The 57671-nt window shown below is 47.8% G+C and carries 43 protein-coding genes (1 of these 43 running past the window's edge); 24 read left to right on the top strand and 19 right to left on the bottom strand.

From position 1 onward, the window contains the following. From RHEIN_RS03625 to RHEIN_RS03615, 3 genes are all read left to right on the top strand, one after another. On the top strand, positions 1-457 hold the end of the coding sequence (locus RHEIN_RS03625) for a leucine-rich repeat-containing protein kinase family protein (RefSeq protein WP_008897618.1). It extends 830 nt beyond the left edge of the window; only the last 457 of its 1287 coding nucleotides appear in the window; its start codon lies off the left edge, out of view; the stop codon is at positions 455-457. Positions 458-575: 118 nt separating this feature from the next. Further along, complete coding sequence (locus RHEIN_RS03620; protein WP_008897617.1) at positions 576-953, top strand: response regulator; 378 nt, start codon at positions 576-578, stop codon at positions 951-953. Between the two features lie 325 nt (positions 954-1278). Then, on the top strand, positions 1279-1488 hold the full coding sequence (locus tag RHEIN_RS03615) for a cold-shock protein (RefSeq protein ID WP_008897616.1): 210 nt from the start codon (positions 1279-1281) through the stop codon (positions 1486-1488). Positions 1489-1625: 137 nt separating this feature from the next. Here RHEIN_RS03615 and RHEIN_RS03610 read toward each other — a convergent pair whose 3' ends face one another. Next, positions 1626-2270, bottom strand: coding sequence for a hypothetical protein (locus RHEIN_RS03610; protein ID WP_008897615.1), 645 nt, complete (start codon positions 2268-2270; stop codon positions 1626-1628). Positions 2271-2415: 145 nt separating this feature from the next. Between RHEIN_RS03610 and RHEIN_RS03605 the strand changes: the two genes are divergently transcribed. Continuing rightward, a complete protein-coding gene (locus tag RHEIN_RS03605; RefSeq protein ID WP_008897614.1) occupies positions 2416-3726 on the top strand; it encodes an ABC1 kinase family protein in 1311 nt (436 codons plus the stop codon). On the opposite strand, the gene RHEIN_RS03600 is transcribed toward RHEIN_RS03605, so the two are convergent. Next, positions 3689-6268: an EAL domain-containing protein gene (locus tag RHEIN_RS03600; RefSeq protein WP_008897613.1), complete on the bottom strand. Its 2580-nt coding sequence runs from the start codon at positions 6266-6268 to the stop codon at positions 3689-3691. The genes RHEIN_RS03605 and RHEIN_RS03600 overlap by 38 nt on opposite strands. 326 nt (positions 6269-6594) lie before the next feature. Here RHEIN_RS03600 and RHEIN_RS03595 point away from each other — a divergent pair, with 326 nt between their 5' ends. The 13 genes from RHEIN_RS03595 to RHEIN_RS03535 all read left to right on the top strand — a co-directional run bounded on the left by RHEIN_RS03595 (position 6595) and on the right by RHEIN_RS03535 (position 25083). Further along, positions 6595-9243 (top strand): TonB-dependent receptor, encoded by a 2649-nt coding sequence (locus RHEIN_RS03595; RefSeq protein ID WP_008897612.1) that lies wholly within the window; start codon positions 6595-6597, stop codon positions 9241-9243. A 193-nt stretch (positions 9244-9436) separates the two neighbouring features. Beyond that, positions 9437-10144 (top strand): SDR family NAD(P)-dependent oxidoreductase, encoded by a 708-nt coding sequence (locus RHEIN_RS03590; protein ID WP_008897611.1) that lies wholly within the window; start codon positions 9437-9439, stop codon positions 10142-10144. A 34-nt stretch (positions 10145-10178) separates the two neighbouring features. Further along, the gene (locus RHEIN_RS03585) at positions 10179-12566 is read left to right on the top strand and encodes a glycoside hydrolase family 2 protein (RefSeq protein ID WP_008897610.1); all 2388 of its coding nucleotides are present in this window, start codon (positions 10179-10181) and stop codon (positions 12564-12566) included. A 4-nt stretch (positions 12567-12570) separates the two neighbouring features. Further along, a complete protein-coding gene (gene galE / locus RHEIN_RS03580) occupies positions 12571-13587 on the top strand; it encodes a UDP-glucose 4-epimerase GalE (RefSeq protein WP_008897609.1) in 1017 nt (338 codons plus the stop codon). 19 nt (positions 13588-13606) lie between these two features. After that, positions 13607-14677: a UDP-glucose--hexose-1-phosphate uridylyltransferase gene (locus RHEIN_RS03575; protein ID WP_008897608.1), complete on the top strand. Its 1071-nt coding sequence runs from the start codon at positions 13607-13609 to the stop codon at positions 14675-14677. A gap of 5 nt (positions 14678-14682) precedes the next feature. Then, positions 14683-15837: a galactokinase gene (galK, locus tag RHEIN_RS03570; RefSeq protein WP_008897607.1), complete on the top strand. Its 1155-nt coding sequence runs from the start codon at positions 14683-14685 to the stop codon at positions 15835-15837. Then, positions 15834-16817, top strand: a complete 984-nt coding sequence (locus RHEIN_RS03565; protein WP_008897606.1) for an aldose epimerase family protein — start codon at positions 15834-15836, stop codon at positions 16815-16817. The genes galK and RHEIN_RS03565 overlap by 4 nt, the downstream gene beginning before the upstream one ends. A 96-nt stretch (positions 16818-16913) precedes the next feature. Then, a complete protein-coding gene (locus RHEIN_RS03560; RefSeq protein WP_008897605.1) occupies positions 16914-18476 on the top strand; it encodes a sodium/sugar symporter in 1563 nt (520 codons plus the stop codon). A 2-nt stretch (positions 18477-18478) separates the two neighbouring features. Beyond that, entirely contained in the window at positions 18479-21046 is a 2568-nt protein-coding gene (locus RHEIN_RS03555; protein ID WP_008897604.1) for a cellulase family glycosylhydrolase, read from the top strand. Positions 21047-21132: 86 nt separating this feature from the next. Continuing rightward, positions 21133-22572 (top strand): MFS transporter, encoded by a 1440-nt coding sequence (locus RHEIN_RS03550; protein WP_008897603.1) that lies wholly within the window; start codon positions 21133-21135, stop codon positions 22570-22572. Between the two features lie 43 nt (positions 22573-22615). Next, on the top strand, positions 22616-23626 hold the full coding sequence (locus RHEIN_RS03545; RefSeq protein ID WP_008897602.1) for a LacI family DNA-binding transcriptional regulator: 1011 nt from the start codon (positions 22616-22618) through the stop codon (positions 23624-23626). Positions 23627-23748: 122 nt separating this feature from the next. Next, positions 23749-24207, top strand: coding sequence for a hypothetical protein (locus RHEIN_RS03540; RefSeq protein WP_008897601.1), 459 nt, complete (start codon positions 23749-23751; stop codon positions 24205-24207). 432 nt (positions 24208-24639) lie between these two features. Next, positions 24640-25083: an anti-virulence regulator CigR family protein gene (locus tag RHEIN_RS03535; protein WP_008897600.1), complete on the top strand. Its 444-nt coding sequence runs from the start codon at positions 24640-24642 to the stop codon at positions 25081-25083. Between the two features lie 63 nt (positions 25084-25146). Here the strand turns inward: RHEIN_RS03535 and RHEIN_RS03530 are convergent, their stop codons facing one another. Further along, positions 25147-26631 carry an NAD-dependent succinate-semialdehyde dehydrogenase gene (locus tag RHEIN_RS03530; protein WP_008897599.1) on the bottom strand — a complete coding sequence of 495 codons (1485 nt, stop codon included), beginning with the start codon at positions 26629-26631 and terminating at the stop codon, positions 25147-25149. A gap of 134 nt (positions 26632-26765) precedes the next feature. Continuing rightward, positions 26766-27836 (bottom strand): M24 family metallopeptidase, encoded by a 1071-nt coding sequence (locus RHEIN_RS03525; RefSeq protein ID WP_008897598.1) that lies wholly within the window; start codon positions 27834-27836, stop codon positions 26766-26768. 121 nt (positions 27837-27957) lie between these two features. On the opposite strand from RHEIN_RS03525, the gene RHEIN_RS03520 reads away from it, so the two are divergent. After that, the gene (locus RHEIN_RS03520; protein WP_008897597.1) at positions 27958-28629 is read left to right on the top strand and encodes a GntR family transcriptional regulator; all 672 of its coding nucleotides are present in this window, start codon (positions 27958-27960) and stop codon (positions 28627-28629) included. 52 nt (positions 28630-28681) lie between these two features. Here the strand turns inward: RHEIN_RS03520 and RHEIN_RS03515 are convergent, their stop codons facing one another. From RHEIN_RS03515 to RHEIN_RS03495, 5 genes are all read right to left on the bottom strand, one after another. Then, positions 28682-31414 carry a M9 family metallopeptidase gene (locus tag RHEIN_RS03515; protein ID WP_008897596.1) on the bottom strand — a complete coding sequence of 911 codons (2733 nt, stop codon included), beginning with the start codon at positions 31412-31414 and terminating at the stop codon, positions 28682-28684. A 278-nt stretch (positions 31415-31692) separates the two neighbouring features. After that, entirely contained in the window at positions 31693-33108 is a 1416-nt protein-coding gene (locus tag RHEIN_RS03510; RefSeq protein ID WP_008897595.1) for a peptide MFS transporter, read from the bottom strand. After that, positions 33105-34811, bottom strand: a complete 1707-nt coding sequence (locus RHEIN_RS03505) for a collagenase (RefSeq protein ID WP_008897594.1) — start codon at positions 34809-34811, stop codon at positions 33105-33107. Before RHEIN_RS03505 ends, RHEIN_RS03510 begins: the two co-directional genes overlap by 4 nt. Positions 34812-34848: 37 nt before the next feature. Beyond that, positions 34849-37812 carry a TonB-dependent receptor gene (locus RHEIN_RS20875; RefSeq protein WP_008897593.1) on the bottom strand — a complete coding sequence of 988 codons (2964 nt, stop codon included), beginning with the start codon at positions 37810-37812 and terminating at the stop codon, positions 34849-34851. A 90-nt stretch (positions 37813-37902) separates the two neighbouring features. Continuing rightward, entirely contained in the window at positions 37903-39132 is a 1230-nt protein-coding gene (locus tag RHEIN_RS03495; protein WP_008897592.1) for an NAD(P)/FAD-dependent oxidoreductase, read from the bottom strand. Between the two features lie 78 nt (positions 39133-39210). Between RHEIN_RS03495 and dapA the strand changes: the two genes are divergently transcribed. From dapA to RHEIN_RS03480, 3 genes are read left to right on the top strand one after another with little or no spacing between them, the layout of a single operon-like run. Further along, the gene (dapA, locus tag RHEIN_RS03490; protein ID WP_008897591.1) at positions 39211-40134 is read left to right on the top strand and encodes a 4-hydroxy-tetrahydrodipicolinate synthase; all 924 of its coding nucleotides are present in this window, start codon (positions 39211-39213) and stop codon (positions 40132-40134) included. Between the two features lie 4 nt (positions 40135-40138). Continuing rightward, positions 40139-41140 carry a 4-hydroxyproline epimerase gene (locus RHEIN_RS03485; RefSeq protein ID WP_008897590.1) on the top strand — a complete coding sequence of 334 codons (1002 nt, stop codon included), beginning with the start codon at positions 40139-40141 and terminating at the stop codon, positions 41138-41140. Continuing rightward, on the top strand, positions 41140-42636 hold the full coding sequence (locus RHEIN_RS03480; RefSeq protein WP_008897589.1) for an aldehyde dehydrogenase (NADP(+)): 1497 nt from the start codon (positions 41140-41142) through the stop codon (positions 42634-42636). Before RHEIN_RS03485 ends, RHEIN_RS03480 begins: the two co-directional genes overlap by 1 nt. A 97-nt stretch (positions 42637-42733) precedes the next feature. Here the strand turns inward: RHEIN_RS03480 and RHEIN_RS03475 are convergent, their stop codons facing one another. The 4 genes from RHEIN_RS03475 to RHEIN_RS03460 are packed head-to-tail and all read right to left on the bottom strand — an operon-like array spanning position 42734 to position 45177. Beyond that, the gene (locus tag RHEIN_RS03475) at positions 42734-43981 is read right to left on the bottom strand and encodes an RNA polymerase sigma factor (protein WP_008897588.1); all 1248 of its coding nucleotides are present in this window, start codon (positions 43979-43981) and stop codon (positions 42734-42736) included. 4 nt (positions 43982-43985) lie between these two features. After that, complete coding sequence (locus tag RHEIN_RS03470) at positions 43986-44384, bottom strand: YciI family protein (RefSeq protein ID WP_237704330.1); 399 nt, start codon at positions 44382-44384, stop codon at positions 43986-43988. Positions 44385-44394: 10 nt separating this feature from the next. Next, positions 44395-44739: a YciI family protein gene (locus RHEIN_RS03465; RefSeq protein ID WP_008897586.1), complete on the bottom strand. Its 345-nt coding sequence runs from the start codon at positions 44737-44739 to the stop codon at positions 44395-44397. A 9-nt stretch (positions 44740-44748) separates the two neighbouring features. Next, entirely contained in the window at positions 44749-45177 is a 429-nt protein-coding gene (locus tag RHEIN_RS03460) for a YybH family protein (protein WP_008897585.1), read from the bottom strand. A 176-nt stretch (positions 45178-45353) separates the two neighbouring features. Here RHEIN_RS03460 and RHEIN_RS03455 point away from each other — a divergent pair, with 176 nt between their 5' ends. Continuing rightward, positions 45354-46364, top strand: a complete 1011-nt coding sequence (locus RHEIN_RS03455) for a GGDEF domain-containing protein (RefSeq protein ID WP_008897584.1) — start codon at positions 45354-45356, stop codon at positions 46362-46364. Here the strand turns inward: RHEIN_RS03455 and RHEIN_RS03450 are convergent. The 6 genes from RHEIN_RS03450 to RHEIN_RS03420 all read right to left on the bottom strand — a co-directional run bounded on the left by RHEIN_RS03450 (position 46361) and on the right by RHEIN_RS03420 (position 55459). After that, entirely contained in the window at positions 46361-47374 is a 1014-nt protein-coding gene (locus tag RHEIN_RS03450; protein ID WP_008897583.1) for an alpha/beta hydrolase family protein, read from the bottom strand. The two genes, RHEIN_RS03455 and RHEIN_RS03450, sit on opposite strands and share 4 nt — an antisense overlap. A 75-nt stretch (positions 47375-47449) precedes the next feature. Further along, entirely contained in the window at positions 47450-47908 is a 459-nt protein-coding gene (locus tag RHEIN_RS03445) for a hypothetical protein (protein ID WP_008897582.1), read from the bottom strand. Then, entirely contained in the window at positions 47908-49086 is a 1179-nt protein-coding gene (locus tag RHEIN_RS03440) for a PepSY-associated TM helix domain-containing protein (RefSeq protein WP_237704328.1), read from the bottom strand. The genes RHEIN_RS03445 and RHEIN_RS03440 overlap by 1 nt, the downstream gene beginning before the upstream one ends. A 495-nt stretch (positions 49087-49581) precedes the next feature. Beyond that, positions 49582-51021, bottom strand: a complete 1440-nt coding sequence (locus RHEIN_RS03430) for an efflux transporter outer membrane subunit (protein ID WP_008897580.1) — start codon at positions 51019-51021, stop codon at positions 49582-49584. Beyond that, positions 51014-54193 (bottom strand): efflux RND transporter permease subunit, encoded by a 3180-nt coding sequence (locus RHEIN_RS03425; protein ID WP_008897579.1) that lies wholly within the window; start codon positions 54191-54193, stop codon positions 51014-51016. Before RHEIN_RS03425 ends, RHEIN_RS03430 begins: the two co-directional genes overlap by 8 nt. 9 nt (positions 54194-54202) lie before the next feature. Next, on the bottom strand, positions 54203-55459 hold the full coding sequence (locus RHEIN_RS03420) for an efflux RND transporter periplasmic adaptor subunit (RefSeq protein ID WP_008897578.1): 1257 nt from the start codon (positions 55457-55459) through the stop codon (positions 54203-54205). A gap of 464 nt (positions 55460-55923) precedes the next feature. Here RHEIN_RS03420 and RHEIN_RS03415 point away from each other — a divergent pair, with 464 nt between their 5' ends. Together RHEIN_RS03415 and RHEIN_RS03410 are read left to right on the top strand one after the other, a co-directional pair. Continuing rightward, a complete protein-coding gene (locus RHEIN_RS03415; protein ID WP_008897577.1) occupies positions 55924-56556 on the top strand; it encodes a TetR/AcrR family transcriptional regulator in 633 nt (210 codons plus the stop codon). A gap of 139 nt (positions 56557-56695) precedes the next feature. Continuing rightward, positions 56696-57628: a GGDEF domain-containing protein gene (locus RHEIN_RS03410; RefSeq protein ID WP_008897576.1), complete on the top strand. Its 933-nt coding sequence runs from the start codon at positions 56696-56698 to the stop codon at positions 57626-57628. The last annotated feature ends 43 nt before the right edge of the window (positions 57629-57671 follow it).

The raw sequence follows: 57671 nt of genomic DNA, 5'->3' as shown, positions 1-57671 counted from the left end.
GGTGCCGGGGTCTTTTATTGTACTGGGGCAACCTCCTTCTTTTGACAGTTGCACCCGCGATACCTTTACCCAAGGCCAGCGCTTAACCCTGGCAGAGCTGAGTCAGTTGGCACTGCAAGTTGTAGACGTAATGGCGCATTTGCATCAGCAGCAGATAGTGCATGGGGACTTGTATGCCCACAATATGCTGGTGAATGCTCAGCAGCAGTTGTATTTAGGCGATTTTGGTGCAGCTACAGCGCTGAATGCTTTGCCAGCACAACAGCAACAGAACTTCTGTGCACTGGAAGTCAGGGCTTTTGGCTACTGGTTGCTGGATATGCACACTTTGTTATCTGTAGAAGAGGCAGCTGAATTTGAGCATCAATATGCTGCTGTGCTGAACCTTTGTTTACAACAACAGGTTGAGGGGCGTCCGGGCTTCCGCCAGCTTCAGGAGTTGCTGAACGCTTTGTGATTTTATTGGTTTGTTAGATCATCTTGTTGCTTAACTGGAGAATTGAACAACTTATAACTACAGTAAAAGACCATGGAGTTTTCTGTTTGAGTAACAAGGAAGAGGTTGAAACAGGCTTATGTCTTTTAAGTTATTGATAGTCGATGACAGTCAGGTGTGTTTGATGCTGACCAGAGGTTATGTGCAGTCGTTCAGACCAGACTGGAGTTGTTCCACGGCAGGCAGTGCTGAAGAAGCTATGACTTTAATTGAACTGCAGCACTTTGATGCCTATTCACTGGACTATAACCTGCCAGGTCGCAATGGTCTGGAGCTGGCCCGCTGGATACGGGGCCGGGATCAGCACTGTTTTATTGGTTTGTTAACGTCCAATATTATGAATTACATTGAAGATCAGGCGATGACAGATAAAATTAACTATTATCGAAAACCAGCTAAACCTGATGTAATACAGCAGTTTGTCAGCGACATCGAACGTTATACCCTTTGTACTTGAAGCCGCAGCTTTGTTGACCGCGCTACTCGCCCCAGTCACATAGGACAACTATGCTCCCGGGGTCTCGCTCACTTGTCGCCGCCCTGCAACTCCAATTACTTTGGGTATATAAAACAGCTTATTTTAATAACTTAGTGAAATAAGCTTTGACACTGCTCTGAAAACCTATACACTGGCCTTGCTTTGTTAGTCTGTTCATTATTTATGCACCACAACGAATGTTACTGTTGTTTTAGTACGTCCTGTATTCATAAGTTAAAACATCTTCTACAGCACCACCGCCTGAAACCAGGCATATTAATTTCATTAAATACAGGTATATACCATGTCTAATACAACTACCGGCACAGTAAAATGGTTCAACGAAACTAAAGGTTTCGGTTTCATCGAACAAGCTTCAGGTCCAGACGTTTTCGCTCACTTCAGCGAAATCTCTAGCACGGGTTTCAAAACTCTGCAAGAAGGCCAACGTGTACAGTTCACTGTAACACAAGGTCAAAAAGGCCCACAGGCTGAGAAAATCGTTGTTCTGTAATTTTTAATTACAGTTACCCAAGACAGCAGAGTTAAACTGAGTTAAGGGTCACAACACAAAAAAAGGCAACTGCATAGCAGCTGCCTTTTTGCATTTCAGAGCAGAATAAAATCTGTTACTGATTGCGCGGCATAGGCTCATTCCTGCAGCGCATACACCTTAGGCAAATAAATTTCTTCTCCGGACTTAAATTTCATTTCTGCAAAGTCGAAAAAATTCTGGATAGTGACGCCAAAAACTTTTTGCGTATTAAACTGCGGTACTAAACGTTCAACAAACTCTTCGGCTATATTGTGTGCACAGCGAATGAGCTGTAAGTCTGCTTCATCTCCATGTTCAAAATACATTTTGATAAAACTATGCAAACCGGCAATACGAAATACGGTTTTCATCGAATTGGGGCGCCAGAATCGAAAGTCCATTTGTGGATGATTGGCCAGTTCGAAATCAAACTCCCTCGCAGCTTTCCACGGCAGACAATGAATTTCAAAGCCATGTTGAGTAAAAACTTTATACACAGACAAGCGGGGTTTGTTAGGGCAAATGATTTGTCCGGCCGCATCTTCGGAACCACACAAGTAGTTCAGGTTCCAGTTGCGCTGGTTGGTCAGAATATCCAGTGAGTTTTCAAAACCGTATTTCAGCATTCCTTCAGCCATGCCTAAAGAGGTGGCAACAGCGTGATAAAAAGCCGGCACATTTCCAAAAGTCAGTTTTAATTTCAGGCGGTTAATTTCTCTGAGCCTGTGTTCAATCTTTTCTATTTCTGGTTTGCTATCCATATCAACTTCTTCTTCCTGATCCTTGGCAAAGTATGCCGAAAAGAAGTGATACTGCCAATCTATAAGCGACTAATAGGCCAGAAGTTTGGGCTGACTGCTCTTTTCGTCCGTATAGTAAATATCAAAACAAATAGTTCGGAATTTTATGAAGGATGCATCTGCTAAGTTGCCACGCCAGCCGCTGGCCCGTTTGGGAGGACTCGCCGCTTTGGCAGGACGTGTTGCTGGTTCTGTATTGTTTAATGGTGCTAAACAGCTGGTGCAGGGGCAAAGTCCGAAGGCCAAAGATTTATTGCTGACTCCTGCTAATCTGCAGCGGGTTAGCGATAAGTTGGCCCAGTTGCGTGGGGCAGCGATGAAAGTGGGGCAATTGTTGTCTATGGATGCAGGAGATTTACTGCCTGCGGAATTGACTGAACTATTGGCGAGGCTGCGCTCTAACGCCAATCCTATGTTGCCAAAAGAGCTTGCTCTGGTGTTACGCACTGAGTTAGGTGAGCAGTGGCAGCAACACTTTTCACAATTTACTTTTTCCCCTTTGGCTGCGGCTTCTATTGGACAAGTCCACCTGGCTCATCATGACAATGGCAACAAGCTGGCGGTAAAAGTGCAGTATCCAGGCATAGGGCAAAGCATAGACAGCGATGTGGACAATGTGGCTATGCTGCTGAAACTCAGTGGTTTATTACCTGATGCTGTGGATTATCAGTCTGTGTTGAATGAGGCAAAACTGCAGTTGCATCAGGAGGCTGACTATCTGCAAGAAGCAGCCTATTTACAACGCTACCGCACTTTATTAGTCGCCGACAACCAATTTGTACTGCCAGAATTATACCCAGAGCTTTGTACCTCTAAGCTGATGACCATGAGTTTTGTCGAGGGCGTGCCAATTGAATCTTTGCAGCAGTATTCACAGCAAGTACGTGATCAGGCCATGACGCAGCTTTTCGCTTTGTTGTTCCGGGAGATTTTTGAGTTTCGGCTGGTACAAACTGATCCTAACTTTGCAAATTATCTGTATCAGCCAGAGAGCGCACAATTGGTGCTGCTGGACTTTGGTGCGTGCAGAGACTATCCGGAGTCCATCAGTCAGGGCTACCGACAGTTACTGTCTGCAGCTATTGTCAATGATATAGCAGACATTGAAGGGGCCATGCGTCAAATCGGCTTTTTCAGTCAGGATATTTTACCCGCACAAAAACAAGCCATACTTGCTCTGGTGCAGCTGATTTCAGAACCTGTTCAGTCAGATACTGCTTATGCTTTTGGGCAAACTGATTTAGCCCAACGAGTTCGCAAGGCTGGTACAGCACTTAGTTTGCAGCAAAATTACTGGCATACGCCGCCTATAGCTGCTGTGTTTTTGCATCGTAAAATGGCAGGTTTGTATCTGCTTGCTGCCCGGCTTAAAGCGAATGTTAATATTCGGCAACTGTTGAACCCCTATCTGAACTGATGGAGTGCAGTTTTGCTTTTTGCAGCAATAGTGCGGTTTTGGTTGCGTCCTGCGCTTTGCCAAACCAGTAACCCTGACCATACTGACAACCAGCAGCCAGTAAAAGCTCCTGTTGTGCCTGAGTTTCTATTCCTTCAGCAATCACATCCAGGCCCAGTGCATTCGCCATCGCAATAATAGCGCTGGTGATTTGTTTGTCGCTGGTATTGTCTGGTAAAGCCTTGATAAAACTCCGATCTATTTTCAGGCTGTTGATAGGAAGATGCCGTAAATAGGATAAAGAGGAATAGCCTGTGCCGAAGTCGTCAATGGCCAGCCTTATCCCTAACTGCCGCAGTTGTTGCAGTACATGACGGGTTTGATTTTCCCGTTCTGGCAGCAGACAACTTTCGGTAATTTCCAGCTCCAGTAGTTTGGGATCTACCGCAGTTTCGCTCAGGATCTGCATTAACTGGGGGATAAACAACGGATCCGCCAATTCTTTCGCTGAGATATTCACAGCCACTGGAACTGCTAATTCAGCCCAGGCTTGCAACTGATAACAAACTTGTCGCAACACCTGTTGGCCCAACTGCTGAATAAGCCCCAGGGTTTCCGCTATAGCAATAAAACGTTGTGGTGACACCTGACCTAAATCTTTATCATGCCATCGCACCAAAGCTTCCAGGCTATGCAATTGTCCTGTCTGCAAATCAATTTTAGGCTGGTAATGTACTTCTAATTGCTGCTGAGCCAGAGCTTTACGTAATGCCTGTTCCAGCTGCAACGCCTCGTCATGACGTTGACCTACACAACTGGTGTAAAAGCTGTATTTGTTGCGGCCTGATTCTTTCGCCTGATACATAGCTGCATCGGCAAATTTCAGTAATTCGCTGGCTGTGCTGCCATGTTGCGGATAAATACTGATCCCCACGCTGGTGGTTAAAACCAGCTCCTTGTGCTGAATTTGGAAAGGCAGCTCAAACTGCGCCACTATACGTTGCGCCAGCTTTTCTATTTCTTCTATGCCGTTGCATTCAGGCACCAGTACAGTGAATTCGTCTCCACCTAAACGGGCCACAGATTCACCTGATCGGCTGGCTTTTTGCAGTCGTCTGGCCACCTGACGTAAAGCGTCATCTCCGGCCTGATGGCCCAGTGTATCGTTGATCCGTTTAAATAGATCCAGGTCGAGAAAGAGTACAGCGAGCTGATGATTATGCCGTTTTGCATTGGCCAAAGCCTGCTCCAGCCTGTCCTGATACAAACGGCGGTTGGCAAGACCCGTTAGTTCGTCAAAATACGCCAGCTCATGAATTTTCTGCTCACGTTTTTTACGTTCTGTAATATCAGAAAAGATGGCAGCGTACTGGTTTACAGTACCGCAATCTCCCCGCACAGCACTGATGGATAACCACTCCGGATAGAGTTCGCCATTTTTGCGCTTATTCCAGATCTCGCCTTGCCAGTAGCCTTGTTGTTGCAGCCGTTGCCACATCTGCTGATAAAAAGTCCCGTCATGTTTTCCAGAACTAAGCAGATTAGGCGTCTGACCTATAGCTTCTTCAGCGCTGTAGCCAGTCAGCTTACAAAAACTGGGATTGACTGACTGAATGATGCCAGCAGTATCAGTAATCATCACGGCATCGTGGGATGCTTCTATCACTTTAGAGGCTAATCTTAAGCTGCTTTCTGAGGATCTCAGAGCTTTGTCTCTGGCGAGCAGCGCCGCTTTTAGCTCGCTGATGTATAGATGTTCCATATTCAACAGTATGTGGTTGTGAGATAACAAACCCGCAGGTTTTCCATCTGAATTGGTAACCCCCAGATGACGAAAACCATGCTCACGTAATAAGCGCACGGCCTGAAGTAAGCTGCTGTGCAGAGGTAAGGTTAATAAAGGCCGGGTTGCGACTTCAGCTAAAAGGCAAAGTGTGCGGTCTGTCGCAATAAAGTGCACTAAGTCACGTTCTGTCACTATGCCGTATTCCGCAACTTCAGACTGAGCCTGAGCAAACTTTACAATGGCGGCGTCCCTATGAGTTTGTCGCATCAATACAGCGGCCTGAGCTACTGTCAGTTCGGCTTGCAGCAGCAAGGGCAGCTCAACCAGAATAGAGCTGATATCCCGCAGCATTAAATAATGTTCCAGTGGCTGCTGATAAATAAGATCCGTTTGCGTCACTATGCCAATGGCTTGCTGTGCCGGGTCTGTCACCAGTAAACGTCTGACGTTTTGTTGTTTCATCAGCGCCGCTGCATCACTGGTGCTGCACTGCTGCGGCACTGAAAGCACAGGGCTGCTCATCACTTCAGACACTGCTTGTTGCAGTACTCTGTTGTCTGACAGATCCAGTTTCTTGCAGTCTGATTCTGTCCAGATCCCGATGATCCCTTGTTCATCTTTAATCAGAATGCAGCTGATGTTGTGTTGCTGCATCAGCTGCGCTGCTTGTTGCACGCTGCTGTGTGGGCTGCAACAGATCAGGTTTTTTTGCAGCACCATAGCAACAGTCTGGCCTGATGACAGAGGTGTTAACGCAGAGCTCAGCGGAGAATTCATTTTCAGGACAGTTCCATGATCAGCAACAGATCCCGCTATGCTAATGCCTGCACCTGTTTTGGATCTTGATCTGGAACAACAGCGCTAAAGCTTTGTTATTTTTTTGTCTGAATGGCTCACTGTTGTTTTAATTTTTAGAAATCGATTACCTTTATATATTTTCAATAAAATCAGTATTTTGAGTTTTCAATGTTTGATATTGATGAAAAAGTTTTGGTAAACGTTTACCTTGAGTGTTATAACTGCACTGTGCACTGCTGAACCCGTATATAAAAAATCAGCTTAGCGCATAAAAAAATAACAATTGATACCGACAGGGGTAGGAAATGACAGGCAAATTCAACTTGACCGTTGTAGCTTTAGCTATGACGCAAATCTTTGCTATGCAGCATGCACAAGCGCAAAGCGAAGAAAATACCACTCAACAAAATGCAAAAAAAGCAGAGCCGCAAATCGAAACCATCGAAGTGAAAGGTTTTGGTGCCACGCTGAGCAAGTCGTTAATGCAGAAAAAGTTTTCAGAATCAACGGTAGAAATTATCTCTACCGATGATTTAGGTCAATTACCTGACGTCACTATTGCTGACTCACTGGGCCGTTTGCCTGGTGTTGCGGCAGAGCGCGACCGTGGTAATGCCAGTAGTATTTCTATTCGTGGTTTAGGCGCTCGTTTAAACGCTGCCACCATGAATGGCCGTGAAATTGTCAGCGCTGAACCCAGTAGAGACGTGCGTTATGAGCAATTTCCTGCTGAACTGATCAACTCAGTTGAAGTGTACAAAAGCCCTATGGCAAATAACCTCGAAGGGGGTATTGCTGGTCTGGTCAATATGAATTTTGTCAGTCCGCTGGCTAGAGACAAGCGCATTATTAACATCAGCGGTCATCTGATGGATTATCAAATGGGCAGTGATTTGCCTGGCGCTGACAGTTCTGGCGAAAAAGCCAGTTTCTCTTATATCGATCAGTGGGCTGATAATTTTGGTGTGGTGTTTGGCGTAACTTTTCAGGATCAACCTTCAGTTCAGCGTGAAACTGCATTTTACTCTTACAACAAAGTGGCAGCTGATCAAGGTGATGTAAATGGTGATGGCATTACCGAAGCTGCACCATGGGGCGGTAAAACTGGTACTAAAGTTGGCAATACTGAACGTATTGGCAGCTTAATGATCCTCGAGTGGGAACCTGCTGACAGCGTGAACCTGAAATACGATCTGTTTTATTCCAGGTTTGATATTGAAGAACGTGAAGACCAGTTTTGGTTTGATGGCTGGGGCAACTGGCAAGGCAGCAATAACTGGGGATACAACAACTCGGCGACGGCACCCACTATTGTCACCCGTCCAGATGGTTCACAGCAATTAACGGGCGGCGGCATTTTATGGGGCGCGCATTCTGCCAATAACGCCACCTGGTTTCAGGAAAATAATCTGTTAAGCACAGGCTTAAAAACCACAGTGACAGGTGATGTCTGGACATCCACTTATGACATTGGCTATTCCGAAGCAGGTATAGAATCACGTTGGGTGAATATTACCTCGGCTTATGGCGGTCCTACACCTCTGGATATCAGCTGGAGTAATACAGAGGGGCGTTTAGCCGTGCAAAGCAATGAAGCCATTGGCAATCCGGACTATTACACTATTTCTGGTATGAACGTAGATACAGACCGCGATCTGACAGACGAAATGGTCAGCGCCAGAGCAGATTTTGAACGGAATATCGAATGGGGTGTTTTTGAAACTCTGGTGATAGGTGGCCGTTACAGCGACCGCGAAAAAAACAATGATGTACAAAGCTGGTGGCAGTCGCCAGTCAATACAGCTTTGACAGATTACGGTTACAGTTATGCCTTAGGTGGTGGTTTTGTGTCACCTGATCTGTATGGCTTTAAAGACTGGAATTCCACTATGACTCAGGCTTTTGGTGGTATAGATAACCGCAGTCAACACGCCAAAACCGATCAGGACAGAGTCAACAGCTGGTTTGTGGGTGAAACCAATAGTGCCGCTTATTTTATGCTGAAAATGTCGGGTGAGCTGGGTGACCTGCCTTACACAGGTAACTTTGGTGTACGTTATGTCAAAACCGAGTCTACCTCTTCGGGTTATCAGTTTAAAGATGGTGCTTATTCGCCCGTTTCTGTCGACCATGACTACGATGAAATTTTGCCTGCTCTGAATATGATTTTCACCTTAAGTGAAGAAGCTCAGGTGCGTTTTGGTTTGTCTCGTGCTATTTCACGGCCGCCATTGGTTGAAATGCGTACCGGCTTCCAGCTGGATTCACAAAGCCCGGTCAGAACTGGCTCAGGTGGTAATCCAAGCTTGGATCCATTTGTGGCTGATCAAATCGATTTAGGCTACGAATACTACTGGTCAAGCGACCGCGCTATGATGATATCAACCTTCTTTAAAGACTTAAAAACTCATATAGGCAGTTCAACTGACGTGATGATGGTGGATGGTATCGCCTATGACTTTACCGGCCCTGTCAATGGCAGCGGTGGTCAAATTAAAGGCTTGGAACTGATGTACCAACAAGCCTTAACTATGCTGCCAGAGCCTTTTGATGGTTTAGGTTTTTATGCCAACTACTCCTTAACCGACAGCGATGTGACTGAGTTTGTGCCTGAAGATAATCCGTTGCCCTTAGGTGGTTTATCTAAGCATGTGGGTAACCTGACCTTGTGGTACTACAAAGCTGGTTTTGATGCCAAGGTGTCGTATAACTACCGCAGTGCCAATACCCGTGTAGGCAGCTGGATCCCAACAGAGATCACCAGAGCAGCAGCGGAACGCACTGTAGATGCCAGCTTATCTTACGAAGTTACAGAAGCCTTTAAAGTTATGTTGCAGGCGCAAAACCTGACCAACGAAGCCGCCGTCACTTATTTTGATAACGATCCAAGCCGTCCGGCCAGTTATCAGGAATGGGGCCGTCGTTTCCTGATAGGTTTTTCTTACTCCATGTAAGTGGCTTGTTATTAACTAAATGTTATACCCAAAGTAATTGAAGTTGCAGTGAGGCGACAAGCACTTGAGACCCCAGGAACATAGTAAACCTATGTGACTGGGGCGAGAGTGCGTGGTCAACAAAACTGCAGTTTCAAGAACAAAGGGGATAAAACCCGGCCTTAGTGCCGGGCTTATTACGGAAGCCATACTTATGTCTTTATCTCCTTGCCATATTTTGCTGACCGGTGCCTCGTCGGGCATAGGCCGTGCTTTAGCCATAACTTTAGCTGCTCAAGGCCACAAACTGAGTTTATGTGGTCGTGACCCGGCCAAACTGGCACAGAGCTTAGCTTTATTACCACCAGGCGCTGCAGTGTTCAGTGACAGTTTTTCAGTGACAGAAGCTGCGGCCATCCATCAGTTTTGCCAACAGGCTCAGCAGCAGTTTGGTGCAGTGGATGTGCTGATTAATTGTGCTGGCGGCAATAGCAGCCGAAGTAGCGCAACAGAACCGGATTGGCCTGCGCTAGAGCAAATGATGCAGCTGAACTTCTATGCGCCGCTGCATTTTATCCAGCAACTGGTGCCTGGGATGCAGCAACAAGGCAAAGGCATAGTACTGAATGTACTCTCTACCGTTTGTTTGTTTTCCAACCCTGGTATTTCGGCTTACAGCGCCAGCAAAGCTGCTCTTGATAGCTACAGCAAAGTGCTGCGTAAAGAGTTAAACGGCACAGGAGTAAAAGTGTTGTCTTTGTATCCTGGTGGTGTGGATACCGGATTTCGTTCGGCCAGCCGGCCAGATTACTTGTCTGCAGAAGAGGTGGCTGCCGCTATTGTGCTGATGTTAGGCAGCTCTGCCAAAGCCCATATTCATGAGTTGGTGCTAAGGCCCCAGATTGAAACCAATTTTTGTTAAGTCCTCTAGCTTATTTATTAAAAGGAATTCTCCAGTGTTGAAGTACTTTTACCCATCTCTGGCTGCGCTGGCGTTACTGCTGCAGTTCGCCTGCAGCCCGGTTGCCGAATCCTCTAAGGGGGACCTGGCATCGAAAGACGATCAGTCACCGAAAGTTGCAGTAGCAACAGAGCAGAATTTAAATGCCGACTGGTTGTTTTTCAAAAGTCAGTCCGCTGATTTAACTGCAACACCAGAAGACTGGCAACAGGTCAATTTACCTCATACGCCACAAATTGAACCTTTGCTGGTGAATAACCAATGGCAGGGTTTTGCCTGGTACCAAAAGTCTCTGACCATAGCGCCAGAGTGGCAGAACAAACAGCTGTTGATCCGTTTTGAAGCGGCTATGAACCATGCCCAAGTTTGGTTAGACGATAAACAGATTGGTGAGCATTTAGGCGGTTATTTGCCTTTTACCATAGACCTGACGCCTTATGTCACCGCAGGCCAGACCTATCAGTTGAAGGTAAAACTGGATAATAGAGACAACGAAATAACAGGGCCTAAGCCGCTGGCTCAACTGGATTTTAATACCTACGGTGGTTTATACCGCGATGTACGTTTACTGATTAAAAACCCTGTTCATATCACAGATGAAATGCTGGCGAATGAAGTGGCAGGGGGCGGTATTTTTGTCACTTATCCAAAAGTAGATAAAGCAGGATCTGTAGTCGCAGTAAAAACGCAGCTGGCAAATAAATCAGCGCTCAACGCCGAGCTGGAGCTGGTGCAGCTGTTGTTTGCCGGTGAGCAATTGGTCACAGAAGTCAGCTCAGGCCCAATCCAACTGGCCGCTGGATCTAAACTGGACCAGCAACAACAGCTGACGGTGAGCAAACCCAACTTATGGAGCCCGGCCAGTCCGTTTTTATACAGTTTGCACACAGTACTGAAACAGAATGGCGAAGTGATAGAGCGTCAGCATCAGCAGATTGGTATTCGCAGTTTTGCCTTTAACGACAAACATCAACTGCTGATTAATGGCGAAGTCACCTTCTTACGGGGCGTTAACCGCCATCAGGAATACCCTCACGTTGGTTATGCCATATCGCCTCAGGCGGACTATCGGGATGCGGTAAAAATTAAATCTGCTGGTTTTGATTATGTACGTTTATCGCATTACCCGCATTCGAAAGCTTTTATGCAGGCGGCGGACGAGCTGGGTTTAGTGCTGATCAACGCTATTTTAGGCTGGCAGTATTATCAGCCTGCCGAAGCCTTTAGAGCACAAAACATTCAAAGTTGCCGCGACTTAATTCGCCGCGACCGTAACCATGCCAGCGTATTGGCCTGGGAATGTTCGCTGAACGAATCGGACATGCCGGATGAATTTGTTGCTACTTTGCATAACACCGTCAAACAAGAGTTTCCGGGCGCTTATTCTGCCGGCTGGCAGCATGGTTACGATATGTATCTGCAAGCGCGTCAGCACCGCCAGATGCATTATGAAACGCCCACTGTTCCTTACAATGTGTCTGAATACGGCGACTGGGAATACTATGCACAAAATGCGGGTTTGAATCAGGACAGCTGGGCCGATCTAAAAGAAGAAGCCCGCACCAGTCGTCAGTTATTAAGCCATGGTGAAGCTCGTTTGTTGCAACAAGCCCGCAATGTGCAGGAAGCTCATAACGACAACCTGACGACACCTGCTTATGCCGATGGCTACTGGGTGATGTTTGATTACAACAGAGGTTATGCCAATGATCTGGAAGCTTCAGGTGTGATGAGTATTTATCGTCTGCCGAAGTACAGCTACTACTTTTTCCAGAGTCAGCGCCCGGCTTCAGAACAATCAGACAAGTACCAGTCTGGTCCTATGGTATTTATTGCCAGTGAGTGGCAGTCAGGGTCCAGCGCTCAGGTGCGGGTATTTAGTAATGCCGAAGAAGTGGAGCTGTATTTAAATGGCTTTTTAGTCAGCCGTAATAAGCCGTCTGTGGATAAGTTTTCCACTCATTTACCGCATCCGCCTTTTGAATTTGATCTCAAAGAATTTAAAGCAGGTCAGTTGCTGGCAAAAGCTTATATTGCAGGTAAAGAAGTGGCGACTCATCAGGTCAGCACAGCCGATATCGCTGCCAGTTTAAAGCTGACTCTAGATACCAGTGGTGTGGCTCCTGTGCCTGGTGATCTGGTCTTTGTTTATGCAGAGGTGCTGGATAAAAACGGCCAGACTGTGCCTTTAAATAATCAGATTATTGAATTTAACAGCAGTGGTGATATTGAAATCATCAACCCTGAACCTGCTTTTACAGAACAAGGCAAAGCCGCGGTACTGGTGAAATTAGGTGCAAAATTTGCCGAAGCACAGTTAGAGGCCAGCTCCAAAGTACTGGCTATTCAAAGCGATACTTTAGTTTTTGCGGTTAAGGAGTAACTGTATGCGTATTTTAGTCACTGGTGGTGCTGGTTATATTGGCTCTCATACCTGTCTGGAGTTATTAAACAACGGCCATCAGGTGGTGGTGGTTGATAACCTGAGCAACAGTAGTGTTGAAGCTTTAAAGCGGGTGGAGCAACTGACAGGCCAGAGCATTTGCTTTTATCAGGCTGATATCCGTGATGAAAAGGCGCTTTCTGCTATTTTTGCTGCTGAAAAAGTGGATGCAGTCATCCACTTTGCCGGTTCTAAAGCTGTGGGTGAGTCTGTCGCTAAACCACTGTTTTATTATGAAAACAATGTCAGCGCTTCAGGCTTATTGATGCAGGTGATGCTAAAACATCAGGTGAAAACGCTGGTGTTCAGCTCCTCTGCCACAGTCTACGGCGAGCCGGTCTCTTCGCCTATACGGGAAGATTTTGCTGTGCATCCTGAAAGTCCTTATGGCCGTTCCAAGCTGATGGTTGAACAGATGATGTCTGATCTGGTGGTGGCGCAAAGCGATTTCAGTGCCATAGTGTTGCGGTACTTTAACCCTGTAGGCGCGCATGAGTCAGGCCAGATTGGTGAAGACCCGAACGGTATTCCAAATAACCTGATGCCTTTTATTAATCAGGTGGCTATAGGCCGCCGACCTTATTTATCTGTGTTTGGTGATGATTACGATACACCGGACGGCACGGGCGTGCGGGATTATATCCATGTCAGTGATTTAGCTTCAGGTCATGTCAAAGCCTTAGAAACTTTGCATCAGAATACGGGTTTTCATGTGTTTAACTTAGGTACTGGTCAGGGCGTCTCTGTGCTGGAAATGGTTGAGGCTTATCGTCGTATTTCAGGCCAGTTGATTGCCTATCAGGTGGCTCCTCGTCGTGCTGGTGATATTGGTTGTTATTACGGTGACCCGTCTTTAGCCGCAGAAAAACTCAACTGGAAAGCAGAACGTGGTTTGGATCAAATGGTGGCGGATAGCTGGAAGTGGCAGAAATTAAACCCTGCGGGTTATCCGAAGAATTAAAAAAAGGTTGGAATTACAGATGTCTGAATTTAATGCAAAAGATCATCCGCACCGCAGATACAACCCGCTGACAGGGGATTGGGTGCTGGTGTCACCACACAGAGCAAAAAGACCATGGCAGGGGCAGATTGAAACTGCGGCCACAGAGCAGAATCCGTCTTATGACCACAGCTGCTTTTTATGTCCAACCAACACCCGTATTTCCGGTGATCTGAATCCTGACTATAAAAAGCCTTATGTCTTTACCAATGACTTTGCCGCCTTAACCGCAGATACGCCTTTTTATCAGCGCTCAGATGATGATTTATTTGTATTAAAAGCCGAGCGTGGCACCAGCAGAGTCATTTGTTATTCACCGGATCACAGCCTGACGATGCCAGAGCTGAGTGTTACTGATATTCAGCACATAGTGGAAGAATGGATCCGTCAGTACAAAGACTTATCCAAGACCTACAACTGGGTGCAGGTGTTTGAAAACAAAGGCGCTATTAACGGCTGCTCCAATCCGCATCCTCATGGTCAGATTTGGGCCAATAGCACTGTGCCTACCTTGCCAGCCAAAGCCGACGCAGCGCAGCGTGAGTATTTAGCTAAACATGGCAAAAACCTGTTATTAAATTATGCCGCACTGGAACAACAAAGTGGCGAGCGCACTGTGGTTGAAAACGAGCACTGGTTAGTGGTGGTGCCATTCTGGGCCAGTTGGCCTTTTGAAACTCTGGTGTTGCCAAAAGCCCATGTACGCCGGATGGAAGATTTAACCACAGAGCAGCAAGCCGCGCTGGCCGATATTCTGCAGCAAATTACCATTCGCTACGACAACCTGTTCCAGTGTTCATTCCCTTATTCGATGGGCTGGCACAGTGCGCCTTATCAAAACGATGCTGGTGCTGATACCGCTGAAAACATCGAACACTGGCAATTGCATGGCCATTTTTACCCGCCGTTATTACGCTCAGCCACCATTAAGAAATTTATGGTGGGCTACGAAATGCTGGCTGAAACCCAACGTGATATGACTCCTGAACAGGCCGCTGAACGCTTAAAAGAGCAAAGCCCTGTGCATTACAAACAGCAGAGCAAGGTTTAAACCAGATGGCATTATTAGAGCAAGTACAACAGGCATTTGCCGAACATTACCAGCAGCAGGGCGAATTTGCGTTCAGAGCGCCGGGCCGGGTTAATCTGATTGGTGAACATACAGATTACAACGATGGTTTTGTGCTGCCATGCGCTATTAACTACGACACTGTGGTTGTGGCAACACCGCGTCAGGACAATAAAGTCCGCGTGCTGGCGCTGGATTATCAGCAGCAAGTGGATGAGTTTGAACTCAAGTTCCCGCTGGATAAACATCCGGAGTATCAATGGGCAAACTATGTGCGTGGTGTGGCCAACAGCCTGATGCAAAAAGGCTTTAACCTGGCCGGTTGCGATTTAGCCATCAGCGGCAATGTGCCACAAGGTGTAGGTTTAAGCTCATCAGCTTCGCTAGAAGTCGCTCTGGGCCTGACGTACAGCACTTTGGCTGGCATCGAACTCTCCAGCCGTGACAATGCACTCAATGGTCAGCATGCAGAAAACCACTTTGTTGGTTGTAACTGCGGCATTATGGATCAGCTGATTTCTGCGCAGGGCAAAGTCGCTCACGCTTTATTGATTGATTGTCGCAGCCTCGACAGCACGCCTGTCTCAGTGCCCACAGATATGGCCGTGATGATTATTAACTCCAATGTAAAACGTGGCCTGGTGGACAGCGAATACAATACCCGCCGTCGTCAGTGTGAAGAAGCTGCGGCCATTTTTGGCGTCAAAGCCTTACGGGATGTCAGCTGGAGCACTTTTGCGGCTAAGCAGAGCGAATTGGATCCATTAGTGGCCAAACGGGCTCGTCATGTCATTACTGAAAACGATCGCACTGAATTAGCAGCTAAAGCTTTAGCTGATCACGACATCAAACTGTTAAGCCGCTTAATGGCGGAATCTCACTTGTCGATGAAACATGATTTTGAAATCACTGTGCCTGCTATAGATGCGCTGGTCGAAATGATTGGCAACACCCTGGGTGATACAGGTGGTGTCCGTATGACTGGTGGTGGTTTTGGTGGTTGTGTGGTGGCTTTAGTACCTCAATGTCGGGTTGATGAAATCCGTGCTTTAGTAGAGCGTGAATACCCGGCACAAACAGGTTTAACCGCAGCTATTTTTGTTTGTACCGCCAGTCAGGGCGCAGAGCAGATTTTGGCATGAGTGCTGCTTTAATTGATGACATTGATGGCTCAGTGATCCGACTGGGTGGCAATAAGGGTTTAGAAGTGGAGCTGTTGCCTTTAGGGGCAACAATCCGCTCTATCCGTTTATTTGGTCAGGAGCTGACGTTAAATTATCCGGACGTGGCTCAGTATCAAACCGATGAATTTTATTTGGGGGCTACCGCAGGCCGGGTTGCTAACCGTATTGCCAAAGGCCGTTTTGAACTCAATGGTGTGGCTTATCAACTGGACTGTAATAATGGTCCTAATCATTTGCATGGTGGTGTGACTGGTTTTAACCGTCAGCAATGGCAAGTGCTGAAACAACAGCCTGATTCGGTGCAATTGTATTTGCGCTCAGCCGATGGCGATCAGGGTTATCCGGGCGCTGTGCAAGTCTGGCAGCAATTCCGTATTGTGGATAAACAGCTCGAGTTATCCTTTTTGGCTTTATCTACCAAAGATACGCTGCTGAATTTAACCAACCACTGTTATTTCAACTTGAACAGCGATGGCAGTTCTGTTGAAAACCATCAGTTGCAGCTTTCAGCGACACATTATTTGCCAACAGATGCCAGCGCTATTCCAACCGGAGAGCGTCGTGCTGTGGCTGGCACTGCCTTTGACTTTACCAAAGCTAAATTGGTGGGGCCAGCACTTCGCCAGCAGGATCAGCAGCTTGCTCTTGCCAATGGTTTTGACCACTGCTTTATCTGGCAAGACTCTGATGCTGCAGAGTTAAAGTCGATGGCGGTGTTAAGTTCCAGCCAAAGTGGCCGTCAGCTTGAAGTGCTAAGTACTCAGCCTGGCTTGCAGCTTTATACAGGTAATTTTCTGGCCGCACCTTTTACAGCACGGCAGGGGATTTGTCTGGAAGCTCAAGGCTGGCCTGATGCTGTTAATCAACTTGGCTTTCCTGGCACTCAACTCAAAGCAGGTGAGTTGTATCAGCAACAAATAGTGTATAAGTTCAGTTAATTAAAAACTGGTAACAATAACAACAAGATATGCCCGGCTGTTCTGGTGTTGCAGCGCAGTACCAAAAACCACGGGTAAAACAGGGTAAGGATTAGTATGACCTTAAGTAATTTAGATTTGACGATCCTCGTCATATATGTGCTTGGGCTGGTAGGACTGGCTTATTTTATTTCCCGGGAAAAGAAGGGACATGATAAAGACACCAACGACTATTTTCTGGCCGGTAATACCTTACCCTGGTGGGCTATTGGTGCGTCTTTAATTGCAGCTAATATCTCGGCTGAACAAATTATTGGTATGTCAGGCTCAGGTTATGCCATAGGTATGGCGATAGCTGCTTACGAGTGGATGGCAGCCATTACCTTATTAATAGTCGGCAAGTTTTTCCTGCCTATTTTCCTCAAACGTAAAATTTATACCATGCCGCAATTCCTGCAGCAGCGCTTTGACAACAGAGTACGCACCACTATGGCGCTGTTCTGGATGGCGGTGTATGTCTTTGTTAATTTAACTGCAGTCTTGTGGTTAGGTGCTCTGGCTATTAATACAGTCACTGGTGTGGATATGACCACCAGCATGCTGATACTGGCCACTTTATCTGTGGCTTATTCCTTATATGGCGGCTTAAAAGCTGTGGCCTATACCGACATTATTCAGGTGGTGTTACTGGTGGGCGGTGGTTTGTTCCTGTCCTTTATGTCGCTGGAACTGTTGGGTGCAGGTAACGGTTTATGGGCTGGTTTTGACCGCTTACTCACTGAAGTACCAGACAAATTCGATATGATTTTAACGCCGGACAGCCCACATTATGTCAGCCTGCCTGGTTTATCTGTGCTGTTGGGTGGTATGTGGATTATGAACCTGAGTTACTGGGGTTTTAACCAATATATTATTCAGCGCACTTTAGCGGCCAAAGACTTAGCTGAAGCGCAAAAAGGCATTATTTTTGCGGCCTTCCTGAAAATTTTAATGCCGGTGATAGTGGTATTGCCTGGTATTGCTGCTGTGTTAATACTGCCGGATTTAAGCAAGCCGGATCAGGCCTATCCTCAACTACTGAGCATGATGCCATCTGGTATCAAAGGCTTAATTTTTGCGGCTTTAGTGGCGGCTATTTTGTCGAGTTTAGCTTCGATGACCAACAGCGTCGCGACCATTTTCACTATGGATATTTACTCTCAGTTTAAGAAAGATCAAAGCCAGCAGCACTACGTCAAAGTAGGCCGTATTGTTAGTCTGGTCGCTTTGGTGATTGCGGTCATCGCAGCTAAGCCATTACTGGGCGAATTTGATCAGGCCTTCCAGTATATTCAGGAATTCACCGGTTTCTTTACGCCAGGCATTGTGGTGCTGTTTTTATTAGGTATGTTCTGGGCCCGTACTACTGCAACAGCCGCTTTAGTGGCGGCTATTAGTTCCGCAGTACTGAGCTGGATTTTTAAAATAACGCTGCCAGAGATGCCATTTATGGACCGCGTAGGTTTAGTCTTCCTGTGCTGTTTAGCTTTAGCTGTGCTGGTGACTTTATTCCAGCGTCAGGGCAAGCATCCACATGCGGTGGAATTAGGTGATATCAGCTTTGACACCCGCCCAAGCTTTAACTTCCATGCTGTGCTGATCACTCTGATCGTGGCCGCCTTTTATACGGCATGGTGGTAACAATGAAACGGAAATTACTTTTCACCGCTTTAGCCGCAACACTGTTTAGCGCCGCCGCCACTGCTAACCCTGTGTCGGTAAAAGATGGCGTCATGCTGTGGCAAGACGGTTCTGAAGTTGCGCTTTTTGGTGTGAATTACAGTGTGCCTTTTGCTTATGGTTATCGCTCTGTTGAACGTCTTGGCGTGGATCATCGCGCTGCCATCGACATGGATGTGGATCATATTGCCCGCTTAGGGCTGGACGCTTACCGCGTGCATTTATGGGACAGATTGCTGGCCGATAAAGAGGGCAATTTGCAGGACAATATCCACCTGCAATTGTTTGATTACTTGCTGCTGCGCTTAAAAGAAAAAGGCATCAAGGTAGTGATTACGCCTATCGGCTGGTGGGGCAGTGGTTACCCTGAGCCAGATCCGGTGGAATATGGTTTTTCTACTTTCTACAGCAAAAGCCAGATGAACCAGTCGGCTGATGCTATTGCAGCGCAGAAAAACTATCTGACTCAGCTATTTAAGCACGTCAATCCGCTGACAGGGAAAAGCTATCAGCAGGACGACAATATCATCGCCTTTGAGATCTTTAACGAACCTAAACACGAAATAGCACCTGCGCAAAGTGCGGCTTATATTGAAGACTTAATCAGTACCATTCGTGCTGCCGGTGTGACTAAACCTTTGTTTTACAACACCAGTGAGCAGGGGGACGATCAGCCTTTTGCCCAGGCTTTATGCAATACCAGCATAGATGGTGTGTCTTATCAGTGGTATCCAACAGGTTTAGTCAAAGGTAGTACTATTCTGGCGAATATGTTGCCCGCTGTTGCGCATTACACTAATCCTTTTGCCGGCATCAGCCAGTGCGCTACTAAAGCCAAAATGGTGTACGAGTTTGACGCAGCTGATGTAGCAAGCTCTGTGATGTTCCCGGCTATGGCGCGCAGTTTTCGTGAAGCTGGGTTTCAGTGGGCCACTCAGTTTGCTTATGATGCTGCGGCTGTGGCTCATACCAACTCTGAATACAACACTCACCATCTGAACTTGTTGTATACACCGGAAAAAGCCATCAGCTTAAAAATTGCTGCTGAAGTATTTCGTACTCAGAAGCGTGCTGAAAAGGCAGCGGACTATCCAGCGAGCAACAGCTTTGCTGCTGTGACTTTGGATTATCAGCAGAATTTGTCTGTGCTGAATACCCCAGAGCAGTTTTTCTACAGCAACAGCACCACAGTTGTGCCAAAAGCTGCAGCTAAGCTGACAGCTATTGCCGGTGTTGGTTCGTCTTCTGTAGCTAAATACAGCGGCTCTGGTGCTTATTTCCTCGATAAAGTAGCTGATGGTGTCTGGCGTTTGGAAGTCTACCCTGACTTACTGACCTTGCAGGACCCTTATCAGAATTCCAGTTTAAGCCGCGAAACAGGGCGTTTATACCCTGCTGCTCAGCAACTGAAACTGACGCTGGCGGATTTGGGTAACAGCTATCAACTCAAAGGCTTAAATAGTGGCAATACACTAACTGCTTCGGCTAAAAATGGCGAAGTGACAGTGCGCCCCGGTGTGTACTTACTGACTGCCCAAGCCGCGTTGGCACAGCAGTATGCGAATAAGGTCGAGACAAATTTTTATCTGCCAAAACCACAATCCACTGAACTGGCTTTAGTGCATCAAAATCAGCGTCAAAGCCATGTGGGCGATCCGTTCAGCTTTAAGGTGGACATCGGCGCTTTGGTGAAGCCTGAAAAAGTGCAGCTGATGTTACGTTATCTTGGGCACCACAAGTTTACCGCTTTTGATATGCAGCAAAGCCTTGATGTTAGTGGTCACTATCATTTAACTATGCCAAAAGACTGGACTCAGACCGGTTTACTGGAATATGCCTTTGTGGTGACAGCTAACGGCAAAAAACAGACTTTCCCTGGTGCAGCTGCTGGCTCACCACAGGATTGGGATTATGTCAGTAAAGCGCCGTACTGGACCATGGCGGTCAAACCACAAGGCCAGCCAGTAGCCTTGTTTGATGCAACTTCGGACAGGCAAAACAGCCTCTATCCAAAAGATGCCACTGTCACTCAGCGTTTTGTTGCTGACAGTTCAGGTGATGGTTTAGCCTTGCAACTAGGGGTGGATTCTTTAGAAATACCTCAAGCTGCAGCGATACTTAAAACCACTTTGTCTGCTGATAACAGCCTGCTACAACGTAATTTGAAAGACTACGACACTGTGGCGCTGAAAATCCGTGCCGTCAAACAGCCGGAACAGTTGAAGTTCGCTTTATTGGATAAAGACGGTATAGCTTATGGCACAGAGCTGAAAGTGGGCACTGACTGGCAGTATCTGTTAGTTCCTCTGCATAAACTAAAGCAAACCGATACGCTGATGACTCAGGCCTACCCTATGTTTATGCCTGTCTTTGCGCCCAAAGTGGAGCAGGGCTTAGGGTTGAACCTTAATGAGCTTCAGCAGTTACAGGGTATAGAGTTGATGTTTAATCAGAGCGCCTACAGCCCAGCGGCAGCCAAGGGCTGGCATGGTGTTGAGCTGGCGGAAGTGAGTTTGATCCAAAAGCCATAGTTTAGGGGCCTGTGTTGCGTCAGTTTTCAGCACAGGCCTATAATCGGCTTTGTTTTTGATTTTATCCCTCTCAGCACAGGAGTGCTATGGCAAAGCCACTGCAGCAAAGCACAACAAGCTCAACATCAGGATCGCTCCGGGTTTCGGGCACTCAGAAGCTGGCGCTTGGCGCTGGCTTTTTTGCGATGTTTTTTGCTCAGCAAAGTGTCAGTGTGCTGGCTATTCCTTTTTATCAGATGACCCTGGGGGTAGACCCGTTTCTCCTGGGGCTGGCTCTTACTTTACCACTGCTGCTTGGCACTTTATTAGGCCCATGGGTGGGGCATTTATCTGATCATCATCAAAGCCGCTTTGGCCGCAGACGGCCTTTTATTCTGGCCGCCAGCTGGGCCTGTTGTTTGTTTTTTGGTTTGATTTGGATGGTGCCCTCAGGCTGGGGCGAATTGGCTCATCTATTGTATTTTGTGGTTTTTTCCCTGCTGTTTTATGTTGCTGCCACTTTTATGTCCGTGCCTATGACCTGTTTATCCTATGAAATGAGCCCGGATTATCATCAGCGCACTGAAATTATGGGTTTTACCACCTATTTTCTGAAGCTGGGTTCTTTGTTGTATCAATGGTTATTTCCGCTGGCACAACTGGCGATATTCAGTTCGGTTTTTGTTGGTATTCGTTATGTCGGCTGGGGCGTTGCCTTGTTTATTTTTGGCCTTCTGGGTACTTTAGCGGCCTGTTACAGCAAAGAAATAGTCCAACGTTCTTCCGTAGCTTTTCCGCCAGTGACGTTACGGCAAAGCTTAAAAACGCTGAAATCAAACAAAGGCTTACGGGTATTATTGCTGTTAACTGTGCTGCAGATGGCGGGTGGTGCTTTTACTGCCAGTATGGATTATTACCTCTTGGTGTATTTTATTGCCGATGGCGATATAGCTCAGGGCGCAATTTTTAAAGGCTGGTTGTCGATGGCCTATGCCGCTTTTGGTTTTCTGACAGTGCCCCTGATCTATGCTTTATCATCCCGAGTTGGCAAAATTAAAGCGATGCAGCTGATTTATGTGGTGACTTTAGCAGGCGGTGCCTGCAAATGGTTTATTTTTACGCCAGAGGGCTACAGCTGGATTTGGCTGGATGCACTTTTGTGTACCGCAGCCTGGACTGCTATGACCATGTTAATCCCCTCTATGATGGCGGATTTATGTGATGAAGATGAGCTAAAACATGGCCAGCGCCGCGAAGGGGTCTTTGTGGCTATTCATAGCTGGGTCACCAGTTTAAGTGCAGCGCTGGCGTTATTAGTCGCAGGTTTGTCACTCAACCTGATTGGTTTTGATGCACAGCAAGCCGCAGCACAAAACCCGGACAGTATTTTCGCTATGCGGGTTATTTTAGCGCTGGGCACTATGCTGTTTGCCTTGTGTTCTTTGCTGATAGTCCGGGGTTATCATCTGGATGCCCAAGGTAGTCAGCAAATCAGTCTGGCTTTAGCTAAAACAAAAGATCAAAATCAGGGTTCAGAATCCATTTAATCAGCCCTTTTAAAGCAACAATAAAAAAAGAAAAGCAGAAATTATGGTCACAATCAAAGATGTAGCAAAAGTAGCTGGGGTGTCGATAGCTACAGTGTCCCGGGTGATCCACGACGGTCATCAGGTGGGCGAAGCCTGCCGTGCGCGGGTGAAAAAGGTCATTGCCGAATTAGGCTACAGACCCAACAGCAATGCCCGTGCTCTGGTCAGCAAAACCACCAATACGCTGGGCGTGGTGACACCTAAACTGTCGATGCCATTTTTTGGCAGCCTGGCCAGTGGTGTTGAAAAAGGTGCGCGTGAAAACAACTACAAACTGCTGATGAGTAACTCGTTATACGAGACCAAATCGGAGCAGGAAGCTATTGATTCGCTTAGGGATCACAACTGTCAGGCCATTATTCTGCACAGCGAATATTCAGATGAAAAAACCTTGCTGAAGCTGGCAAAAGAAATCCCGGGGCTGGTGCTGATCAACCGCTATATGCCAGCTATTGCCAACCGCTGTGTCTGGCTGGACAACGTGGCAGGAGCGCGCCAGGCGACAGATTATTTAATCAATAGAGGCCATAAAAATTTTGCGGTGATCACCAGTATTTACCAAAACGGCGACCCGGGTTTTCGCTTGCAAGGCATTCGTGAGTCATTAAAAACAGCAGGTTTGCAGCTTGCTGAAGCTGCTATTGAAGAGTCCACCGCCAATATGGAAGGTGGCGAGCAAGCAGTTCAGGCCTTACTGAATAAAGGCATAAAATTCACAGCTTTGCTGGCCTACAACGACTTAATGGCGATAGGCGCCATTCACGCCTTATTTGCCGCAGGCCTGCGCGTACCAGAAGATGTATCGGTGATAGGTTTTGACGATCTAATAGTCAGCCGCGCCTGCCGTCCACGTTTAACCACTATGCATTACCCAGTCGAAGAAATGGCCAGCTACGCCACCAAACTGGCAATACAACTAAGCGACACCAGCATAGAACCAGAAAGCAGAACGCATTTATTTATACCGCAGTTGGTGGAAAGGGATTCAGTGGCGGATGCGCCACATAGGTAGGGAAAATTGGAAGGGGCTGGTAGTTTTTACAGCTAGCACTGACTTATCGGTATGCAGCGAAATATTCGACTTGTTGGCAGAGTTCCTTTGAAAACGGATTCTTAAGTATTTAGGGGCAATGTATGTTTTTTCTATATCGAGGTGTATGTGAAGAGCGTTATCAAGAGCTAAAGGGGATACTCTCTCCGAAGAAAAGCGGTGACGAGTTTGCATCAGAAGCTTGTTTTCGTGATGAGTGCGGCCCAGGCTGGGGTTCTGGAATTGTTTTTGGTAAATCAGACATCAACGCAGTTGTTCTACACCAATGGCAACAAGCCGCAATTCCAACTTCTGGAATATCCTCAACACCTCATTTCGAGAGGGCGCGCTTTTATGCTCTGTCTGCTGGTAAATCGCATAAGGGCTATGTTTTTAAGCTTTCCATACATCAATTGCATCAAGATAACGTGACTATTTACAGGGTTAATGAATTAGTGCCTTGTCCTGCGGTTCCTGAGGATGATGAGCATGTTCTTGTTGCCAGCAATTTTAGCAACATACCTAAAAGCTCTATTATTGCCGTAGAAGAGGTTTATAACTGAGCTTAACGTGTGGGTGCTGGTTTTGCGATTTGCGTCATTTACGTTTTGAAAGTCAATAAGCGATGAGGAATACCGACTACTGGCACCAAATCCCCATTGGGGCTTTCGCTGCGACCTGGGGTCGCCTTTTATGAATTGCATTCCTGCAATTCACCCTGCGGGCCAGCCTCCGGCTGTTAGAAAGTGCTTCCTGCACTTTCTTGCTTTGGATACTTGTCTTTTGGCGAAGCAAAAGAAAGTATCTCGCCAAAGGCGAAACGCTTTGAATTCAATAATCCTAAATTGTTTATTACCGCTAGTTTCGTTGTTGTAATGCCGCTACGCGGCGATTACAACCTACAGCTCTAGAAGCCTTTGGTTCCAAATCCATTCAGCCAGCATCCAGTTTGCAGGACTATGCTAAAGAACAACTGAATTTTAAGGCTAAACAACATGAATGCTCGAACTACATTGTGGGTTGCTTTAATAGCGCCCTTGTTAACACAGCAAGTGATGGCGTCTGACGATAAACAAGAGCATAAACATAAAGCCAAAACGGTTGAAAAACAGCTAAAACATCAGGGTAAAGATAAGGTCACTGAACTTAATCCGGCTGACTTCAGTGTCAGTGCTGGGATCAGTGTGGCGGATGCGCGAGTTTTGGCAACACGATATCAACTGACAGGCCAAAGTGCGTTACCACCAGGCATTCGTAAGAACCTGGCGAAAGGCAAACCGCTGCCACCAGGTATTGCAAAGAAGATGGTACCTGCGGCTATGGTCGCTGAACTGCCACAACACAAGGGTTATGAATGGCAAGTGGTTGGCACAGATATAGTGTTAGTGTCTATTGCCACAGCTGTGATCACAGACATACTGATTGATGTGTTGAACTGATTTTAACTAAGGCCCGGCATAACCACCGGGCTTTTAGCTTGATGCACTCAGCCCACAATGTACTCAACTCAAACCGCCCAAACAGATATATTTCAACTCCGTAAAATCATCCAGCCCATAGCTGGAGCCTTCGCGGCCTAAACCTGACTCTTTGACTCCACCAAAAGGCGCTGCTGCATTGGAGATTAAACCTTCATTGACACCTACCATGCCGTAGTCCAGGGCTTTAGCGACACGAAAAATCCGGCCTATATCGCGGCTGTAAAAGTAGCTGGCAAGGCCTGTTGGCGTATGGTTAGACAGCTCTATCGCTTCTTGCTCCGTATCAAACACGCTGATACAAAGCACAGGGCCAAAAATTTCAGTTTTGCTGATCTGCATATCCGCAGTGACTTCTGTGACTATAGTGGGCTGGAAAAACAATGGCCCTAAGTCGGCATCAATGGCGCCGCCTAACAGCAGTTCTGCACCTTGATCCAGCGCCTGATCCAACAGCCGGGTTATTTTATCTACAGCAGCCTGATTAATCAGTGGCCCTATCTGGCAACCAGCTTCTAAACCAGAGGCCAGTTTTAGTGGCGCTGTGGCTTTAATCAGCTGAGCTAAAAAGGCATCGTAGACAGGGCGCTGGACAAAAACACGATTGACACAAACACAGGTTTGACCGGCATTTCTAAATTTTGCCGCCAGTAAACCCTGCACAGCTGCGGCTAAGTCGGCATCATCAAATACAATAAAAGGCGCATTGCCCCCCAGCTCCATCGAGACTTTTTTTACGGTAGAAGCGCATTGCGCCAGCAAGGTTTTGCCGACAGGGGTTGAGCCGGTAAAACTGAATTTAGCCACACGGCTGTCTTTGGTCAGCACCTGACCTATAGCTTTGGCATCTGTGCCTGTGACTACATTAAAAACTCCTGCCGGAATACCGGCACGACTCGCCAGTTCAGCTAAAGCCAAAGCGGATAAAGGCGTCAGCTCAGAGGGTTTGACGACAAAAGTACAACCAGCAGCCAAAGCCGCAGCGGCTTTGCGTAAAATCATCGCATTAGGGAAGTTCCATGGCGTAATAGCTGCCACCACACCTATGGCTTGTTTCAGCACCAGTATTTGCTGGCTGGTTTTAGCGGCCGGAATAATATCGCCATTCATACGTTTGGCTTCTTCAGCAAACCAGCTGACAAAAGAGGCACCATAGCCAATTTCACCCGCAGCTTCCTCTAAGGGTTTGCCTTGCTCCAGCGTTAAAATACGGGCTAAGTCTTGCTGGTGATCCAACATCAATTGATACCAGCGCATAAGCAAAGCTGCACGTTCTGCTGCTGTATGACCTGACCAGGCAGGAAAAGCCGCAGCCGCAGCAGTGACTGCTTGTTCGGCTTCTGTAGCTCCGGCTTCGGCCACTAAAGCCAGCAAAGCGCCATCAGCCGGGTTATGCACAGCAAAATGACCACTGCGGCCACTTTGGAACTGTCCTGCTATATAGCTGCTGTGATGTACCAGACTGCTGTCTTTGAGTTGCGAAAAAACGCTATTTGTTTGATTTGTCATGGGCTTAGCTCTGGAGTTTTCAGGCACAGCCAGTGTAGCCTCAAAGTGCTTCAAATGCGAAGCAAAGCAGAGAGCGCTGAGGATACAGCGCTCTGTTGGATTAGACCTATAAAAGTAAGGCTATTTTTGTGGCTTTACTCTAATGGCAACTCCATAGGTTTGGGGCTATGACTAAGCAGTTCAGCCCCTTCAGCGGTAATGAGTATATCGTCTTCCAGTCGCACCCCACCAAAGCCTGGCCAATACAAACCTGGTTCAATAGTCACCACCATTCCTGGTTGCAGTATTTGCTGGCAGCCAAAACGCATCAGAGGCTGTTCATGCAGCGCCAGCCCAATACTGTGGCCTAAGCCTTCGCCTGCATAAGCAGAAAAAGCGGAGTCGGCTAAGATTTTCTGCGCTACCTCTGTCAGTTGATCTGCCCGGATCCCGGCTTTGGCAGCAGCTAAAGCGGCTTGTTGCGCCCGCTCTACCGTCTGATAAAAGTCTTGTTGTTGTGGGCTGGCTTTGCCCAGCACATAGCTGCGGGTCATGTCTGATTTATAACCCTGAACCTGAGCGCCAAAGTCGATCAGGATCCAGTCTCCCTGCTGAAACCGCCGCTCTGAAGGTTTGCCATGGGGCAGGGCAGTGCGTGGTCCTGACAGCAATATAGTGGGAAAGGCCAGAGCTTCTGCACCTAAAGCCAGTAGTTGTTGTTCAAGCCAGTGCGCGGCCTGTTGCTCAGACACTCCGGGTTTAAGCTGAGGCAATAACCAGCTCAGGGCTTGATCGGCAATGGCTGCAGCCTGACGGATAGCCGCCAGCTCTTGTGGATCTTTGATGGCCCTGAGTTGCTCAGTGATTTGCCTGGAATCGGCCAGAGTACAAGGCAACTCCTGTTGCAACTGCTGATACAAAGCAACTGGTACCTGATCGTAATCCAGTTGGAGCTGAGCGGGTTGGCTTATCAGCAGCGCTCTGATGGCCTGACCCAAACTCTGGCGGGCACGGTCACGGCAGTAACACTGAAAAGCTGTGGCCTGAGTTTGAGCTTGTTCAATATAACGATAGTCGGTGATCAGGATCGCCTGCTCTGCGGTAATTAATAATTGTCCGGCAGATCCGGTAAAACCAGATAAATAGCGCACATTCAGTGGTTCAGTCACCAACACAGCATCGGCCTGTTGATTTTTCATTTGCTGGCGAAATAGTTCTAAACGCATGGAACACCTCTTTTTGTATACAATATCCTGCTTGCTGTGGGGCTGCAACTAAAGTCTATGGTCGACAGAGGATCGGCATTTGATATACTGCATACTATGTACAGTAAACAAGAACAACGACATGGTCATTGAATACAAAACCCGAACTCAGGTTGTGGTGGAAGCTATCAGGGAAAAAATCCTGAAAGGGGAAATTAAAGCAGGTGAACCTTTACGTCAGGCTGCTTTGGCAGACGAGCTGAAAGTAAGCCGGATTCCTATACGTGAAGCTTTGTTGCAACTTGAAGCTGAAGGATTAGTTGAGTTTGAAGCTCATAAAGGCGCCACAGCCACAAAATTATCCGCAGAACAGGTGACAGAGCTGTTTGAGTTAAGAGCTTTATTGGAGACCGAGTTATTACGGCTGGCGATCCCTAAACTGACAGATGCTGAACTGGATCAAACCGAACTTATTTTGCAGCAGATGAATGACGCTTATCAGCAATCTGCCACCTCAGGAACCTGGAGTGAACTGAACAGCCGTTTTCATCTGAGTTTATACAGAGCGGCCAACCGGCCTTTGACCTTTGAAATGGTGCAAAACCTGAACAGTAATTCAGACCGGTATATCAGGGTACACCTGATGTTGGCTGGTGGAGTTACCAAAGCCGGGCCTGAGCATGTACAGTTGCTGGACTTGTGCCGTCAGCGCAAGGTGGAGCAAGCTTGTGTGGTGCTAAAGCAGCATATTCTCGGCGCTGCTCATGAAATTAACCTGCTGGTGCAAAAGCTGGATGCCGACGCAGCTCAATAACTCAGTGAACGCAGGGCCCTAAGCCCGGCCCTGCAGTTTTATATTTTCGACCTTATTCCACCATCAGTACTTTCAGTTCTACATTGTTAAAACCTTGCAGAGTATTCACCATAATGTGGTAATAGCTGCCTGGCACAACAGAACTCATTGTTATTTTCTGGCTGGTGCCTCTGCTGATACTGGAAGCCGCATCATAGTTATTTGGCGCTGGCCAGCCAACACGTTTCACATACAACTGTGCATCACCAGTACCGCCGCTAAGGGTAAAATATAAAGCTTTGGCATGAGCAGGAACCCAGAGCCACTGATACACAGCAGAAGTGCTGCTCAGGCCTGGCCATTGCTGTAACTGTGACAAGCTTCCTTCTTTCCAGCTGGCTGTCAGACTGGCTGCGTTAAAGTCCCTATACCCATGCACCATGACAAAGTAGTCGCCTGTTGGCTGCAATACTTCCACTTTTTCTCTGTTGCCAATGGCGTAAGGGCGATAATCCCATTCGCTGAGGCTGGCTTGCTGCTGATTGCGCACATACAAGTCCAAATCACCGCTGCCACCTGAGCTGACGATACTCAAATCATAGGCATTGGCAGGCAATTCAATCTTGAGGTGCTGTTCACTGTCCTTGAGGCCTGAAATCGCCACAGACTGGCCATTCAGCAAGAGCGGTATGGCAGGTTCTGTCTGGCTGCAGTCTTCAGACGTCAGCAGGCAGTCCAGCCATTGATCAAATTCCTGATCAAAGTTGCTGCCCCATGCGGCCAGAATAGCGCTGTACGGCGTATAAGGTGGCAGCTCTGGTACATTAGGATCTTGCATTTGACCGCAGGTCCAGACCCAATTTCCTTCGGAGTTGGCGCTGTCGTCATACAACCAGCTCCACTGGTTGGCTATGGCTTCAGATTTGCTGCGCCAGCCCCAGTCAAAGCTGCATGGCAGGTCTGAAATATAATATTTGGCAGCGCGCATGCTTGGCAGCAACTGGTTGTCGATTAAATCTCTGTGGCGTTCAAACATAAAACGAGTGGCCAGATAACCCCAATAATAAGTACGTTCGGTATTACTATTGGCATAGGTGGTCTGGAATAACTGACTTAAGCTGTAGGTTTTATTGGCAATGATATCGACGACTTTTGGATTGTCATCGCCTATCGACAGATATTCCGCCAGTCCTTCGCCCCACCAGACTAAATTAGCAGGTTGATCGCTAAAACTGCCCCACTGGTTAAAGCGGCCATCCAGATAATGGATATATTCGTGGTTTAAATTCCAGACGACAAACTCAGGTTGCAACCTGGTGGCCTGATAAGCAATAAAACGCGCCTGATTTGCCGGATCTGAAGGTGTGCCTTCAAGGTACATGCCGCCGTTGTTGGTATCTATACCAAAAAAACTGCCGGCATAATTCTGATATTCAGCAGAGGAGTTAAAAATCACAATCTCCAGCGCAGAATTTTGATCATTGCTGACAGGGCTGTTGGCATTGGTGCCAAATTCAAGGTGAAATTGCTGCTCCTGACCATGTAATTGCTGACAGATTTGTTGCAAATTACCAGTGCTGACAGGGGGCTGAAAACGTACTTCTAAAGAATCACTGCAAATATGTTGTCCGGATAATACTGTGGCTTCCAAATCAAAGGCACAAGCCTCACCATAGGAAGCACAGTTCGCCTGATCATAAAGGCTGACCATACGCTGGGCGTTTACCCAGCCTTTGGAGCCTGTGCCCCCAAAGCTATAGCTGGATAAAATACTTTGCATGGCCGGGCGAACTGAGTCGGCAACAGCACCACCGAATTTTAAAAAACGGCCCAGTTCTGTCACTGCGTCGGCCCATTGGTATTCACGGGTATGGCCAACCAGCCAGAGCCCGTCACTTAAAACAAAATCACGCAGATTGGTGATGATATCCGGTTGTGTAGTGATCAGCTGTTGTAATGCAGTTGCATTGCTGTTGCTGGCATTAAAATAATGGGTCAGCAACTGGGTCATGCCATTTTCTTCATAGCCGACGCCCCAGTTATTCTGCCGATTGACCGTACTGGCATAACCCTTAATCGCCTGACTGAAACGGCGCAGGTATTTGAGATTGTTGGTACCTGAACTATTGACCAGTACCAGCATCTCGTAGCGCAGCATAAAGTTGCGTGACACAGCGCCATCAAATCGAACGAAATGCTCAGCGGCAAAATACTGATCAAAGACGTGCTGTAGTTGTTGCAGGTAGTTACTTTGAAACTCGCGGCCTGAACCTGACTCCACCCAATGAGCGGCACGCAGGTAAGTCACCAGCTTTTCCAGTTCGGCGGCTCCGGTCGCATCAGAGCCATCAAACTGCGCCATCCTGTTGTGGATGGCTTGTACAATAGTCAGCAGTTTGCTGTCAGTAAAATAGTCGCTATTGAGAAAATCGGCGTTGTATAAGCCATACAAACAGCCGGTCAGATTGGCACTCTCTATCGCCTGGATCAGGGCTTGGTCCTGCAATGGCAGCAATTGAGCCGGGTTGGTGCAACCGCTGCTTTGCAGTGCGTTTTTTTGTACCTGAACTTTGGCACTGACGCTTGGTATTTTTTTCAGGTTTTGTTGCTGTTGTTCAAACTGATAAGGCGACACCTTGCGGGGAGGCAAAGGCGCCTGAAGTTCAGGAATACCATGATCCAGCTCAGAGCTCTGTCGCTCCGGACTGGACTGGTGGTGCTGATGTGCTGCGGCACTGAATGGGCTTAGCGCCCACACAGCGGTTGAACCCACGAGCAGGCTCAGCAATAGACTGGATTTTTTCATGTTGTTAGATCCTGTGATTTTATTTTGATTAAAATTTGCCCAGATGCCAATTTAAAATAGCATATGATATTCTGTATACAATATTTAATTAATGAATATATAACTTATTTGGCGCTATAATGTCACAAATTCAGGCTGTGTGCTTGAACTGCGGCGGTTTGAGGCTGGATGCAGAGGGGCAGCTGGACGGAAAAATACCGATAGCAAACTGTGATTAAGTTTGTCATTGTGCTGGCATCGGAGCTGCCACTAAAAAAACAGCTCCGGTGCAGAGGCCGTCAGGTGCCGGGTTCAGCTTTTGCCTGACAATTCAGTTCTCCTTGTTGGATCCAAAGCAGCAGGCGGCCGGACAGCAGCCATAACAGCAGAGCTGAAACTGCAGCTGTAATGGCAAAACCTGCAAAGATGGCCATGGCATTTTGTTGCATCTGTTCGGCCGAATTCTGTTGGGTGCCGATCAGAGCACCACACCAGCCTGCCACTTTATTGGCCATGGCAATAAACAGATACCAGATCCCCATCACCAGTGAGGCCATCCGCAGTGGTGCCAGCCGGCTGACCATAGATAAACCCACAGGAGAAATACAGAGCTCGCCCAGGGTGTGGCATAAATAAGCCAGCACCAGCCACCATAAACTGGCTTTGCCGACGCTTTGATACTGCAAACCTGCCAGCACCAGGCAAACAAAACCAGCACTGAGAAAGAGTAAACCCAACACAAATTTTTGCTGGGCACTGGGGCCACGATCACCGGCTTTTAACCAAATGCCTGCTAGTATTGGCGCAAAAACCAGAATAAAGAATGGGTTCAGCGATTGAAAATAAGTGGGGTTCAGTTCCATTCCCCAGAGTTCTCTGTCGACAAAACGGTCGGCATAAATGGTCATTAAGCCTCCGGCCTGTTCAAAACCAGCCCAAAAAATGACGGTAAACAACCCCAGCAGCAATAAAGATTTTAATCTGCTTTGTTCTTCAGCCGTCAGTGGCAAAACAGGCGAGGCTGAAATCTGCAGGTTTCGTTTGAGCCCAATGTCACCTAACCAGCCCGGCGCCAGTAAAAAATGTAAGACAAAAGCCAGCAGCATGCCTATGCCTGCCAGCAAAAAACCAGCCTGATAATTGCGATATTCCTGTCCTTCCACCTGATAAGCAAACTGCTCAATGGTTAAACCTACAGCTATACCTGCCAGAAACATGCCTGAATTAATGCCCAGATAAAAAATGGTGTAAGCACTGTCTCTGCGTGGGTCCTTGTTGTGGTACAGATCGCCAACCATAGTGGAAATATTGGGCTTAAATAAGCCATTGCCTGCCACCAGTGCCGTTAATCCCAGATAAAACAACAGGTCGGGCTGACTGAACCACTGCGGAGGTACAGCCAGCATAAACTGACCAGAAGCCATCAACAGAGAGCCTGCCAGCACAGCCAGCCGTTGCCCGAGGTAACGATCCGCCAGATAACCACCGAGCACCGGAGTTAAATACACACACATGGTAAAGCTGCCATAAAGTTGCAAGGCTCGGGCTGTATCCCAGCCCAGTCCCCCGCCATGGCTGCTGACCTGATCTGTTAAATACAGCACCAGCAAAGCCCGCATGGCGTAATAAGAGAAACGTTCCCACATTTCTGTACCAAACAATAAAAATAAGCCTCTGGGATGGCCCAGGTACTGTGGTGTTGAACTGGAATTCATAGGGGATCCTTTTGTGGTTCATCCTGCTTCAGCCGATGAAAATGTTCAGCGCTGACCGGTAAATGAGCGGGCTGCAAATAACTGCGATACAGGTATTTTCCGAGGTAAAGGGCTGCTGTAGTTTCCGCTTTGGGTTGGGAGACCTGCTGTTGTAAAAACTGCTGAAACTGCAGTTCTGAGCTGGAGGCCAGTTGCTGTAACAGCTGTTGGTAACCGGCAAAAAAGTCCTGACTCAAATGTTGTTTTAACAGTCTGAGCTGTTGTGGCTGCTGTTGCTGAAGAAACAGCCAGGCCCAATAAGACCAGCGGTAGGTCAGATCCAGACCATCTGTATAGCGGGTTGCAAAAATTTGTTCTAACGAAGGGCGCTCTTCTGCTTTGGTTTTTGCCAGCAGTTCTCTGGCTTTGTCATTGTGCTGGCCTTTGGCAATCAGTTCCGCCAGGCCTTCGCTCCACCAGACCATTTGTGTCGGGAAATGCTCAAAAGGGCCATAACTGACAAAACGGCCATCCAGATAATGGATATATTCATGTTCCAGGTTCCAGACCGCAAAGTCCTGCTGCCAGAAATGCTGAAAGCTAAAAAAGCGCGCCTGATTGTCCGGATCCGAAGGTGTACCTTCAATATACATACCGCCATTGTTGGTATGAATATTAAACAGCAGGGATCCATAGAGGTTGTAGTCGCTGTAATGGTCAAAAATTACCACTTCCAGTTGCTGATTCAGATCATTGGCTACAGGCTGTTGTTGGGTATCGAGCAATGAATGAAACTTATGTTCCAGCCCTTGCAGTTGTTCACAGCTTTGTTTGAGCTGAGATTCTGTGATGCTTTTAGCCCGGATTTTCAAACGTTCAGAGCAGTGGTAGTTCAGCGGCAAAGCTTGTGTCAGGTCCGGATAAAGGCACTGGCCGGCAAACTCCTGTTCGCAGTTGTCTCTGACCCTGAAAGAGTTCACCAGATAGAGCTGGCTAAAAAGTTGTTTCCGCTCTGTCGGACTTACGTCTTTGTGTTGTTGCAATAAAGCCAGAACCTGCTGATCCAACTGCTTTTGTTCTGCCTCATCCATCAGAGGGTGCAGATAGGCCAGAGTCCACAGCAGATGCTGTAATTGCCAGCCCTGGCTTAGCGGAGTTAATTGCAGCAAGAAGCTGGCGGGCTTTAGTTGCAACAAAGCCTGAGTTAAGTCCGGATCAGAACGGCCATAATAGAGGCCAAATGCCAGGCTACGGATCTGTTCCCACCAGCTGTAATGCTGCTGCAGTTCGTCAGATAAGATCAGCTCCTGCTGCAAGAGCGGCAGCAGAGGTTTTAGCTGTTCAGGCCAAAGCGGCTTGAGTTCAGTGTCAGGGTAAAAACGGTACAGCAACACTGCATAGTGTTCCTGCAAGCGCCAGCCAGGCAGCTTGCTTTGACTGAATTCTGGCTGTTGACTGAGTTGTTGCAGCAGTTGGTGCAGCAATTTTAGTTCAGCCGCAGGCATCTCTGTCACTGCATGCTGGTAAGACAAATGCCTTAGCTGCTGTAAAGCCGGAGTCACCCCGGTTTCAGACAGAGGGTTTTGCTGCAGACTGTGTTGCAATTGCTGCAGCGCAGGATAAAACGCTGAATGGTTTTTAGCCTGAACTAAGTGTGGCCAGGCTGACCAGCAGCACAGCAGAAAGAAAACAAAAGTGTGAAATTTCATTTTTGGATTCATCATTAAAAAGGCCTTTGCCACAGCAAAGGCCTGAGCCGGATCAGAATTGGTAACGCACCACAAAAGACACAAGACGGTTGCTTTGCAGAGCCGTTGGGCTATTCCAGTCCGGGTTAGCGGCAAAGCTGCCATCGGTTCTGGTGATTTGTGCCACTTCGTTGACATTCACAGGGGTGTCGAAGTTGAACAGGTTATAGACAGTGGTTTTTAACGTCAGATCGCCATCTGCCACTTGAGTGTGATAAGTCAAAGACAGATCAAACTCGTACAACCACTTCAGGCTGCCAGCTGAGCCTCGTGGGGCTGGTGTACCATCCCAGTCGTAGAAAGAGGCTTCGTTATACCATTGGCTGGCACACCACTGTGCCCATAAACTGGGTTCTTTACAGGTGTCCACTCCTGAAGGGTGAATGCTGAATTTATTCAGAGGCGAGCCTGATGTAGCTCTGGCAACAAAACCCAGATCCCACTGCTCAGCCAACTGGTAAATACCACTGAGTTTCAGCGCATGACGATGATCGTTAGGTAAATTGCCTCTGCCATGGTCCATCAAATCGGCATAGTCATAGGAGGTGGTCCAGCCCGGATCGGCCTGACCATTGTCAGTGCGCACCAAACCTTCTGTCATGCCCCAGCTGTGTGACCAGACATAAGATGCCCAGAGTTGCAGATGATCTGTGGGCTTGCCCTCAAGGCTAAATTCCCAGGCCAGATATTTGCGTTCAGGTTTGGGTAAACGTAAATCTTCTGCCGACAGCTGTACTTTTTCTTTTGTTCCATTTAAATCAAAATCATAAAAGAATGTGACATCTTTACCCGGGTTCAGCAGGGTGTAGAAGTAATGTTCTTTGGCCTTGTTCTCTATATTGTTTTGTTCCAGCCATTTAGCAACAACAGGCCCAAGATCTGAGTCTTCAATCGATTGTTTCAGCTCGCGGTAAACAAAACGTACTCCACCTTTGAGGTTGTCATCCAGTTGTTGTTCATAACCTAAGGTGAATTCGTCAGAGTACATAGGGCCCAGATCATCAGCGGCAATACGATCCACATCCACTGCACCACTCTGGACCACATTGGTTGCCACTAAATCGCCGTGGCTTGGCGAACCATCCGCATTCAGTACCAAAGTCCCATCCGGGTTCAACTGATCAGGTAAATAATAAAAATGCACATCTTTTTGCCCGCTGGCCTGTTTGATATTCATATTGGCGGCAATAGGCTGGTAGTATCGGCCAAAAGTGGTGAACACTTTGCTGTTACCATCGGCTGATGGATCCCAGATCAACTGCAGGCGTGGCGCTATTTGCTGCTTTAAATCCAGATAAGCTTCACCTGTACTTGCTGTATTTTCGAAGCTGCTGTAACGAAGCCCGGCATTGAGCACCAGTGAATCATTGATCTGCCAGCTGTCCTGCAGATAAAAAGCCAAAGAATTAACTTCGGTTTTACCTCCTACATCACGTTGGCGCTGCCGCACATAAGTACCGGCTGGCAGGTCAATCCGTGGAATGGCGGTGTAAGTACGGTATTCCCACCAGCCGCGCGCATCTGCGACACCATTCTGGAATTCCAGATAATCCACATCTAGCTGTTCTGCATCAATGCCAAACTGCAAGGTATGGTTATCCAGGGCATAGGTCAGATCCAGTCTGAACTGATCGCGTCGATAGGCTTCGCTGACCAGATTATTGGTGGTCCAGTCGCCGTAGCGCTGGCCATTCAGATTGACATAATCCCAGATTCCGGGAAAGGTATTGGTGGGTTTGGTGTGGGTATTATCTTCAACCCGGCCTAGCGTAGCGGAGACGGACAGTTCATCTGTGACAAAGCCCTGATAACGGGCCGAATACATTTTGCCACCTGAGCCGCTTTGGGTCAGGCCTGTCTCTTCACCACGACCATCAGCAGTGGTCCATTTGTAATTCTGATAACTGTTATCCACAGTGTTGTCGAGCGCTGTGACCGTCAGCACATGATCATCTGTAATATACCAGTCCATATTCAGGAACCAGCGATCTTCATCTTTTTTATGGTTGGTAAATACAGTGGCTGCAGAATTGGCGTATTCTGACTGGTAGCGGCGTGGGTTGAGCAGCGCATAAAAAAACAATTTGTCCTGGATTAATGGACCGCTGGCCCAGATATTGGCTTCGCGAAAACTGTCTTCGTACTCTTCATTATTAATAGCAAAGCTGCGATTGTCTTTGTACACCGAATCATGGGCAGAAAACAATGCAGCAGGGTCGTATCTTAATTCAGCGCCAAATTCAAAATCATTGCCACCAGAGCGGGCTATTGCATTGACCACACCACCGATAAAACGATCGTATTCAGCGGAAATGCCGCCTGTTTTTACCTGTGTCTGAGCTATAGCTTCCCATGGCAGATCGATAGAGCCTATACCTGTGCGCAGTGCACTGATATTCATACCATTGAGGAAATAGCCATTCTCAGCTGAGGAGGCACCACCAAAGCTGGAGGCGTCAAACTCAGAGCTGCGGGCCACACCTGGTGTCAGCAAGGCTATGTTTTCAAAGCCTGTATTGACGGGCATTTTGTCCAAAGTGACCTGATCAAAGGTTAAACCTGCAGTGGAGTCTGAGGTGTCAATTTGCCGGATCATGCTGCCCTGAACTGCAATACGTTCTATGTTTTCTACGCCTCCCAGCACAGGGTTAAAAATAACGGTTTGGCCCAGTTTGATCTGAATACTGTAGTTATCCAGCACTGTCTGGTTATTTTGCTGAACTTTGAGCTGATATTCACCTACAGGTAAGGCTCGCAGTATGTATTCGCCTTGTGCGTTACTTTGCACTGTGCGGCTGAAGCCCTGACTTTTGTGAGTCAGGGTGATACTGGTTTGCCCTGAGGTTTGATTGACAACCCCTTTGAGCATGCCCGTTGTATTGTCCTGAGCCTGCACTGATAGTGTGCCCAGACTCAGCAGCAATGAGGCGGCCAGCAATGAAAGTTTAAATAAGTTACCCCTGTTGAGTGTGTTCATAAATCCTCTTTTTGTATTATGGATATTGTATATTTTATGTTTTTGCACGGATGCAAAAATTCAGCAGCTGTCAGGCAACTGCTGAAAAAACTAGAACCTGTTGATCCGGTACGGCGTCAGTGAAATCGCAGGTTGTAAAGCACGAAACAGACTGGTCAGCAGCTCGGCCGAAAATGCGGCCTGAGTTAAGCCCAGATGCTGATGACCAAAGTTATAAAACACCCCTTTATGCACAGGGCAGGGGCCGAGTACAGGTAAAGAGTCGGGTAAGGAAGGCCGGTTGCCAGCCCAGGGCAGGGCTGTGTTACTGGCTTGTAAAGGCTGGTTCAGCAGAGCTTCGGCATGCTGTTTTAATATCAGGGCTCTGCGGTAGTCCGGATCCGAGTTCAACCCGGCAAATTCGACAGTTCCGGCCAGCCGCAGCCCCTGTTGCATAGGGGTCATAATAAACTTGCGTTCCAATGAGCTGACCGGACGTTTCAACGCTATGGGCTGTACCATCAAATGGTAACCCCGCTCTGCTGTCAATGGCACAATCCAGCCCAGCTGTTTGGTGAAATGACCTGAATGGGCGCCTGCCGCTATCACCAGTTGCTTACTGACAATCTGTTGTTGTCCGGTCTGGATCTGGATCCCTTGTGGTCTGACACTGATGTGCTGCACTGCGCTTTGTTGCCATTGACCTCCCAACTGGCAAAACTTATCAAACAACAGCTGGCACAACAGGTAAGGATCCGGGCTGTGCGCCACTTCGGTAAAATCAAGTGCTGCTGTTAAGGAGCCGCTGAGTTCAGGTTCCAGTTGCTGCAAAGCAGCTTTGTCCCGCCAACTGACATCTATACCTGCCTGACGGAAACTCTGGTAACAAGATTGCAGCTCTTTGCTGTTGTGTTGCTCTGTGACCAGTAAAGCGCCCTGGTACTGGATCTGATCGGAAAGCTGGCACAGCTCCAGCAATGTTTGCCAGCTTCGTATGCTTTGGTGATTGAGCTGACTTAATGCCTGTTGATGGGCAAGGCGTTTATCTTTGCTCATATTGGCGAGAAAGCGGCCAAACCAGGGTAAAGATTGCAGCAAATAATTGGCCCTGAGTTTAAGCGGGCCAACAGGGTCTAATAACATGGCTGGCAGTTGCTTCAGCAAAGATGGCTGAGCCAATGGAAATACCTGTTCAGTAGCAAAATGCCCCGCATTGCCTCTGGAGCAGCCAGAACCTGGCCCGGCCTGATCCAGTAATAAGGTCTGAAAACCAGCCTGCTGTAAAAACACAGCTGTGGTTAAACCTATAACTCCTGCCCCTATGATCGTGACTTGTTGCATCAATGGATCCTAAAAATACTTGATATTGTAGATTGTATACAATATTCTTTTGTCGATCGCAACCAAAGAGGAAAAAATATGCACCACAAATGGCAAGGGGTTTACCCGGCAATCTCGACTCAGTTTTATGAAGATGGATCTATTAATTATCAGGCCAACAGAAGGATGCTGGAGCAACTGATTGAGGATGGGATCAACGGTATTATTGTGCTGGGTACTGTGGGAGAAAATGCCTCTTTAACATCAGCAGAAAAGCGGGAATTTCTGCAGCATACAGTACGCACTGTTAATGGCCGTATTCCGGTGCTTGCTGGCTGTACTGAACATAGTGCAGGCGAGGCCATTGATTATGTCAAAGCCGCCGAACAAATTGGTGTGGATGGCATTATGTTGTTGCCAGCAGTGGTATACCGCGGCACGGACAGGGAAGTGCTGACGCATTATCAACTGGTGGCCAGAGCCACTAAATTGCCCATTATGGTGTACAACAATCCGGTCAGTTATGGCGTGGATATTCATCTGGATATGATGGCGATATTGGCGGAAGAGCCGAATATTGTGGCTATCAAAGAATCTACCACTGACACCCGCCGTATCAGTGAGTTGTATCAAAGGTTTGGCCAGCGTTTTGTCATTTTCTGTGGCGTGGATGATATAGCGCTGGAGTCTGTGCTGCTTGGTGCTACAGGCTGGATCTCTGGTTTAACCAATGTGTTTCCCCGTGAGTCTGTCGCCTTATTTCGCTTAGCTCAGCAAGGCCGGCTGGCTGAAGCCAGGGAGTTGTACCGCTGGTTTATGCCTTTGTTGCGTCTGGATACAGTGCCTACTCTGGTGCAATGCATCAAGCTGGCGGAGCAGATAGTAGGGCGGGGTCATGAAAATGTGCGTTTACCCCGTTTAACACTAGTGGGAGAAGAGCGGCGTTATGTAGAGCAAGTGGTGGCTGCAGCGCTGACCAACAGACCGGATCTGCAGGCTTTATCCACGACCGCAGCGGAGTAAGCTGATGATACAAGGAACATTTTTTTGCATAGACGCTCATACCTGCGGTAACCCTGTCCGCTTGGTCACCAGTGGTCACCCTGAGTTACGGGGCCGTACTATGAGTGAAAAGCGGCTGGATTTTATCGAACGCTTTGACTGGATCCGTCAGGCTCTGATGTTTGAGCCCAGAGGTCATGCCATGATGTCTGGCTCCTTTTTATACCCGGCTTGCTCAGACAATGCCGACGCTTCGGTGTTGTTTATTGAAACCAGCGGCTGCTTACCAATGTGTGGCCATGGCACCATAGGAACAGTCACCGCAGCTTTGGAGCAGGGTTTGCTGCAGGCCAAAGTGCCCGGAGAGCTGGTGCTGGATGTGCCTGCAGGTCAGGTGCAGATCCATTACCAGCAGCAGGACGGTAAAGTCAGCTCTGTGAAAATCCGCAATGTTCCTTCGTATCTCGCCATTCAGGATGCCAGTGTGCATGTAGCTGAACTGGGAGAGATCCGTTTTGATGTGGCTTATGGGGGCAATTTTTACGTCATTATTGAGCCGCAGCCTAATTTCCCCGGCCTGGAACACTGGAGTGCAGCTGAAGTTTTAAGGTACAGCCCCTTGGTGCGCCAGGCCGTCAATGCAGCTTTTGAGGTGGTGCATCCTTTGGATCCCAGTATCAGAGGCATACGGCATGTGCAATGGACAGGCAAAGCCAGAAATCCGGGCTCTGATGCAGCTAATGCGGTGTTTTACGGCGAAAATGCCATAGACAGATCGCCTTGTGGCACAGGCACCAGTGCCCGTATGGCTCAACTGTTCAGCAAAGGTTTGTTAAAGCTGGGGGACAGCTTTGTGCATGAAAGTATTATTGGCAGTCAGTTTATAGGCCGTATTGAAGCAGAAACCGAAGTAGCAGGGCATCCTGCCATTATCCCTTCTATTGAAGGCTGGGCCAAAGTTTATGGTTTTAATCAGATCCAGGTGGATAACACAGATCCCTATGCCTATGGCTTTGAGGTGAAATGATGATTAGCGGACAACAGTATATAGCCGGCCACTGGTGTGGTCAGGCGGAAGAGGGCATTCAGTCCTTTGACCCGGCCAGTTCGAGCCCTTTAGCTTATTCTTTTGCCGAAGCCAGTGCTGAGCAGTTACACCAGGTGACCAGTGCGGCCGAGATGGCCTTTGAGCAATATCGCCAATTGCCAGCACAACAGAGGGCTGATTTTTTACAACGTATTGCGGCTGAGCTCAAAGCCTGTGCGGACGAATTGATCCCGGTGGTGATGGCTGAAACAGCACTGAGCAGAAGCAGGGTGGAAGCTGAGCTGCAAAGAACTTGTTTTCAACTGAGTTTTCTGGCGGCCGAAATGGTGAAGTTAGCGCCGATCAACGATGCTGCTTTGCCTGAACGCCAGCCTGTGGCTAAAGCTGGTTTACAACTCAGACAGGTTCCGCTTGGACCTGTGCTGGTGTTTGCTGCCAGTAATTTTCCCTTGGCTTTTTCAGTGGCAGGAGGAGACAGTGCTGCGGCTTTGGCGGCAGGTTGTTCTGTGATAGTGAAAGCCCATAGTGCTCATCCCGCCACCTCTGAACTGGTGGCCAAAGCTATTGCCAGGGCTGCGGATCACTGTGCTATGCCTGCCGGAGTGTTTAACCTGATCCAGGCGCGAAATTACCAAAGTGCAGAGCAGTTACTGCTGGACCCAAAAATTAAAGCTGTAGCTTTTACCGGTTCTCAGCAAGTGGGATTGCATTTTGCCAACCTGTTGCAACAAAGGGCTGAACCCGTGCCCTTTTATGCGGAACTGGGTTCGCTGAATCCTGTGTTTGTATTGCCAGGGTATCTGGAGCACCAGCCAGAACGGCTGGCTGAGATGTTGGTGCACTCTGTCAGTCAGAGTCAGGGCCAGCTTTGCACTAAACCCGGTCTGGTCTTGTTACCTCAGGGTCCGGCATTGCAGAGGTTTTTACAAAAGCTCAGAGATCTGGTCAGTACCCAGCAGGCTGGGCCTTTACTCAGTGCCAAAATTGCAGCGGGTTACAGCAAAACCGCAGAGCAGTTCAGGCAAATGGCCGGGGTTGAGCTGTTGGTTGAAGGAGTTGGAGAGGAGCTGGGCTGTGATCGCAGGCTCAGGGTGTTTTTAACGGACAGCTCGGTGGTCGTAAGCCAGCCTTCGCTGATGGAAGAAATTTTTGGCCCGGCCACAGTCCTGGTGTTATGTCAGGATGTCACTCAAATGCAAATGTTGGCGACCTTGTTTGCTGGTCAGTTAACCAGCAGCTTTTTTGCAGAGCCAGATGAGCTTAAACAACATAAGGCGCTGATCCGGCAAATGGAATTAAAGGCTGGCCGTCTTATCGCCAATATGATGCCAACAGGGGTTGAAGTGTCTGCAGCAATGCAGCATGGCGGCCCTTTCCCGGCAGCCACAGACAGCAGAGTCAGTGCTGTAGGCGGTAATTCCTTACAGCGGTTTTTACGGCCTGTGTGTTATCAGAATATGCCGGATCTGGATTAAACGGCTTCTGTTGGGGCTGAGCAAAAAAACTCCTGAACCTTATGGTCCGGGAGTTTTTTATTTGCTGTTTTTCCGGATATGGAGTTGCAGACGAGAGTCAGCACAAATTCTCCAATCTTTTTTGCAAAAAACGCTGCTCAGCCTGTTGGCTGGTTTTACTCAGGGCTTGCTGGTAATAAAACCGGGCTTGTTGGGTTAGCCCCAGTTTGTGGTGTATATCGGCTAAAGCGGCGTCGAGCAGGTGATACTGTGATAATTCGCCACTTTGTTCCAGTGCCAGTAAAAGTGGTAATGCCACAGCCGGGCCTTGCGCCATGCTGATAGCTACAGCACGGTTTAACAGCACTACAGGTGAGGCTTCAAAGCGATATAGCACATCATATAACGCCACAATTTGTGGCCAGTCGGTGCTTGCTGCAGTGGGGCTTTCGGCATGCAGTGCAGCTATGGCGGCCTGCAAACCATAAGGGCCAATACGACGGCCCGTTAAAGAGCGTTCGACCAGTTGAACCCCTTGTTGGATCAAAGTTGGATCCCATAAACTTCTGTCCTGATCGGCCAATAAAATCAGATCACCCTGTTGATTGATACGGGCGTGACGCCTCGATTCCTGTAATAACAATAAAGCCAATAAGCCCATAGTTTCAGAGTCGGTTTGTAACTCCAGCAATAAATAACCCAACCGTATTGCCTGAGCACAGAGCTCTGCACATAGCAGCTGATCGCCCGAACTTTGGCTATAACCTTCGTTAAACAGCAAATAAATGACTTTAAGCACGGCATCCAGCCGCTCTGGTAATTGCTCTGGAACTGGGATTTCATAAGGAATAGCGGCGTCACGGATTTTGTTTTTTGCCCGCACTATTCGCTGGGCTATGGTGACAGGGTTGGTTAAAAAAGCCTTGGCAATTTGCTCTGTGGTTAAACCACAAATTTCTCTTAGGGTTAAGGCAATTTGAGCTTCGGTGGATAAAGCCGGGTGGCAGCAGGTAAATATCAGTCGCAGCTCATCGTCTTGCCAGTTTTGATGATTTGCTTCATCGGCTTGAAAAGCTTCGCTGTCTTCATCTTGCTCAAACAGCCATTGTTGTTGATATTTACGCTGGGTTTGCTGCTGACGAATTTTATCTATGGCTTTAAAGCGTCCTGTGGAGACCAGCCAGGCTCTGGGTTGTTCTGGTAATCCGTCAACGGGCCATTGCTGTAAAGCAGAGGCAAAGGCCTCCTGCAGTGCTTCTTCAGCCAGTTCAAAGTCACCCAAAAGCCGGATCAGGGTGGCCAGCACCCTGCGGCTTTCTTGTTGGTATAAAGCCGAGATAGTTTCGGCTGTAACCTTGCTATTCAACAGCTTACGAACTTTGCATAGTGGCGAAGTCAGCAGCAATGTGTTGAATATCTTCAGGAAAATCTTCAATGTCCTGAATTTGCCGCACTTCAATTACTTCGTTATCACCAGCTGGACATAAGCTGGCCCAGCGAATAGCTTCGGCTCTGGATTTCACTTTAATCATCCAAAAACCACCCAGCACTTCTTTGGTTTCAGTAAAAGGCCCGTCTGTGACCAGCGGCTTACCTGCGGTAAAGCTGACGCGGGCTCCCATAGAAGGTGGATGTAAACCTTCACAGCTCATCAAAATACCAGCGTTGTGCAATTTTCTGTTGTAGTCCATCATGGCTTCCACAGCTGCGGCTTCGGGCATAGCGCCTGGTGCTGCGCTTTCATAGCCTTTAGGGATCATCAGTAACATAAATCTCACATCACACCTCCAGTTGCCGCACAGGCCGAACCTCAACAGAACCAACCCGGGCTGCCGGAATACCAGCAGCCAGTTGAATAGCTTCGTTTAAGTCTTTGGCTTCCACCAGATAAAAACCAGCCAGTTGCTCTTTAGTTTCAGCAAAAGGGCCGTCGGTTAACAAGGTTTTACCGGCGCGAACCCGCACTGTGGTGGCTGTGTCTATCGGCTGAAGCGCTTCGGCGGCCAGCATACGGCCACTGTTTTGCACTGATGTTGCATAAGCAAAACATTCTTCGTCTTTGGGGCTGTCGGGCAAGGAGTGCAGCAGCTTTTCATCGCTGTAGACTAAACATAAATATTTCATAGCTGCTCCTTAAGCCTCTGGTGTCAGTTCAAACAACACGGCGCCTGATACCATATCAAAAGGCACGGAAAAATGATCATGAATAATGCGCCAATGACCTTGTTGCATCTGCCAGCCTTGAGTCAGGCGCATCCAGCAGCCCTGAGTTTCGCCTTTTTCATTGCTGCCCTCGCAGTACACCAGCGCATGACTGAATGCCAGTTGGTCGTTTTGCTGAATGTTTAAATCGCGCAGTTCAAACTTAGAATGGCCACCAGGGCAGAATTCCATACAGTGTTGCCAATGGCTTTTGTAGGCGGTTTTACCAATAAACTGCAATTGAGCGACAGCGTCATAGGCAATCAGCTCGTCGGCGTAAAAAGCCATGATCTGTTCCATCGACTGGCTGGCTACTGCACTGGCCCATTGTTGGGATAACTGTTGAATGGATTGAGTCATGTTGTGTTCTCCTTAGGTTGATTCACTGAGTAGTCGGCTTAACCTGAATGAATTCGACAGCCTGAAAAAAATATTTTTTATTTGCTCCAGCAGAACTAAAACGACGTACTAATCACACATCAGGGAGAAAACAGTGCTACAAGGGATGTTACATCCTGCAGCCCATCAGAGTCGTTATGCCGCAACGTCAACTTTATACCAGTGTAGCTCTTGAACAAGCAGCCCGGCCTTTGTTGCAATTAGTGCAGCATTTAACAGGACTGAATACCACCTTTATAACCCGTATTGACTGGAAAGCTCTGACCCAGCAAGTGGTGCTCGTGGAAGGACAACTCAGTGTTCCAGTACAGGAAGGTGCTGTGGTTGAATGGTCCGATTCGATGTGCCGTCTGTTGTTTGATGCAAAACTGGAGCAGTCAGATGCAGTGCCAGAGCTATTTCCCGGATCAGCAGGTGTGGCTTTGGGGATGCAAAGTTTTTTTGCTTTGCCAGTGTTATCTGAAGGTAAAACCATAGGTACTTTGTGTGGTGCCAGTAACAACCTTGTGGTTATTAAAGACCATACGTTAATCAGCCTGAAACTGATTGCAGACGCCATCGCTTACCAGATGGCATTGGACCAACAGATGCAACTGCAACAAAAAAAGGCCAAAGTGGCAGAAAAAACCATAGATAAGCTGTACCAACAGGCACAGCAAATGGAAAACCTGGCTCATACCGACGAGTTAACAGGCCTGGATAACCGCCGGGCTTTTCAAACCAAATTTGAACAATACCAGCTTCAGTCCGAAACTCAGGGCACTGCTTTAGCCTTGATGATGATTGATATCGACGAGTTTAAGCAGCTGAATGATCAGCATGGCCATGAAACCGGCGATCAGGCATTGCAGCATTTAGCCACTGTGTTGGCGGCGGTGGCCAGACAAAGTGATATTGCCTGTCGTTTAGGCGGCGACGAATTTGTATTGGCTGCTGCGGATACAGATGCACAAGGTTTATTGCATTTGGCACAACGGGTACAGCATGAATTTAAGCAGCAGATGCAGCAATCAGGTTTAGAAAGCAGTTTAAGTATAGGTATTGCAAGTTCAGTGGAAAGCCCGTTGGAGCAGTTGTTACAACGCGCGGATCAAGCTTTATATAAAGCCAAAGAGTCAGGACGGAACAGAGTTGAGATTGCTGGTTAAGGAGCTGCGGCTGCTTTTTGCTCATTCTGCTGGTGCTGACGAAACCACTGCAACATGGCCTGGCGTTCCTGCTCTTTGTAGTCTGTTAACAAGTGGTCCGCATCGGTAAATTCAATTAATTTTACCGGGCGTTGCAGTTTTGTCAGTTTAGCTGCCAGTCGCTGTGAATTGTCAGGATGAACTCTTTGGTCCTCTGCGCCATACATCAATAAAATGGGTAAGCTGGCAGGTAATTCTTCAGCCCAATACAAAACAGAACGTTGTTGCAGTGCCTGTTGTTTGTTTTGATCGTAGTTAGGGATCAGGCTACGGAAAATAAGTTCCATTTCTGGCAAACGGGGCAGTTCAGTGACTAAATCTGTGGGCGCGGCAGTAATGGCCATAGCGCGGATATCATCGCGTTGCCGTGCCGTCAGATAACTCATAATGCCGCCTCTGCTGATACCGTATAAAAAAATATTATCGGCGTCGGCCTCTGGCAGCTGTTTGGCCAGCTCAATCAACTGATGAATGTCATTCACGTCATCACCACCAAACTGATCTTTGCCATAGGTGCTTTGATCTTGGGGTACAGAGCCTCTGTACTGGCTGGCCAACACAATAAAACCCTGCTGTGCTAAAGGGCTTAGCTGGCGTAACACAGAGACAAAATCCAGCCTGCCTAAAGCCGCATTTCCGCCTCTGTTGTAAATAATCACAGGCCATTTTTTAGTGCTTTTGCTGTGAGGTTGTAAACCCCAGGCCTGAACCAACAGATTATCGGATTGGTATTCCAGTTGAGCGCAATGCAGTTGGTGTTGGGTGACTTCGAATTGATCTTTGGGCAGCAACCAGGGCATTAACCAGTGATCCATGCTGTACCAGGGCGTGTAAGTGCGGACCTCATCAACCAGTTGCTTATAAGTGGGGTAAAGCTCGAGGCAAGACTGCTGTTTGGCAAAACCCGGCCAGCTCAAAGCAGTGCCCTGAGCAGAATAACCAAGCAGCAAAACGAACCAAAACAGTTTCATAGCCAACCTCGTAAATAAAACTGTCTGAGTGTAACGCTTTAGCAGGTTAATTTGTGCTTGGTTTTGTAACAAAAATTAAGATTGTGGCCAGTCCCATGAACCAACATGCAGCTGGCCCTGCCAGTCTTCAATCAGTAACCAGACTTTATCACCGGCTTTAGGTTGAGCTGTGGCTTTGGCATGCACATGCTGAGCAAAAGAGCTGCCATGCAAAATACTCAAATCGCTTTTGGCAAAATCTTCGATGGAAGGTTGCTCTGCTGCTACCGCCATATAAGCCTGACGGATATTGGCCACACAACCTTCACAAAATTGCAGGCTGAAATCTTTTACCCAATCGCCATGATGCTGGTATGGCCCGTCGTTGGTGAGAGGGGTTGGCGTAACTTCAAAAGCTCCCACTTTCTGAGTAGGCCATGATGGTGGAAATACCGGACTTAAGGAGTCGTATAAAAACCAGAATGGCAAAATCAGCACTAAAGCATTGAGCTTAAATTTATTGCGTTGCCACCAGGTGTCTGAGCGTTGAGCCATCAGGAATTTACCTCTGTAGTACTGTAACTGACAATGGGTTCAGCTCGGGCCGCTTTGACAGTGCGACTGCCCCAGATCATAAAACCTGTGATTGACATACCAGATAAGACTAAGCCAAACAGGAACCAGATCATTTTGGTCCAAATGCCCCCTAAGGTGCCGTAATGCAGCGGGTCAGCAATATGGCTCAGCACTTCAAGGCCGCCCATTTGCTCCGGCGTATGTACGTCAGTCACCTGACCTGTCCATGGGTTTATCGCCACAGAATAAGAATACTGATCAAAAAATATCGAATCGCCAGAACCTGAAATACGGTATAAATCACGGTTGTGTTCTGGCATGGCAATATAAGCAGGTTGTAGCTCTGGCAGGGTTTGTTTGGCAATCACCAGGGCGTCTTCTAAAGAATAAGGTGGTGTTTGTTTTTGACCTGCGGCCGGCACTTCAGCTGCCGTCAGAATTTGCGTTTCATGGTAAAACTCTATGTCGTTGTGCCATAAAATAGCCTGCACCAGATACCATAAACCCGTCAGACTCATCACCACTAAAAACCAGATTGACCAGACACCAGCTAAACGATGTAAGTCGGTCAGCAGGGTTTTACGGCCCTGATCCAGCCGCACTTTAGGTTGGGTAAAAGAGCGCCAGAAGTTTTTATAAATGACTAAACCCGTGATTAAAGACGCCAGCATCAAGAGTGCCATACCGCTGACCAGGTAATAACCAAGGCTGTAGCTGCTTTGCCATGGAAAGAGCAACCAACCGTGTAACGATCGCATAAAGCTGATGAAGTTCAGGCCATAATTCAGCTCCTGCACTTTGCCTGTGTACTGGTTGACATAAGCTATACCAAATGGCGCTTTTGCTGAGGAAAACACAATGGCATTCACCAGATAAGGTTCCATTACCATCACAGTACCAATTTCAGCGTCAGGCACTTCAGTTTTTACCGCTGCAATCAGTTCAGTGGCAGGTTTCACTGGCAAGTTTTGTGGATTTTCCGCCCTGGCATTGGGGTTGGTCAGCCAGGTCAGTTCATGACTAAAAACAGCAATGGTGCCCGTTAAACACACAGCGCAAAAAATAAGCCAGACAGGTAAACCTACCCAGCCATGCAATAAAAACCAGAAGCGTTGTTTGAGTTTAAACACCGGACGTTCAGCCTTATCAATGAACAATGAAAACGGTACCAATAGTAATGCGGATAAGAATGGTTATCAATGGTCTTGCGGTGATTGGCTGTGGTAACACGGCCTGTGTTTTTACTTTAGCGATGCACATATAAGGATTCAGGTTGAGTCATATGAAGCAGAATTTTTAACGCTTTCGCCGTTGGCGAGATACTTTCTTTTGCGTCGCCAAAAGAAAGTATCCAAAGAAAAGGCGACCCTGGCCGCTGCGAAAGCCCGCTCAAAAAAGTGCGTCCAAGGCGACTCGGCAACTCGTTCGTCGCTACCGCTCCTCGCTCAAACACTCCTCGTCTTAAAACCTTGGCCACCCATTTTTGAACGGCTTGCGGCTAAGGGGAGGGGAGAAGTAGATGGATTTTTTGTAAAACAGACCACTAAATAAAGCTAACTGTTTAAAAAAAGGGGCGTCCGTTGGGAATGGGACCGGACGCCCAAAAGGTTACTTTTTTACAAAGGCTGGCGGGGAGCCAGCCTTCAAACTCTTTACTCTTTCACTAAGGCTATTTGTGCAGTGCCTTGCTCCAGTTCTAAACCACCCGAAAAGGCGCGGTAGACAGAGACTAAACGCTGGAAGCTTTGAGTCGACAATGCTGCCTGCTGATCGCGGGCTGCTAACCAGTCGCGTTCGGCGTCCAGTAAATCCAGAAACTCAGTGGTGCCTGCTTCGTATTGAGCCCGGGTTAGCTGCACGGCCTGTTCAGTGGCAGTTACTTGTTGCTGCGCGCTTAACTGCTGCTCACGGCTGGTTCTGTAGCCGTGTAATGAGCTTTGCATTTGAGCCAAAGCATCAAATACGGTCTGCTGAAAGCGGGCAAAAGCCATCTGCTGAGATGCTTCAGCGCCACGAATGCGGGCCTGAATTGAGCTCAGCTCTGTGGCTTGCCAGCGCAAACTAGGCGCTATACTCCAGGCTTCGTTGTGTGAACCCAGGCTCAGGCCAGGGCTTGCAATAAAACCTAAAAAGCCAGTGACAGAAACTTCCGGGTATAGCTCTGCTGTGGCTACCCCTATATCTGCAGTACTGGCGGCCAGTTCACGTTCGGCAACTGCTACATCAGTTCTGAACTTTAAGTAGTTGTGCTGATTGGCAAAAGACAAAGGTGTTGTCAGTTCTGGCAGACTTTGTTTTTCACCTTTCCCCAAAGAGCCATCAAGCACAAACTGCTCTGCAGCTTGCGCCACTAAAGCGGCTATAGTGGTGTTAGCCTGAGCTTTGGCAAACTGAAACTGTGGCATTGTGCTTTGCAACTGATACATCTGTGCGTCGATACGGCTGATTTCCAGATCGGACGCAAAACCTGCATCGCGGCGTGCCAGAATAATCTGCTTGGTACGGCGTAAATTCCCCAGGTTTTGCTCTGCTACAGTGAGACGCAGCTGAGCGCCACGGTAGTCGCCATAACTGGCGGCGACCTGAGCTAATAATTGCACTTTGGCTTCCTGCCAGGCCAGTTCAGCTCCTTGTGCTCTGGCATTGGCCGCTTCTGACGCGCGGCGCAGTTTGCCAAATAAGTCTAAATCCCAGCTCAAAGCACCACCCAGGCTCGCCTGACGCTGAATTTGCCCTGCGTTTTGTGTTGCGCTGTCAGGGATCTGATTGTTTTGCTGACTCGCCGTAATATCCATACGAGGCCAGCCATCATTGTCGCTGTCTTCAAAGGCTGCATAAGCACGTTTTACGTTGGCTTCTGCCGCAGCTAAAGTTTGGTTATTCAGCAAGGCTTTTTCTATCAGTTGATCAAGCACAGGGTCATTAAACTGCTGCCACCAGTTTTGGGCTTTATCTGCTGCTTTATATTCAGCAGGCAGTTGCACCTGATTGGCTGCCGCAGACGCTGCATAGCTTGGGCCTACTGAAGCACAACCAAACAGCAGTGAGGCTAATGCCATACTGATAGCGGTTAAACGAATGGTTTTACGCATGATGAGTTTCCTCAGTTGCTGTAACTTTTGAACTGCCTTGGGCCAGTTGGCGATCACGGCGTTTGGCCAGAGCGTAATAAAATAACGGGGTTAAGATCAGGCCGAAGATAGTGACACCAATCATACCGGCGAACACAGCTACACCCATGGCCTGACGCATTTCCGAACCTGCTCCGCTGGAGAACACCATAGGCACCACACCCATAATAAAGGCGATGGAGGTCATTAAAATCGGACGCAAACGTAAACGGGCCGCTTCCAGAATGGCATCCATAGTGTTCATGCCGTGATCCTGCAGCTCTTTAGCAAATTCGACTATTAAGATGGCGTTTTTCGTCGCGAGCCCCACCAGAACTATCAACCCTATCTGAGTGAAGATGTTGTTATCACCGCCGTAGATCCATACCCCTGTCATGGCCGACAACAAGGTCATAGGCACAATCAGGATAATAGCCAGTGGTAAAGTTAAGCTTTCGTACTGCGCCGCCAGCACCATAAACACCAGCAGTATCACCAACGGGAATACCAGCAGTTCAGCGTTACCTGCCAGAATTTGCTGATAGGTCAGTTCTGTCCATTCGTAGGTCATGCCAACAGGTAAGGTTTCAGCCAGAATTTTTTCAATAGCAGCCTGCGCTTCACCTGTACTGTAACCAGCAGCTGGACCACCGTTAATTTCGGCCGTGGTGTAACCGTTGTAATGCATCACACGGTCAGGACCAGCCGAGTGCTTCACGTTAATGAAGGAACCCAGCGGGATCATTTCACCGGCGTTATTGCGCACTTTCAGCTGACGAATTTGTTCTGGGTCCTGACGGAACTGCTCGTCCGCCTGCACATTCACCTGATAAGTCCGGCCAAACTGGTTGAAGTCGTTGACATAAGCCGAGCCCATATAAACTTGCAGCGTCTGGAATATCTCATCCAGATTGACACCTTGTTGTTTGGCTTTGGTGCGGTCTATGTCTAAATCCAACTGGGGTACGTTCACCTGATAACTGGAGAAGACACCCGCCAGTTCAGGCGTCGCCCAGGCTTTTTGCATCACTTGCATGGTCACAGCAGCCAGCTCTTCATACCCCATATTGGCTCTGTCCTGAATTTGCAGACGGAAACCTCCAATGGTGCCTAAACCTTGTACTGGTGGTGGCGGGAATATGGCGATAAAGGCGTCCTGAATACCAGCAAACTTCTGGTTTAACGCAGCGGCTATCGCATTGCCTGATAATTCAGCTGAACCTCGTTCGCTAAAGTCATCCAGACCAACAAAAACTATGCCTGCACTTGGGCTATTGGTAAAACCATTGATCGACAAGCCAGGGAAGGAGATTGAGTTCGCCACACCCGGATGTTCAGCCGCAATACGGGACATTTCTTTAATCACAGCTTCGGTTCTGTCTAAAGACGAAGCGTCCGGTAACTGAGCAAAAGCCACTAAGTACTGTTTATCCTGACCTGGTACATAACCTGTAGGGGTTTGCTGGAACTGCACTGCAGTTAATCCCACTAAACCAATATACAAAATACCGATAATGCCACCAAAGCGAATCACTTTACGCACCATCAGGCCATAACCTTTGGACGCTTTGTTAAACAGGCGGTTAAAAGGGGCAAATAACCAGCTGCCAAAAGCTTTGTTCAGGCCACGGGTTAAGGCATCAGGCTTAGAGCCATGAGGTTTTAGCAACAGAGCCGCCAAAGCAGGGCTTAAGGTCAATGAGTTCAGCGCAGAGATAAAGGTAGAAATAGTGATAGTTAAAGCAAATTGTTTATAAAACTGGCCTGTTAAACCTGACATAAAAGCGGTAGGAATAAACACAGCAGCCAGCACTAAAGTAGTTGCAACTATAGGGCCTGTCACTTCTTTCATGGCTTTTTGGGTAGCGGCCATAGGAGATAAACCATCAGCAATATTACGCTCAACGTTTTCGACTACTACTATGGCGTCATCCACCACTATACCTATGGCCAATACCAGACCAAATAAGGATAAAGCGTTCAGCGAAAAACCCAGCAGATGCATAAAAGCAAAGGTACCGACCAAAGATACAGGCACAGCCACTAAAGGAATAATAGAAGCGCGCCAGGTTTGCAGGAATAACACCACCACCAGCACGACCAGTAACACAGCTTCCAGCAAGGTTTTCACGACAGCTTCAATAGATCCACGTACGAAGACTGTAGGGTCGTAGACGATGTCGTAAGTTAAACCTTCAGGGAAACCTTTAGACAGTTCAGCCATAGTGGCGCGCACATCATCAGAAATCTGAATTGCGTTTGAACCTGAAGCCTGGAAAATAGGAAGAGCCACAGCGTCTTTATTGTTTAATAAAGAACGTAAGGCATAAGACTGAGCACCTAATTCCACCCTGCCAATATCGCGGATACGGGTCACTTCGCCGTTTTCACCGACTTTGACGATAATGTCTGCAAATTCCTGCTCTGTGGTTAAACGGCCTTTCACATTTATCAGGATTTGGAAATCACTGTCACCTGCAGGTTGAGCCCCTAAAGAACCTGCTGCAGCCTGTTGGTTTTGCTCGCGAATAGACGCAATAATTTGCGCAGGCGATAAACCTACAGCCGAGACTTTATTTGGGTCCAGCCAAATGCGTAAACTGTATTCGCTGGCACCAAATAATTGTACAGCGCCAACACCTTCTATACGGGCTAATTCATCTTTCACGTTCAGCGCCGCATAGTTTGATAAATACAACATATCGTATCTGTCGTCCGGTGAGGTTAAATGCACCACCATGGTTAAGTCTGGTGATGATTTCTCAGTGACTACACCTAAACGTTGCACTTCCTGCGGCAAGCGAGGCCTGGCTCTGTCGACCCGGCTTTGCACTTGCGTCTGAGCACGGTCTACATCTGTGCCTATAGCAAAGGTGATGGTCAAGGTCATACGGCCATCAGAAGTTGCCTGAGAAGACATATACAACATGTCTTCGACACCATTAATTTCCTGCTCTAAAGGCGAGGCGACAGTTTCAGCTATCACTTTTGGGTTAGCGCCCGGATAGTTGGCCGTCACGACCACAGTAGGTGGCACCACTTCAGGGTATTCAGTGATGGGGAGTTGCCAGACTGCCAGGGCGCCGCCGATAAAAATCAGCAGCGACAGCACAGCGGCAAAAATGGGTCTTTTGATAAAAAATTGCGATAACATATCCGTTCCTTAACCCTGGTTAGCTGCTTGTTGCACAGAAGCAGCTTGTTCAGCCGCAGCGGTAAGCTCCAGCTTGCTGTCTGCCTCTAACTGCTGTTGTTCTGCTTTTAAAGCGGAAAGTTGTTGCACAGTTGCCATTTCTACCTGCTTAGGCTGAATGGTCATGGCAGGACGTACACGTTGCAGACCATTGACCACAATGCGATCTGAGGCATTTAAACCTTTGCTGATAATGCGCAGGCCGTTGACCTTTTCACCTAAAGTGACAGCACGGTATTCCAGTTGGTTTTCGTTATTGACGACCAATACAAATTTGTTGCTTAAGTCTGTGCCTATGGCTTTGTCGTCGATCAAAATGCCCTGATAGGCATTGCTGCCCACCAGTTTTAAGCGGGCGAATAAACCTGGAATTAATTTGTTATCGACGTTTTCAAAGGTAGCGCGGGCACGGATGGTTCCGGTCTGGGCGTTGATGCTGTTGTCGATAAAGTCGATGCTGCCGACATAACCAAAGTCGCTGTCACCCGCCAGTGCCATATAAACGGTGTTGTGGGCTGTGCGCTGCTCGGCTCTGTTGCCTTCAGCGGCCAGTTGAACATACTTCAGATAGGTTTGTTCGTCTGCATCAAAGTACGCATACATTTTGCTGGTGCTGACTAACGTAGTCAGTTGGCTGCTGCCAGCCTGAACAAAGTTACCCGCTGTGATTTGCGCATAAGAAACCCGGCCCGAAATTGGCGCTTTCACCTGGGTAAAAGACAAGTCCAGTTCAGCGCGCTGTAATGCGGCTTTAACAGAAGCCACAGTGGCTGCTGATTGCAATTTACGGCTTAAGCGGGTATCCAATACTTCTTCAGAGATCGCCCGTTGTTTTTTCAAGGCTTCAGCACGACGGTAATCATTGTCGGCCAGTTTTTGCGCTGTTTCAGCATTGGATAACTCAGCTTTTAAGCGTGCTACTTCAGTGGCAAAAGGACGGGCATCAATCTGGAACAGCAGGTCGCCTTGTTTGACTAAAGCGCCTTCAGTGAAAAACACCTGTTCGATATAACCTGATACCCTTGGTACTAAAGTGACAGTTTCAGGCGCCTGCAAGCGACCGGTAAACTCATCCCATTCAGTAATTTTTTCATGTACTACTGTAGCCACATTGATTTCTGGTGCTGCCATAGCGCCAGGTGCTGAGGCTTCCGGCGTGCCACAAGCGGATAACACTAAGGCAGCTATGCTTCCCAGTACAAAGGTTCGGATAGTGTTGTTGCTCATGACGTTTCCTCGTTCAATTGGGTCAATAAAGAGATTTGGTTTCAACTTTTGTTGTACAAACTAGTTTCATCTGTTAGTTTTGTACTGGTCGGTAAATATATAGAAGTTCAATCAAGAGTCAATTAATATTTTGTACTGATTGGTAAAAAACTAAAGAACCTTTTGGACTGAGCAGAAAAACTTTGGTTATAAGCTTTAGTTTTGTTGGTGAGCAGGACTACTGCCGGAGGCTCTGTTCACGACCTACAGCATAAAATCTGTGCTGTGTTTGCTGAATATCCAAAAGCCGCGTCGTATTGCCTAAAACTACCCCAGAGTAACGAAGCCAAGCAGGGCCAGATAACTGGTCTGTCAAGATAAGTTGCTATTTCATACAGTAATGTACCGACTGGTAGGTATTCCTTTCTGGACATGTGTTGCCAGGCAGTTTAAGCTAGGGCATCGTTTTTAATCCGGAGTTTGAAATGTCAGCAACAGGGGTAACACCAGCGCCTACAGTGGGACGCCCGCGCGCTTTTGACATGGAGAAGGCCTTACAAAAGGCATTGGAAGTTTTCTGGCGTAAAGGTTATGAAGGCGCATCCTTGCCCGATTTATGTGAAGCTATGGGCATTAACAAACCCAGTTTGTATGCCGCTTTTGGCAATAAAGAACAGCTGTTTTTAAAAACCATAGAGCTGTACGAAAACCGCCCTTGTGCGTTTTTCTATCCGGCATTGGAGCGGATTACTTCTTATGAAGTGGTGCAGCATATGCTTTGTGGTGCAGCCAGCGCCAATGCTGATCCGGATAATCCACCGGGCTGCGTTATAGTGCAGGGCGCTTTGGCCTGCAGCGAATCCGCTACTTTTGTCAAAGAAGCGCTGATTGCCAAACGTCGTGCCGGTGAAGTGGCTTTATGCACTCGTCTGGAACAAGCCAAAGCAGAAGGCGATTTGCCCGCTAATGCTGAGCCTGCCGCTTTGGCACGTTATATACTTGCCGTACTTCAGGGCATGGCAGTGCAGGCGACCAGTGGTGCTAATTGCGCTGAGTTAAAGCAGGTTGCAGAAACCGTACTTGCTGCCTGGCCTGGTAAGCGGCCAGAGCTTGAATGAATTCAGCCTGACACAAAGGGACATTTAATGTCCCTTTGTTATTTAAATCTCTTAGCAAAATCAAGTTATATCATCTTCGTTGGCACTCCATTACACCTCTGCTAGTGTTTAACAATCAAAGCCCGCGCTTGAGGTTGTTATGCCATTCTCTTCGCCGCAGTTTCAGCAGAAGCTACTGGAATTTATTGAAGTTTGTACTGACGGTTATGCCGTTTTAACGGCAGACGACAAAATGCTGGGGTGCAATCAGGCGTTCTGCGATATTTTTTATCAGGATCAGCGCAAGATGCTGGGTATTTCGTTTGATGGTCTGATGCGGCTTGCTTTTGAAGAGCGTAAAGGCATCCGGATTGAAGCGGACAACATCGAAGAATGGCTGGCTCAGGCGCAGCAAAAGAGGCGGCAAAACCCCTTTCGATTGTTTGAAGTGGATTTAACGGATGGCCGCTGGTTTTTGTTCTCTGAACAAATTTTGCCTTCAGGTGAAATGCTGATCCAGGCTAAAGAAATAACCAAGCAGAAAGTGCTGGAGCATCAGCTGTACAGCAAAGTAGCTACTTTAAGTGAGTTAGCACTAACAGACGAATTGACCAAAGTAGCAAATCGTCGTTGTTTTGTAGATTCAGTGGACGCTGAACTTGCCCGTTGTCAACGCAATGAAAACCCTGCCGCTTTGTTACTGCTGGACTTAGACTTTTTTAAATCTGTGAATGACACTTACGGTCATCAGGCCGGAGATGAAGTACTGAAGGCCACTGCCAACCGTGTTAAAAAAGCCTTGCGGGAATACGATATTTTTGGCCGTATAGGCGGGGAAGAGTTTGCTGTGTTTTTATCAGAAACGGATCCGGCAACAGCGCTGCATGTGGCTGAACGGATCAGAGTGATTCTGGCGGATTATCCAATCAAAGCTGGTAGCGCTGAGTTATGTGTGACTACCTCTATTGGAATTGCCTTAACTCACGGCGAAAGCAATTTTGAGGAATTGTATTTGCAGGCCGATTCAGCGCTTTATATGGCTAAACGTAATGGCCGTAACAGGGTGGAGTTGTTTGCGCTTTTAAGCGAATAAACAGGCTGCTGCTTTTATACTAGATGTAAAAAGGGCCCGCAGG

Origin of the sequence: Rheinheimera sp. A13L (assembly GCF_000217935.1) — a bacterium.
In the GTDB taxonomy this organism is placed as follows: domain Bacteria; phylum Pseudomonadota; class Gammaproteobacteria; order Enterobacterales; family Alteromonadaceae; genus Pararheinheimera.
The sequence above is the reverse complement of the archived record's forward strand: the minus strand, read 5'-3'. Positions and strand labels throughout refer to the sequence as shown.

Coding starts and splice junctions, on each gene's coding strand:
- RHEIN_RS03410 (WP_008897576.1), top strand. CDS start 56,696: ATGCCATTCTCTTCGCCGCAGTTTCAGCAGAAGCTACTGGAATTTATT.
- RHEIN_RS03605 (WP_008897614.1), top strand. CDS start 2,416: ATGAAGGATGCATCTGCTAAGTTGCCACGCCAGCCGCTGGCCCGTTTG.
- RHEIN_RS03565 (WP_008897606.1), top strand. CDS start 15,834: ATGAGTGCTGCTTTAATTGATGACATTGATGGCTCAGTGATCCGACTG.
- RHEIN_RS03480 (WP_008897589.1), top strand. CDS start 41,140: ATGATTAGCGGACAACAGTATATAGCCGGCCACTGGTGTGGTCAGGCG.
- RHEIN_RS03450 (WP_008897583.1), bottom strand. CDS start 47,374: ATGAAACTGTTTTGGTTCGTTTTGCTGCTTGGTTATTCTGCTCAGGGC.
- RHEIN_RS03560 (WP_008897605.1), top strand. CDS start 16,914: ATGACCTTAAGTAATTTAGATTTGACGATCCTCGTCATATATGTGCTT.
- RHEIN_RS03535 (WP_008897600.1), top strand. CDS start 24,640: ATGAATGCTCGAACTACATTGTGGGTTGCTTTAATAGCGCCCTTGTTA.
- RHEIN_RS03425 (WP_008897579.1), bottom strand. CDS start 54,193: ATGTTATCGCAATTTTTTATCAAAAGACCCATTTTTGCCGCTGTGCTG.
- RHEIN_RS20875 (WP_008897593.1), bottom strand. CDS start 37,812: ATGAACACACTCAACAGGGGTAACTTATTTAAACTTTCATTGCTGGCC.
- RHEIN_RS03555 (WP_008897604.1), top strand. CDS start 18,479: ATGAAACGGAAATTACTTTTCACCGCTTTAGCCGCAACACTGTTTAGC.
- RHEIN_RS03610 (WP_008897615.1), bottom strand. CDS start 2,270: ATGGATAGCAAACCAGAAATAGAAAAGATTGAACACAGGCTCAGAGAA.
- RHEIN_RS03620 (WP_008897617.1), top strand. CDS start 576: ATGTCTTTTAAGTTATTGATAGTCGATGACAGTCAGGTGTGTTTGATG.
- RHEIN_RS03515 (WP_008897596.1), bottom strand. CDS start 31,414: ATGAAAAAATCCAGTCTATTGCTGAGCCTGCTCGTGGGTTCAACCGCT.
- RHEIN_RS03615 (WP_008897616.1), top strand. CDS start 1,279: ATGTCTAATACAACTACCGGCACAGTAAAATGGTTCAACGAAACTAAA.
- RHEIN_RS03575 (WP_008897608.1), top strand. CDS start 13,607: ATGTCTGAATTTAATGCAAAAGATCATCCGCACCGCAGATACAACCCG.
- RHEIN_RS03470 (WP_237704330.1), bottom strand. CDS start 44,384: ATGTTACTGATGATCCCTAAAGGCTATGAAAGCGCAGCACCAGGCGCT.
- RHEIN_RS03465 (WP_008897586.1), bottom strand. CDS start 44,739: ATGAAATATTTATGTTTAGTCTACAGCGATGAAAAGCTGCTGCACTCC.
- galE (WP_008897609.1), top strand. CDS start 12,571: ATGCGTATTTTAGTCACTGGTGGTGCTGGTTATATTGGCTCTCATACC.
- RHEIN_RS03445 (WP_008897582.1), bottom strand. CDS start 47,908: ATGGCTCAACGCTCAGACACCTGGTGGCAACGCAATAAATTTAAGCTC.
- RHEIN_RS03495 (WP_008897592.1), bottom strand. CDS start 39,132: ATGCAACAAGTCACGATCATAGGGGCAGGAGTTATAGGTTTAACCACA.
- RHEIN_RS03550 (WP_008897603.1), top strand. CDS start 21,133: ATGGCAAAGCCACTGCAGCAAAGCACAACAAGCTCAACATCAGGATCG.
- RHEIN_RS03505 (WP_008897594.1), bottom strand. CDS start 34,811: ATGATGAATCCAAAAATGAAATTTCACACTTTTGTTTTCTTTCTGCTG.
- galK (WP_008897607.1), top strand. CDS start 14,683: ATGGCATTATTAGAGCAAGTACAACAGGCATTTGCCGAACATTACCAG.
- RHEIN_RS03430 (WP_008897580.1), bottom strand. CDS start 51,021: ATGCGTAAAACCATTCGTTTAACCGCTATCAGTATGGCATTAGCCTCA.
- RHEIN_RS03510 (WP_008897595.1), bottom strand. CDS start 33,108: ATGAATTCCAGTTCAACACCACAGTACCTGGGCCATCCCAGAGGCTTA.
- RHEIN_RS03460 (WP_008897585.1), bottom strand. CDS start 45,177: ATGACTCAATCCATTCAACAGTTATCCCAACAATGGGCCAGTGCAGTA.
- RHEIN_RS03595 (WP_008897612.1), top strand. CDS start 6,595: ATGACAGGCAAATTCAACTTGACCGTTGTAGCTTTAGCTATGACGCAA.
- RHEIN_RS03485 (WP_008897590.1), top strand. CDS start 40,139: ATGATACAAGGAACATTTTTTTGCATAGACGCTCATACCTGCGGTAAC.
- RHEIN_RS03420 (WP_008897578.1), bottom strand. CDS start 55,459: ATGAGCAACAACACTATCCGAACCTTTGTACTGGGAAGCATAGCTGCC.
- dapA (WP_008897591.1), top strand. CDS start 39,211: ATGCACCACAAATGGCAAGGGGTTTACCCGGCAATCTCGACTCAGTTT.
- RHEIN_RS03525 (WP_008897598.1), bottom strand. CDS start 27,836: ATGCGTTTAGAACTATTTCGCCAGCAAATGAAAAATCAACAGGCCGAT.
- RHEIN_RS03600 (WP_008897613.1), bottom strand. CDS start 6,268: ATGAATTCTCCGCTGAGCTCTGCGTTAACACCTCTGTCATCAGGCCAG.
- RHEIN_RS03520 (WP_008897597.1), top strand. CDS start 27,958: ATGGTCATTGAATACAAAACCCGAACTCAGGTTGTGGTGGAAGCTATC.
- RHEIN_RS03590 (WP_008897611.1), top strand. CDS start 9,437: ATGTCTTTATCTCCTTGCCATATTTTGCTGACCGGTGCCTCGTCGGGC.
- RHEIN_RS03540 (WP_008897601.1), top strand. CDS start 23,749: ATGTTTTTTCTATATCGAGGTGTATGTGAAGAGCGTTATCAAGAGCTA.
- RHEIN_RS03455 (WP_008897584.1), top strand. CDS start 45,354: ATGCCGCAACGTCAACTTTATACCAGTGTAGCTCTTGAACAAGCAGCC.
- RHEIN_RS03415 (WP_008897577.1), top strand. CDS start 55,924: ATGTCAGCAACAGGGGTAACACCAGCGCCTACAGTGGGACGCCCGCGC.
- RHEIN_RS03530 (WP_008897599.1), bottom strand. CDS start 26,631: ATGACAAATCAAACAAATAGCGTTTTTTCGCAACTCAAAGACAGCAGT.
- RHEIN_RS03545 (WP_008897602.1), top strand. CDS start 22,616: ATGGTCACAATCAAAGATGTAGCAAAAGTAGCTGGGGTGTCGATAGCT.